Here is a 57,671-nt window from a genome sequence, read left to right as displayed (position 1 = left end):
CCATATCTCCATTTATCAGTTGTAGATTTCAATGAAATCCCTTCTAATTCTATTGTCTCATTTGATCATTTCTTAGAAAACAAAAAATTTTATAAAATCATGTTGAGTCCAACAACAAACTATAATTTTCATGAAAAATTGACAAAAAGATTAGAACAGTTATTCAGAGAAGAGTTTAAATTCTCGTATTCTGAGATAGATTCTAACATCGATATAAACCTTTTTAGCACGTATCGAATACATGGTATTATTGGATTGATCCTAGAATGGATTGACAATGATTTTATCCAATCATCTTCGTATATGGGAGATCAACTTATCCATATATTGAGATTTCATACACCGAAAATTTATATAAAAAGTTAAAGCTAAATAGGAGCAATCCCTTCTTTTTCTAACGAAGGTAAGTAAGTGAAACAACCATTATTCTCAAATTTGAAACTAAGTACAAAAAACACCGCAATTGTGGTAATCCCCAAAAGTTAAAGTTTTATTTTAAGCAGCTAATTGGCTGGTATGAATGCGGTATTGGACCGGACTCATGCCTGCTAATTTTTTCTTTATACGCTTGTCATTATAATAAATATGGGCTGATCTCCAACAAGACACTGCACCCATAGGAATTCTCTCAGGGATTGAGGAGTTGGATTGGATTCACATGACAAAAGCCTTTCAAACACTTTATGAATAGCAGGTGCATGAAAAAACTTCAGCGCCTCTCACAGATCCGTGAAATCAAACAAAATGCCTTCGTCCTACTGACAAACCTCGACCATTCTCCCTACTTTTCCCCTTCAATTAAACGATTAATTAAAAATGCTGCAGACATTAAAAAACAAGCATTCTCCCCTCTTCACACATGAAAAAGTTGTTGAAAAATGGCGTTAAAACGCTAGCTGAAACCCGTCCTATCCACACTCCCCACAAAATGACGTATTTTCGACTAAATTCCTTATAGGCTATACTATTCAAACGTTTAATTAAAGCAGCAAAAAGGATTGCCCTAGACCCATCCGCACTAACTAACAAAGTAAAAAATTGTCGTTAATAAATCAAACATTCAGACGATGATAACCAAGCTTTCTACTAAATTAGAAAAAAATCTCGTCAACTGGCACCATTCTATGAATCTCCCGCTTTTTCAACACTACACAAACGTTTGATTAGAACCACCCTTAACAGGCACCGCTCCTGAATTTATCCCTCAAAATCCATAAAAACAATGTCGAGAACTGTACCTACCGCTTTTTTTTTAAAAAAACCTTGGCTAGCTACTGAACAAAGCTAGTGCTAGGATCAAACATTAGGCATTGGACATGAAAAAACCGACAGATAACCGCCGGTTCATTCAAAAAATATTAAAATAAAGCCCCCGTTAGCATTCCTGTAGATCGTTACTTTTCGGCTTTGATAAAAATAGGGCTCCTCAGTAAGATTTGAGTATAGACACCACTCTAACTCACAACTTTAGGAGGAACCCTACTATGAAGTTAGCTTGCCTAACTCTTACAAGTTTAGTGAGACTAACAGCAAGCTATTTTACAATTTCTAATTGGTGTATAATATTGTGAAGAAATTGTATTTTAACGGGGTGGTAATGAAAATGAAGATTTTGTTTGATGAAACTTACACTTCAAATGACGGAAAGCGATCAAGCAGGAATATTTGGTATGGAGATGCTGATCTAACTGTTGATGGTGAATATGGAAAAAACATTAATCTTAATGAAGATTTTATGGATAATTTATGCGAAATAATAAAAAATGACTTATCTAAAAATGCAGCAAATAAGCCTACTGAAACTAACTGGTATATTTATGGAAGCGGTGTAACTCAGGACGCTATTGGAGACAATATCCGTCCGACAATTATGGTTCGTGAGAGGTCTGACGAGTTTATATCTAATTTTAATATCAGTGACCACGATTTTGCTGTAAATATTGATGCTATTCTGTTGTTTAAGGCGGATTTTGAAAAACGTTTAGCTAGTCATTGAGGAGTAATATCACTATAAGCATTTTCAAACTATTTGAGGGGATGATTTCATAATGAATTCATTCTCCTTTTTCATCTGGTGGGAGTCTTTTTGTGTGGAGGAAAAGGACATTTAATAATACAGATTGTGAATAATTACACTTAAATTAAACTGCCACTTTATCGAGGCGTGACAGGCACCGAATTTAGTAGAAAGTTGTTTACTTCCAATTAATGAAACTAATCAGTTATTAAGAACGTATCAATATTTGAAATGAAAGGAGGCAGAACATTTTGGTTAAAATTATCCGAGCAATTTTTGGAATTATAGTAATTTTTTTATCAGGTTATAGTCTAATAACAAAAGATTTTGATATGATGCCATATTTAATGTTGTTCTTAGGGGCATTTATGTTATTAGGTGGGGTTATAGAACTTCAAAAAGATAGAAAAGAATTTTGGGGTTATATGAGCATCATTGTTTCTTTATTTATCTTTTTTGTATCCATTAAGGGGTTTTTGTTGAAATAAAGAGTTTTATGAATGCGAGTAAATTTAAAATGGACTTGAAAATAAGTTAATGAAAAGGCTTTTAAATCTAAAAGCTTTTTTCATTAGCGGAAATCAACAATAAATATTAACATAGCCCAAAAAATAGAAACAAACTGAGCATTCCTCGACAATTATCGAGGCGTGACGGGCATCCGAATTTGAGGCCTCTTATACCTAGAAAACGCTTGATGAAATTGGAGAATATAAAAACGACATCCGAGTTAGATGTCGTTTTCATTCATAAACTTTTACAAAAATAGTCCCAAATAGTTTATCTCCAATATAGGCATCTAATTTCCACATTCCACTCTTAGGAAGTGACATAATTGAGGGTACGTGTTGGTCTGCTCCGTTGTTGGCACCACCTAAAGGCTGGCCTTCCAATACAGTAATTTTTTCTCCAGTTTTTTCATAAGTGGCAATAACTTTGAGTTCTCCATTAAATTCACTATCTTTTCCCCAAAAATGCCACATATACTTATTATCTTGGTTAGGATGAAATTTTGTTACTTCAGAATCATAAATAAATCCTAACCGCCCTTCTTCCCCAATCATCGTATAATTACCGACTTTAAAAGTTGGACTTTCCTTCCAACCTTTAATTTTATTATTTGTGGTATTAGTGCACGCAACCGTAATTAAAGAAATCATAACTGTCATAACCACAATAATAACCTTCCTATACATATATTTAAACACCCCCTTAATAATCAGACGAATAAATACAGCTTTTGTTTCTTAACAATTTAATTTGTCAATTTTAAACAATCCCTTTAAATCAAAATTATTCTTTAAATATATCCAAAGGTTTACTGCTAATTTATCTATATGTTTACTGAAGAACTTGCAACAGAACATTAAAAACCAATCTACTTTAACCATAAACCTAAATAGATTAGTTTATCTTGTTGTAAAGGCTAACATATCTGAATCATTTTAAAAAACTCTCTATTCAGTTAAAAACTTAATTTGGAAAATTGTATGATATTCTATTTAAGGGAATTTTTTCAAATTTTTGTGTTAAAAGCGGGGGAAGCTATGCTAGGTATCTTAGATAAATGGTTCAATAATTATATTTATTTTCGTTATGCTTTTTTTATTCTTTTAGCATTAAGTATATTAATCAGCCTATTCTTCCAAAATCATAATTTTTTTGCATTATATAATATATCTTTAATTGTTTTAGGTATTGGCTTTTATAATAAACCTGTTTTTTGTGTTTTATTGACTGTATTGGTGAGTGCCAGTAGATTTTATTTCGTTCCGCGTGGAGAAGAAAGTATATTTTTTATTTATTTAGTGAGCTATCTTTTTATAACGTTTATTTCAGCCTGTATGATGACATATGTTAAAAGAGTTAAAAAAAACAATTTAGATTTAATAACATCTCTCGTCAAAGCCTTGGATTCTAGAGATCCTTATACCTATGACCATTCTGAAAATGTGTCGAAATATGCAGTGCAAATAGCAGAAAGAATGAATTTGTCTAAGGATGTTTGCAATAACATTCGCACAGGAGGATTATTACACGATATTGGAAAGATTGGTATCCCTGAATACATCTTGACTAAGCCAGGGAAATTAACAGAAGATGAATTTAATATTATCAAGACGCACCCAACAATAGGTTATGAAATGCTTAAACATGTTGATAGATTTAAGAAAGATGGAGTATTAGATATTGTTTTATATCACCATGAAAGATATGATGGCAAAGGTTATCCAGCAAGATTAAAAGGCAGTGAAATTCCATTGCCTGCTCGAATAGTCGCTGTTGCTGATACTTTTGATGCAATGACTTCTAGGCGCATTTATAGAAATGAATTTGAAATAGAACATGCACTCGATGTAATCCGTCAAAATAAAGGGAAGCAATTTGATCCTGAAGTAGCGGATGCGTTTTTTAGCCTGTTCAACGAACAAGGAACTGATACGAAGAAAGAAAGTTCACCAATGATGAATCTAGTTGAATCATAATAGGGGTACCGTCTAGAAAATGTGAATTTACAACGCTAAGAAAATCACCCCATAAAAAAGTCGATTCCTCAATGTCTTATAGGAAATCGACTTTATTATTTTGTCTTGTTCAAGTAAAGCACCCTTACTTTAAGTACACTCCTTCACAAATTCACAAATCGTTAAATAATAAAATGGCATTACCCTGTTTGAAGAAACACTTAATTTTCTTACTTCTCAACCTAATGCTAAATCGCTGATCTTGATCCTCCAAATCATATGATCGAATCCTTTGTCCCAATAATCCTTTAACAAATAATTAGGGTCTCCAAATTTCTTTTTCCAGATTTTTTGTGCACTAATATATCCACTATCTAAACAAAATTCTTCTATGCCGTTACTCTGTAATGTAAAAACCATTGTATGCAATAGCAAATTCCCTACTCCCATTCTCTGGTAGTCCGGCAGAACAAATACTGTACCTACCTCATTTAGCTCTCTGAGAATGTTGTTTGTACAATTACAAATGAGATCACTTGCTGGGCCATATTCAATTGAACCAATAATTTTATGATCATCTAAAGCAATCAAAAAATATCGTTTCTTACCATTGCTTTCAAAATCACTTTTTAAGTATTTTTCCTTAACTTCGACTTCATCATTAATATCATTCAACTTCTCGCCTAAACCTTCTTTAATAAACGTATCGGTAATCACTATTCTAAAAAATGAATGTAACTCTTTTATGTCCTCAATTCTTGGCCTTCTTATCTCCACTTTAAGCACCCTAAAACTCCTCCTCCCCCCTGTTCACTTCAACACGTACTTCAAATATCCTGCAAGAAAAAGGCTTTACTCCTGTTTAAGTAAAGCCCCCGATAATTTAAGTGTAATACTTCACAATTGCCTCCAGAATAAATAAAAATGGCGATAAAATGTCACAGGAAGGTGTATGAGTCCTTAACGTCACCATTAAGTTAAATGGATAATTTCTCAATTAATAAAGGGTCGCCCTGCTACTTAATCAAGAACGTCTCTCCTTTTTCATCAAATGCATGCTTAAAATCAAAGGCAAAAGGAGTGGGACCATGCTGAATATAATAGTTGTACCTCTTGAATGCCTCCTCCCATGAGACATCCTTCACCTTTTCGGTCCACCAAACTACATAAAGAAGGTGTTTCTCTGGATATGGCTCGATCCATTTGCTTCTATCTTTTAAAGCTTGCATATGCTGTCCTGAATAGGTAAAGCGATATAAGGATTGAAGGCTTCTCCAGACCGTTAGTGTGAGAATAGGGGAACCCTTTCCCTTTACGGTTTCTTCGGGAAAAGGGACCCCTTCAGGTGAAAATATCTCTATAAGTCCTGATTTAGTTGCCTGACGATATACTTCATTTCCCACTTGAAAAAATTCACGAGAGGCAGGGTGATCATAGGGATGGTTTAGCCTGCCAACAGTATAGATTGAAACTAATGCCATAAACAGCCCTCCATCTATAGTCTTTTCCTAGATATACTTACTTGGTATCTGCAACACATTAACTATGCAAATCGCACACCCAGCATCCCTGTGACCAACCCAACAATCGTGCCAAGCATACACACCGCGAGCCAAATTTTCCTGCTCCCCGCTCCTTTTAAAAAACACCATCCTGCAATGAAAAGTAAAATGCCCTCAATCAAAAACCACGGTTCAAAGATGACCAAATCCCACACCACGTATTTATCATCATGGATATGAAATGCTCCATTCTCCAAGCCAATCACCCCTGCGATTTGCAAACCACGATAACTCATGCCAAAAATGCCATGAGAAGTGGCTATCGAACACCCTAAAATAGATATGGAAAGCAGCAAGGAGCGCAGAATTTTACTTTTGCCTAAATAAATGAAACCAAGACCTACGAGTCCCGCAACAATAAAAATTGGTAACGCAACCCAATTAATTAGTTCAAACTGGGAGGATGCAGCCACGCTGGGTTTTAGTAGGGACAGCCCGATTCTTCCGCCTAAAGCCCAATATAGGTGTGGCAGCATATAGGCAGTGGACCATACAAAAACAGCGATCCCAGCCCAAACGGTTGATTTTGATTGCGGTAGTTTCGACGACAGACTCGTATCCATTAACGATCACCTCGACAGTTTCCTAGGACACCTAACAACATTCCTCGAGATTGAGTTATAAACAGGACTGTTTCCAACTCCCATCTTTATCCTACCTGTATAGTGGTTTCATATAAGCCTATTTGGTTTTTCAGGATTTTATTCCATTATCCTGCCCCTTGACTTGAACAAGAAAAAAGCATTACCGTTAATCCAGTAATGCTGGCAATAGGTAAGCGTTTGATGCAATCTCCGGCTTTAGCTAAATAAAAATCAGGATACGTTCCTAGTTAACACTTTTCACAGGAAACATTGTGAAGTTATTGAATCTCCGTTATTGTCTACCGAAAACCATTTTATCTTGGCTTCGGTCGCTTATAAACCTTCTAAGCTACCGAACTCTTATTTTTTTCTTAGCTTCGGTCGCTTACATCCTCTCTAAAATGGATCAACTCTGCTTCATTGCTCACTTTTTCCTTGTAGGTCATAAAAAAAGATGTCGAGATTTAGCTTTTACCCCTGATGACAAAAAGTGTACCAATAAATGACAGACTGTTTACCACTTCATACCTTCTGGTGATCATAAATAAAAACCAGAGATTTTGGAATGAAAATTGTTATAGTTGTTATACAAATTTGATTGATTTTCAATAAGATTTCTATTACTGTGCTGCTGGTATGCTCATTTTACTGTTATAACATGTTCTTGTATTGCACAAAAAATGTGACCGGTTCGCTGGTTCTACCCAAATATGCAGTTAATAGACGTACATGTAAAGCAGCGGCAGCAAGTAAAAAAGTTTCCTCTGGGTGTGCGGAAATAAGAGGTAACTGGCAATTGGCCAAGCTCAAAATTATTTGGGTTTTAACTAGAAATTGCTTATGGGCAATATATGCTTAGTCTCTCATTTAAACCTCCTAAGACTTCTTCTGGCACTTCCCTGACTTTGATATCCCCACCTAGGAATAGCAGCCAATTTGTTATTTCGGTCACTTCCTCGGGCATACTAACATTGATAAACGTCTTTAGAATGGCAGTGGTTTGGTAAGGATTCGTATAGGAAATGGAAAGTTTTAAAGGATGGTATTTTTTGAACTGGGCAATCGCCTTTGGACCAAGTTCAAGAACAAGATTGATTTCTTCTTCCTGCTTACTTAGTTTTTCCAGAATCTTTTTCATACTTAATCTTTGTTTCGTAGAGTATGGGATGACATTGGTGAGATTGTCGACAGGAAAAATTAGTCTCCTCTCTTCCTTTAACTCAAAGCCTTCAATCAGCCAAATACTTTTTTCACGATAAAGGTGCAGGAGATAAATTGTGTAAGACTTTATTATTTTCTCTTCTTCGATTGTAATCAATAAATAGCGATCCAAAAGAAGGGTTTGTATAAGTTTTTCTAACATGGGATGGGGGAGGTCCGACAGATCAAGCAGGTCGGGATTATGGGGGTTGGTCCCTTCAAAAAGCAAGATTTGATTTAATAGAACAAGGTCATCTTGCTGGTTTTCTGAAATAAGGCCAAGTAATTTTTCAGCTAAAGACTGACGACTCTTTAAAAAGGGGAGTTGTTGATTTCTTGTGGCCATAAAGGCAATAAACAGAGCCTTGATTTCATTATCAGTAAATCGAACGGTGGGAAGGACAGAGTTGTTCATAACAAAATACCCCCCATCCCTTCCAACTTCAGCGACTAGCGGCATCCCCATGGCTTCAATTTCTCTGATGTCTCGAATAGCTGTCGAACGAGAGATGTTAAACTCTTGCATCACTTCAGAAATGGTAAAGTGGGCACGGTTGTTGATATACCGCATGATGGTATTAATCCGTTCAACTTTTTTCATCGGGACCTCCAAAACAGTATCACTTTTTGACATGATTTAAGGCTATTATAAACTCATCAAGTGAAAAAACAAATCATTTGATCAATTTTAAAAAGAGGAAGGTTTTGAAGATGACAAATTATACGCTAGAAGAAAAAGACAGTTTTACCGTTTTAGGTTTTGGCACGGAGCTTAAGAGCCATTACACAGACTTTGCTGGCATAACCAAGGAAAAGTCAGACTTTTGGCAGGCAATCAAACAAGATGGAAGGCTTGACACGTTAAAAGCCATAGCCACAAATGACTACATTTTTGCCGTGAATGAAGCGGTGAATAACAAGATGATGCATTATGCTGGCGTTATGACAGAGACATCGCTGCCAGAGGCAACCCGAATGATCCAATTTCCTAAGGGAGAATACCTGGTGGTTAAAGGGGAAGCGAAGACGGCCGATGAATTAAGTAACACACTTACTGGCATTGCCTTTGGTCAAGCCTTGGCAGAAGCAAAGGATGTTGCCTATGTGGGCGGACCAAATGCAGCAGTTGAGATGGGGCAGCACAACGGCTTAGTTTTTGGTGAAATGTGGATTCCGGTTGTTAGGAAATAAAGAGATATAAGGAGGGCTGAAAATGTCCTATATCGTTGATTTTAAAAATGTGTCTACGGTTGGTTTAGAATCTTCCCCTGTAGTAGAAGCGCTTGCTGGTTTACGTGCTAATGAAGCCCGTTACTTTATGAACAAATACAAACATGAATTTACGGTTGTTCCAGCAAGCGAAAGTCAGGAGACACTTGATTATGTTAACCGAATTTTGAAAGAAGAACGGGATATTGAGTTTGCGGCCAAACCTTTAGAAACGTCGCGTTTTCAAGTAGAAAATATCAAAATTGCCTACGTCTTTTATGAGGATGGTCTTTCGATCAACGTCATGTATACAGTTGATGACCCTAAGAAGCGGGCCGTTGGTCTTAAGCTTTCTGAGGGGATGGAAGTACCTATGGAGTTAGAAGGGAAGTTTAAGTTTGCTAGGCAAAAGTCTAAACTCGCTGGAACCATTCGGGGCTCGTATTTTGTCATTAAAGGAGAATATTAAAGTAGCAAAAGCGCAAGTTGAGGAATCCAGCCATTTTTTGTATTTAGTATTCCTTTAAAGGGCACGATTGTGACAGAGGAAATTTCTTCTTGATTTATCATACTAACTGGATTCTTAAGGTTCAGAATCCAGTTAGATTAATGGTACAAAAATCTATTATTGTCCTGGTTGGGGTATTAAACTGTTGATAGAACTTAATCCAACTCCAATTAAGAATACAATCACAACAAGAGTGGTTGCTTTGTTTCTGCTTATTCACATGAGAACCGTCCCATCCCCATTAATCAACGATCTCCCAAAATTGACTGGCTGCTTTTGAGATTGATTCTCCTTTTAATCGTACAATGACGGGCTCTACACTAAAATTAAATTGTTCCAATTCAAAAAGCGTTACATGTGCTAAAAAAGGCGATGAATAATCCATTCTAGGAATAATGGATATGCCTAATCCTCTACTAACTAGTGCTACAGCCATCGTTATGTCTTTACACTCGATAATGATATTTGGTTTCACATCGTGTTCATCAAATGCTTGGAGGATGTCTTCATAAAAAGAGTGTCCCTCCATTGCCCCTAACAAAATGAATGGGAATGGAGCAATTTGTCCAAACGTCACGAACGGTGATGAGAACGATACTGCCCAACTAGTCGGAATAATCACGACATAGGATTGTTTTTTTAACACTTTCATATGATATTGTTCATTATTATTGCTCGCCCGAAGAATTAGAGCAACATCAATTTCTCTTTGTTCAAGCCTTTTTAATAATTCCTCCGAGTTACCGTTGATAATACTGATTTTGACATTTGGAAATTTTGTTCTGTACATACTGACATAGTCAATTAGCATATTCGAACAAGTAGACGATACACCGATGCGCACCTTTCCAGCCGTCCCTTCTTCAATTTCTTGAATGCGATGCTTTACATCTTGCAATTGACTCAACATTTGCTCAGCGTATCGATACAACAATTCACCTGTCTCTGTAAGTTCCCATTTTTTACGATACCGTTGAATCAAAGTTGTACCCAGCTCCGTTTCAAGCTTTTTTAATAGCTGACTTAGCGGCGGCTGTGCGATATGGAGTACTTCTGCCGCTTTTGAAATGCTGCCCTGGTTTACAATTTCTTTGAAATAATGTAATTGTCGAATATCCATGTTGTATCCCCGTTATATGTTTTTTCATATGAATAGTTAATCATTTATATATTATTCATATCTTAAATTCAATGTTATCATTAAAAGTAAATTCATTTAAGAAAGGGAAGGATCGTATGAATCATATGAATGTCACAATGAAGCGGCTCGGTTTGTACGTGTTCGGCTTATTTTTTTTGTCGCTTGGCGTAAGTTTCTCTATCCAAGCAGGACTCGGCGTATCGCCCGTGTCTTCCCTAGCGTATGCCATTTCGCTAACGTCTGGCTTATCAGTCGGTGTTACAACCGTGCTTGCAAATATCTTGTTTATTATTCTCCAGGTCATTTTAAATAAACGGATCGACTTAAGAGAATTTGCGGTTCAATTAATTATTTCATTTTTATTCGGATTCTTTATGGATGCAACGCTATTCATTGTAAAACTTTTGCCAACACCTGAAACAATCCTTGTTCGCTGTTTATTTCTACTTATTAGTTTATTTGTTGTCTCGTTCGGTTTGCTCGGCTACTTTTCAGCGAAATTTCCATTAATGCCCTATGATGCGTTAACTTATGCAATTAGTGAACGATTTAAACTGAAATTTAGTAAAGCAAAAATTACAAGTGATTTATTGAATGTTTGTGTGGCTGGTGCAGTCTGTTTAATGGTTATTCATTCATTAGGCTCAATCGGAATCGGCACCGTGGTTGCTGCGTATTTCATTGGGAAAATTGTCGGTTGGATGATGATGCATTATCAACAATTCCTTCAAGACTGGGTAAATAAAACGAAACAGGTCCGCATAAAGTCCCCTAAAATTAAGGCAAACTTTGACCAGGAAAGCGAAATAGGGTAATTTCGATCATAATGGTTATTAAACGAAGGGTCTTATCTTAAATAAGGTTTAAGCAATGATTTTCTACAATCGGGCGCAATTAAATTAAAAGCCTAATTCCTCGCTAAAATACGGAGTGAACTGCCCCGTAAATGTTAGACACCATTCTAACATTTACGGGGCAGTTCACGGAGGGATTAGGCTTTTTTCTATCATCTTAAATTCCAATCAAACGTTTGGTGGGGAATGGATCATCTCTGCTTTAAGGCTCACTTTTTCCTTGTAAGTCTTTATCATTATCTAGGCTATCAGTTATTAAAGACAGTTTTGCCATCCACTCGTCAAGTTTTGTCCTCAAGAAGCCTTTTTGAAGACAATTTCATCATTTACTCGCCAAGTTTTGTCCTCAAGAAGCCTGATTGAAGACAATTTCACCATCCACTCGCCAAGTTTTGTCCTCAAGAAGCCTTTTTGAAGACAATTTCACCATCCACTCGTCAAGTTTTGTCCTCAAGAAGCCTTTTTGAAGACAATTTCATCATCCACTCGCCAAGTTTTGTCCTCAAGAAGCCTTTTTGAAGACAATTTCACCATCCACTCCCCAAGTTTTGTCCTCAAGATGCTTTATTGAAGACATTTCCATCATCTTCTCGCCAATTTTTGTCCTCAAGAAGCCTTATTAAAAAAACTTTATTTTTTATCACGTATTAATTTTAATGCATTTCGAAAGTCTTCATCATTCATCATTTCATATATTTTCTTCAGATAGTGGGAGTCCTCTTCTCTGCCTTCTGCCAACTTACCTAATGCTTGCCTGAAATAGTCATCATTTTCCGCAGTGTTCGTCGGGGGCTGTTTTACCTGATGTGAAGGATGAGGTTTCCCTTGTTCCGCAGGCTGCATATAATGAAGTTCATTTTCCACTTGTATGCCAACTTTCTCCGCTTTTTTAGCAGCGACATGTTGCTTCTCTCTTTTTTGCTCAATGCTTATGAAGGCAATAATAATAGCCAATGAGACAACAAAGTAAATAGATAAGGCCCATAATGCTTCCTTTAGCCCTGCTTCCATTCTTCCTTGATAATATAGCAGCGCTCTCATGCCATCTACCATATATCTAGTAGGTAAAAGGAAACTAAAAATACGATGAACCGGTGGCAAGGTCGAGAGTGGAAAGGCTCCACCGCTCGAAAAAATTCCCATAAAATTGATGGGGAACATCACCAAAATTCCCCAGCCGCCAAATAATAAAGCAAAAGCTTTAAATAAGAAGAGCATGGTTAAGCAACAGAAAAAGGAAAACAGGAAAATATACCAAATGCTTGAAGCATGTGCACTGCCAAAAAAGCCAAATACCGACAATTGCAAAATGACGGAGCCACAAAATGCTAATATGACCGCCAATAACAAGGCGGATTTAAGAATTTGCGACTCAGGTAAAGGGGAACCTTTCTTGCTAAGAATTCCATTGCTCTTCATAAGGTACCCACGAATCATATTGGCTCCCACCAACCCTGATATAGAAGCAATGATGCTCATCACGAACGGAGTCATCCCTTTATTTAAATTGATCGGCAGCCCCAGTACATTTTTCGTGGTAAATTGTACAGGTCGATCTAATAAAGAGGCATTCATAGGGGATAACGTAACCCCTTTTTGGTTTAACTCACTTTTAAAGTGACCGCTAATCCCATTCGAAGTGGCGGAAGCAACCGTTTGTAAGGTATTGCTTGCAATCATAGAAGCTGATTGGCCGACCCCTTCATTCAATAAAATGTCTAATGTTGTGGGTTTTCCAACTCCATTTCCGGATATCAGTAAATCGTGTATGTGGGAAAGCTGTTTTGAATAGTCAGCAGGAATCACTAAGGCACCATAGGCTTTATTATTTTTCAAATCACTCAATGCTTTTTCCTTCGTTTTCACTAAATCCCATTTAAAGGAATTCCCATTTTGCGTTTTAATCAGATTTAATAAAATAGCATCTCCCGCCTTGCCCTGATCTTCGTTCACAATAATCAACGGAACATCTGATAAATTCTGATTCGTACCGCCAAAGACAGGTATGTAAACACCAACCATAACCAACATGAGTAATAAAATACACCAAATCGGAAACCAAGTAGAACTCAACTTAAACAAACGTTTCACGGTGTTATTCCCCTTATTTTGAATTTACTTTATTACCATTAGTTATTTGCTATATTGAATGAGAATATTTAAAAGGAGAATGAATAATATTTGTGGTAGTAGCGAATGATGAAATCCATAAAATTCTCTGTATAGGTTGAGAGAGATTTGACTTTTAACCCTCTTACACACTAAAATAACGTGAAAATCCAACCATAAAATATCCCCTAAAGTTGGATTTTTATGTCCAACTTTAGGGGTTCACATCACATTTACTAGATGTAAATCAATGTACAAAAGAGTCGGTTTCCCCTCTTCTTGTTCCACGATATGATCGTTCCAAATTTTTTCAAATATCGTTGTTGGCTTCATGTTTCCCGCCCCTTTTAAAATGAGTCATAAATACTATAAAATACGAATAATGTTTTGCTGCTTGAATGTGTTCACATAAACCACTTTATTTTCATATAAAAAAACACCCTCCAAAACCACTGGAGGGAAAAAAACTAATTGTTTATCAATATTCAACCATTAACCCTTTTACTAATTAAATAAAAGTACCTACTCACTCACTAATAACTTGAATAATATCTTCTTTATGGTTTCTCGTGGCTTGCAGCCTGTAATAGGAAAGTCTATCCGGAACCATCACTAAGGCAAAAGCAGCAATTAAACCAGGAATGGCAAATGCGATAAAAATCATTTGATGGGGGAGAGACAAAGACAATAGGAATCCCCCTAATAACGGCCCTAACATTCCTCCAATTCTACCTACACTAGAAGCTGAACCTAAGGCAGTTGACCTTACATACGGAGGGTAATATTGGGACACATAAGCTTGAACTAAATTTTGTGCTCCAATAGTAGAAGCACCTGCAATGGCTACCAAAATGTAAGTTAAAAATTGATTATCACTAATTCCCATAAGAGCTAAAACAATTGCTGCCGAAGTATACATAGGAATGAGCACTATTTTCGAACCATATTTATCTGCTAATCTCCCCATCAATAGAGTGCCGATTGTAGCCCCTACCTGTAAAACGATCAAAAAGCCTAAGCTTGAATTTAAACCATACCCGGAATCCATCATCAACTTAGGAAGCCAGTTTATTAATCCATATGACATCAGTAAGCAGGAGAAAAATGCTAACCAAAACATAACCGTACTTAATCCTTTATTTTCTTTAAATAAATCTGCTAAAGGCAGCTTTGCCAGTGACCGAGGTTCCTCAATGATTTCACTATTCTTATCAATTTTAATGTTAGGACTAATTTTTTTGATAAGACCAAATAGTTCTTCCTTTTTACCTTTTTTAATTAAAATGAACGTCGACTCCGGTAATGACTTATACAATAGGGGTAAAAGCAATAACGGGATCCCTGCAATCCATAAAACAGATTCCCAACCAAGGAATGGAATAATATAAATTCCCATTAATGGGGCAATCATCCCCCCAACAGAATAACCACACAATAAAATCGCTACCACCGTACTTCTCACTTTTTTAGGAGAGTAATCTGTTAATAAAGCAATAACATTTGGCATAATTCCGCCAAGCCCTAAGCCGGCTATAAAACGGCAAACGGAGAAGAATGTGGGATTATCTGCAAACCCGCATAGTGTTGTAAATAAACTAAATAATATTACTGTTATCAAAATAACTTGTTTCCTACCTATTCGATCTGCTATTGTCCCAAAAAAAATCGCTCCGAACATCATACCGAATAAACCGTAACTTCCTATTGCACCTGCCTCAACTGGGGTTAGATTCCATTCTCCAATTAATAAAGGCACTATCGTACCATATACTGCTATATCATACCCATCAAATAGAATAAGAAAGAATCCTAATATAAGTAAATTCAAATGAAAGCGATTGAATTTACTCTCAGTAATAATTTCCGTAGAGTTAATCGTCATAAATTTACTCCTCCTTCGAATTTTTGTTTTTTTCTAACATTCTCGAATTTCTACTTAACATTACAAAGGTAGGGTTCCCCCTCCCAAAACTTCGGCTAAGGCATTAATGGCTGAAATATATCATTTATTTCTTGATGCCCCATGTTTAGTTGATATTCTTCAACTCTTTCAAAATCAAATGCTTCCATAATAGGTAAATCATTAGTTGAAAACAAATAAGCGTCCTCATTATCTGACGTATTTACGTGTTCGTGCCATACCCATGAAGGGATGACAAAAAAGTCACCTTCGGACCAATCAAATCTAACCCCATTCATAACCGTATACCCTTGTCCCTTATGAACATGGAAAACGTTACTGTGGACATGGCGGTGAGCCTTCCCTTGAAATTCAGGGGGTAATTGTTGCATCCTAGCTCCAATCCGTCCATTTGCATCTTTTCCTGTAGACGGATTAATATATTCAATAGCAAAACCTTCGATAGGATCTGGTTCAAATTCAGCCAAACCATCTAAAGCGCGTTTAGTAAGATCCCACTTATACCTGCCTAAAGCAGCAGGATTTGGAGTTCTATCAGAAATGGGACGTACCATTCCTCCCTGATAACGTCGTGAGCTATAATCATCTGGGACTAACAAAGGTTGCTGACTTTCTGGATGAAACTCTGTAAAGGAAACGTTCAGCGCCATGGTAAACGGAGTATCTAAACAATCCATCCATATGACGGGTTCATCTCCTTCATTTGTATGATCATGCCACGACCAATCCGGAGTAATGAGATAATCTCCAGGTTCAAAGGTGATTTTTTCACCATTTACACGTCCAAACCCACCTTTTCCCTTCATCACAAATCTTAAAGCAGAGGTTGTATGCCGATGAGGCGGGGCAATTTCCCCAGGGTTGACTGCCTGAACAGCTGCATATAAGGTTTGGGTTGCACCGCCCCATGCAACAGGCTGCAAATCCTTCATTCCTGGATTGACCAAGTATACAGCTCGTCGTTCAGCCGAACCAGTACCTACTTTTAATAAGGTTTCAGCACGGGTTAGATAATGGCTAATTAATTCCTTTTTCCAAAGATACGGAATCGGTTTTGCTATTGGTTCTATTGAGTTCATATGCTGAATTGATGCCCACAACGGTCCTAAATTGACTTGATCCAGTTCTTCATGAAATGCCTTTAATTCATTCGACCATTCGACCATAATCTCCACCCCTGTTTAGATTGATTATTTACATTACGCCTTCATTTCTGACATATTGTTGCTCATAAAGCCAATCAAGATAACTATAATCATCGGATTTTCGCTGGTTCATTACTATATTTCTCAAGGTCTTCGTTATTGGATCTTCGGTGTGAATCACTTTGCTCCATGTTCGGGCTGTAAGTTGTACTTTTTCCGTCCGTGGAATGCGATCCTGTTGGTAGGATAAGAAAGCGTTCTCAATATTTGGCTCTTCTAATAATATTTCTGTCAGGCAAGCTGCGTCTTCAAGTGCTTGGCACCCTCCTTGAGCCAAATATTGAAGCATGGGGTGTGCTGCATCTCCAAGTAATGTAATATTCCCTAATGTCCAATTATGAATAGGATCCCGATCATACATTGGCCAGCGGCGTTGGCGTTGAATAAAGGTTGATGCATTACGCACCTGCGGGCAACAAATACTAAAGCGTTCATCCATCTCTTCCGGCGTTCCCCAATCATCAGACCCTTCTTTATACTGATTACTCTTAAAGACGACCACCTGGTTATAGAGCTCACCCCGACGAACAGGATATTGTACCAAGTGAAGATTCGGACCGATCCACATAAGGACATCATCCGAGTTCACACCGATGACAGAATGGGATTCAGACATCGGGATGGTACCACGATACGCAACAAACTCCGAGCAGACTGGTTTATCATCACTAAATAGTTGACGCATCTTTGACCATAAACCGTCAGCACCAACTAAAGCTTCAGCGATGTAAGTCGTTCCATCTTGACAGGTTACCATAGCTTTCTTATCGGATTGAGATTGAACAGACATAACCTGTTGATTAGTGTGTAGAGTGATGTTTTTCTTTTTAAGACAGGCATTAATCAGTACTTTGTGCAGATCAGAACGGTGTAAAACAATATACGGGTACCCATAACGATCTTGGAAGGACTTTCCGAAATCGATCGGAGTGAGGACTTCTCCAGAAACAGCATCCATATATACAAATCGTTGAGGAAAGACGGAATATTCGTGTACGTCTTTTAGTACGCCCAATCGATCTAAAACAGCGGAAGCATTTGGCCCTAATTGAATCCCTGCTCCAATCTCGCCAAACTCTGGTGCTTGTTCCAATACATGTACGGGTCGGCCTGTTTCAGCAATACCGAGAGCTGTCGCAAGGCCGCCAATACCTCCACCAACGATGAGAAATGGAACTTCTTTCACTTTTGTCATCATAATCACCCCTAAATTTTATTTTAGTCAACTTGAAACCATTGAAAAAAACATCGGCAGTAACATTTATCTGTTCATAACTTTAGATAAGGAAGAAATTTTTTTATAATCAACATTTACGGAGAAATCTCCTATTCTCTCAATATTGATCTTTACTTGATCTCCTTTAGTAATAGAATTCACCCCTTCAGGTGTTCCTGTTGTAATGATATCCCCTGGCTTTAAGGTCATGGCACTCGATGCAACCTCAAAGAATTTATAACAATCATAGATCAGATCCTTGGTATTGGCTGATTGACGTAATTCATCATTCACCCATAGCTTGAACCCCAACTGATTTGGGTCCCCAATTTCATCTTGGGTTACGATCCAAGGGCCGATCGGTGTAAATGTATCAAAAGATTTACGCCAAGGACGATCTTCTTTTCCGCGTACAGTAATATCCATTAAAGCAAAGTAGCCGAAAATATACTCACTAGCCTTCGCTGCAGGTACGTCTTTTGCTTCTTTACCCACTATAAATGCCAGTTCAGCTTCATGATCTGTTCTTCTATCTTTAAATGGAAGTAGGACTGTATCATTCGGTCCAATGATGGATGATGGTGCTTTTAAGAAGAATCCTAACTTTTCAATCGTATACTCTGCATTATTAAATTGTTCATTCATTTCATCTTGATGCATGTAATAGTTCACTGGGGCGGCGACAATTTTACTTGGATTAGGAACAGGTGCTTTTAACGAAATTTCTGATAAAGAATAACTTGGCGCACCAGCGAGATCGTGAAGTTGGGCTTTTACTTTTTCAAAATCCTTCATCAATCTAACCAAAGATTCCTGAGGTGATGTAGTGTCCCATGGTACCACCGAACTGACATCCGTGATTCGATCCCCATTAACAATACCTAACTGATTTTCATTGAATAAAGCAATTTTCATTTTTGTTATTCCTCCTTAATTTTCATACGCAAAAATAAATAAAGGGTTGTCCCCATAATTTAATATCACTTTATAACTACAGGGAATTCTTTCACTATACCGATAATTAAAACTATCAACATAGTGAAATCGTTTTCTATATTGATAATAGTAGTTTTAATTTTTTTAATTGTCAATAAATTTTATAGTAAAATTTTCAAAAAATATTGTTATAGTGATACCATTCCCTATTTAAATAATTAAAGTAAGAAAATTGACAAAATAGAAGTTAAAACTTAGAATCTTTTATAGTTTTAATATTCTCTAATAACTAAGGAAAAGAAGGTCAAGATAAGTTATTAAGGTGGGGAATCAGAAAATGCAGATCGAAAATGAATCAAATGAGTTAAAGAAAGAGTCATCCAACCAATCTTTACAAATTGGTTTCACAATTATTGATTTAGTAGCCAAATATGGACAACCCGTGACATTGACGGAGATTTATGAAAAAACAGGGATATCAAAAAGCAATTTGTATAAGTATTTAAATACCTTAACGTTTCTAAATGTCCTCTACAAGGATAATGCCGGTAAGTATACACTGGGCAGCAGGATTATAGATTATGTAATAACTGCAGTAGATCAGGAAAATATCATCGAGCGATTAATCCCTTCTATGCAAGAAATTAACCGAGACTGCGGAGAATCAGTATCACTACAAGTTTGGACGCATAATGGACCCATGGTTGTTCACATTGTAAACAGCAATCGAATGACGAATCTTAGTGCGCAAATAGGCTCTTATATGCCCATTCATTCTGCAACAGGAAAACTATTTGCATCATTTGTTCATGATGTACAAGTGGAGGAATGGAAGGCAAAGGAGTTTCAACGGTTCTCTCCAATGCAGGTTGAGGAATTAGAGCAAGAATTTTTACTGATTGGTAAAAATTATATAGCTTTTGCTAAGGAACCGGTTTCTCGTTATGTTTCTTCTATATCTATCCCTGTGTTAAATTATCGTCATCAGTTGGTAGCATCGGTTACAATTGTCGGTTTCAAAGAAAATATCCCTCAGGATTTGGAACATCCGTTATCGCAATCCCTTTTAAAAAAAGGAAAAGAAATTTCATCTATGTTTGGGGGTCGGATAATGAGATAAGAGGACGGACTATAAGTTTAACTAATTAACATCTTTCTTATATAAATAAGCCCTTAAGAGTCCCTCTCTATTTATTTAACAGAGAGGGACTCTTAAGGGCTTAAAAATATTCTGAGATAATACAATATAATATTGAAATAGTGATGAATTCCCTTCTATAAAGTCAGCCGATCACTATCAATGGAAGGAATTGAGTTTTTTTAATAATCTAAACGGTCATGTTGGCACGACCAAGCTTATATTTAAACAAGAATCAGGTGTCTTTTTTAAAGAAGCGGAGATGATCTAAATAGTAGAATCTCAGCAATAATAAACATTTCCATCCCATCACTAAGAAAGATTAATAACCTCAAAAATAGAAATAATCATGAGTGGTTTTATATTTGAAGAGGGGCGCATGAAAAAATTTTAGCGCCTCTCATAGATCAGTGAAATCAAATAAAATCGCGTCGTTTTACTGACAAACCGCGACCATTCTCCCCCATTATCCCTATTAATCAAACGTTTAATTAAAAATGTTGCAGGTCTTGAGGCTAATAAAATTGAACAAAAGTAATGAAAGTAATGCTTTCTTAGGCAGTGTCAGCAAGGTAGCGGAAAAGATTAAAAGGGAAATGGGGAGTAAATACCAACCATCTGAAATTTTAATAAATTATTAATAACAAGCCCATGGATGACATACATAAATTCTTTGGGAAGATATTTAAAACAAATAAAAAGAATGCAAATGGATAGTGCTTATCAGGTGGTGTTTGCCATGTAAACTCATTGCCATAACAACAACAACAATATAAAAAGTTAGCAGGGCGTAACAGACACCAGAATAAATCTCCGTTTTGTCGCGAAATGTCGCTAAGGCGCCGAAATTCCAAAAAAGGAACAAAAGTGATTATCACTTGTTCCTTTCTATAAAAAACAAATTATATTATCAAATATTGGGGTAGGAATTCACGACACTCCAAATACCAAATTCGCAAGTCCTGCTTTCAACTTTTCCCGAGATTCCTCTGGAATGTCTAGTGTGATAGTGTAGCCATCATTGTAGGTGAAGGTAACGGTTTTGATGTAGTTCGTCTCTTCTTTTCGACGGACTTCCTCATCTATCGCACCTACTTCTTCTAATCCTTCGTCTAGCTTGCTCACTGTTTCAGGTTCAAGTTCCTGATCCATTTCATTTGTCTCCTGTTTGGCTTCCGTATTTCCGAATTCCTCATCTACATTGAAACCCGCGGTTTCTTCCCTTTCACTAATCATAATTGTTTCCTTTTTCACTGAACCTCCATTGGAAAACCGTTGATAATATTCCTGATAAACATTGAGATAATCATTTAAATACTTGCGGTAGGTGCTTATGATTTCATCGACCTTAGAGTATTGCTGCCCTTCTTCTCTTTTCCTAAAATCATCAATCGTATCTTCACTTCGGATTCTTTGATAAAGGGTCTGAATTGAGCTGGTATCTCCACTATTATATAGCTCGTAGTTCTCATGATCAATTTTACGTACAATTTCCTGTAACTTCGTATCTTGAAATGGGAAATCAATCTCACTATTGAAAACTTTAAAAACCTTTGCTTTATATTGTCTAAATTCAGATGCATCTACTGGGCCGAGTAAACTACTAAATGTCCGTTGATATGCTTTTAATTCATTTTCTAGTTTGTTAGAAACCGACACTAATTTACTTTTAATCGTATTAAACTTATTCTGTTTGTCTATTTCACCAACCCGGGGCCTAAGCAATTGTTGCTCAATTTCCACTATCAAATTCTCATCCATAGGAAACAATCCCTTAATCTCGCTTCGAAAGATATCGATATAACTATCGATTTTCTTCAGGACATAGTCGATGCTGTGAGGGTTATCATGCATTCTTTGTTTATTTTCTTCTAGAAAATTAGCGGCATCTCTTCTTAACTGTTGAAAATTCACTTTATCACCTACATTATCCAAACAATGATGTTTTGCTTATTTGATTTTGCTCTTTCTAAAAAGACCTTTACATTCTTCACTGACTCGGTTGCAGGTAGATTCATTAAGGTGATTAAGACTTCCTCAATTTTCTCCATCGGAATAAAATTAGAATGAAGATAGGCTTTAATTTCTTCGTCCTTCATTTCTTGAATGGCATCCGAAAACTCATCTATCTTTTCCTTCGCTAAGAATCCAAGGATTGTCCCATTCTCGAGCAGGTGATCTTGAATCTCATCTTTTAAAGTCTCTTTTTGCTTCTGGATCGCTGCTTTTTCCTCAGCAGCAATTGACTTATTAAACATTTCTCTTGTCAGCTGGCTGTATTTCTTGATGTCATTTTCTAACCCATTATATTGTTTCTGATCGACACCATAGTAGGTTTGTCTCATTATCGTTCCCTCTCCTTACAGATGAAGACTGTTGAATAGTCCGGCACTTACTTCAGAGGCCGTCACGTCGGCAATATAAATATGGGAGCCTTTTTCGGCCAGTTTCTTTTCAAAATCCGTGCGTACCTCTGGACTAAGCTCTAAATAGTCCTTCGTTACAACGACCAAAGAATTACCCTCATGTCCTTCCACTTGCTTTAACATATGGCCCATTTCATTGCGAATATATTCCGGCGAACCGCATTTTGCTTCAATATAAAGATCCTCGCCCTTTTGAATCTCCAAACTGCCAATCTTCATATCCTCTTGCGCCTCGCGAAGGATCACATCCGGCTTCGTTTCGCCCCATTCCGTTGTAACAAGTTGCTGCTTGTCCTCGGCTTTTTCAAACTTTTCCTTAAGACTATCCTTTAATTCATGCTCAAAAATTGTCCCTTTATAACGCTCAAGATTTTCAGATACCCGCTGGTAGTTTAGATCAGAGGGATCATTTTGTAATGATGCTTCTGATTTTAATAATACCTGATTGATTTTCTCATTCCCATTACGGATTTCACCGATATAATCAGAATCACCGAATTCAGCGGTTTTCCCTTTCAAGCCGATATCATCGAACATATATTGATCGACTTCATTGAACTCTTGAAGTTCCTTTTCAGACTTCACATCAGTCAAGCTGTCACCATCCAGAAGGCCTTCATCAAAGGGGACTTCCTGAACCAGCTCGAGCTTGCCCACTTCTGTTACACCACCTGTTTCGATTGTACCTTTCAGAGCCTCAATTACCGTCGCTATTTCAAACAGTGTAGTCACCCCCTAACTTTTGTCGGTTCATGGTAATCAATACGTATTCCTTTTTATGGACCTGATAATCCTTTGAGAGAAGGTCAAGACAAGCCTCGATATATCTTTCTATAAAGATCAGCTTGTTCACTTGTTTCTTAATCTTTTCATTCGTTTTCACTAACCGCTTCAAAGCCTCTTTAATAAATGAAAATACAAACTCCTCGACATCGATATTCATATCAAATCCTGCTTGAATCGATAAACGCATAATTTTTTCCTTCGTCGCTTGATATTGCTCCTGCAACCCGCTTAGGTCTTCCTTCAGTAAGAAATGGTAAAATCCTTTAACTTCTTCCTCCAACTCAGGATAACCCCGCAGGTTTTGCATAATAATCTCAGTTAACGGATGCATTTTCTTCGAATACTCTAACTGCAAATTGAAGGCCTGACTAAAGCGATGAACGTCAACATCGCTAAAGAAAGGAATATGTTCCTTCCCATGAAGAATTTGCAAATGCGCCGGGGCATTCATGCCGTCAGTAAAAAGAAGGGCAGCCCCATTTGTTAATGTACTGATAAAATTCACCTTCTCATCGGTCAAGCCCAGTGAATTCGATACATATTCACAATCATCCCTTGAAACGATACGGTGAATAATTTTCGTATTGGTATTTTTCAAAACATCCGGAGCAAGCTTCGTTGGCACCTGGTCCACAATAATCATCCCTTCGCCATAGGCGCGGATTTCTGACAGAATATGACTTAAGCTTTCTACGGCTTTTCCTTTGATATTTACATCTTCCTGCCCGCCCTGCTGATTAACATTGGCGAAAATTCGGTGGGCCTCTTCAAAAACAAGCAAATGCTTTAATTCTCCTGAAAAATCACTCTCCCTCGCCTTCAAGTATTCGTAGATAAACATCGAAATCAGACCAATAATCAGTGCTTTCTCATCATCATCAGCGATCGCTTCCAGCTCCAAGACGGTTGGAAATTGAAGAAGCTCGCCAATATCAATCGTCTCCACAGTGTTAAGCATGAAGCCTTTTCCACCGGTCATTAAGCTTTTAATTCGTGTTAATAGGGCCGCACGAATGTTTTGCATCTGTTCCTGAGCATAGCCCAGTTCCTTCGTATAACTGTCAATCTCATAGTAAAGGTCTTCAATCGTCGGGAAGTATTTATCAGAAGAAAGGCCGTTTCCCTGATAAATATTCCTTGAAGTGGACAGGCTCCAGCCTTTTTTCATATATACATTTGTTAAACATTGCTCCAAGATATTCGGCATTGACGCATACATCGTAAATGAAGCATTAAAAATCACCTTCAAATTATCGATATGCTGCTGAATGTTGACGTTGGGCGGAAAATAGAAAGGATTGATTCGAAACGGCGAAACCTCTTCCTTTCCGAGGGTATAAACCCGTAAGTTGGGAATAATTTTCCTCAACCCGCGATACTCCTTCTTTGCCGGTTCAATGATTAAAAATGGCACATGATTATTTTTTAACAAATTAAAGATTGTATTGGTTTTACCGCTGCCAGTAATCCCAGCTACCAACAGGTGCTTCACAAGCTGGTTCGGATGTAAATGATACAGCCACGGTGTCTTCTTGTCGCCATCATAAATATTCCCAAGTGGAATCCCTGTGGAATTTGGTGGATTTTGGCTAAACCTTGGCGTTAACGAAAACTCATAACCCTTATACTCCTCTTTCGGGACATCAAATACATAGGAGAGCTCCTCCCCTGTCAAAAAGCTAAAGCCGCGTGATTCTTCATCAAAAAGATCGAGAGAGTGACCCACGGCATCCCTTTCGAGCCAAGCTGACGGCTCATAAACATCCCTCAATTGAAACACTTGATAAGGCTCGACCGCTTCAGAACTATAACTGGATTTATATACTTCACAAACCTCAGAAAGGTTGCTCCGGTCCTTTGTAAAAATAGAAATCGACGTTTTCCATAAACCAGAGGACAATGCCTGCTCCAACCGTTCCGTATACGTTTCTAATAATTGATCGAGCTCTAATGCCTGATGGTCCGTTTTTTCAATACTTTTCGTCACCGTCTCAGTCCGGCCCTTAGAATCAGTATAGGTACTTGTTGAACCTTCACTTCGCGAGCTGCCGATATTGAATAAAAGCAAACCGCCGCCATTGTTGTTGCCATCCGTGAGTGTCTGGCCGGAATTGGTGGACGACGTATCCGAGTCAGCGACGCTTTCCTGATGAGTATTTTTCAAATGGGCAGAATTAATGGACCTGTGTTCCATGATTTTATCTAATTGTTGAACGATGGATGCTTTCTTGATTGGCTTTACGACAACCTCAAGCATTACATCTTTTCCGCGGATATAGCGTATAAATGGCTCCATATATGTAAAGATTTTCGTTTCATTTTTGATCGGAATTCCTGTAATTAGCGCCTGAGTTTGGTAAAGGTTCTGATCCTCCTGGCCAGAAACCTCATGAAAATGAACAGACTGAAAATAGGAAGCAAATCTCTCAGCAAGTGACTGGCCAAACTTCCGCTTTGTTCCGATATACAGAGAAACAGATTGATCTGCGCTGCTGCTTTTTATCCGAAAAATAATTGGAGAAAGACTATTCGTTAACGAAGAAAGAAAGCGGCAAATGCTGTTATTCACAAACGTTTGAATTTCTTCTTTTTCAATCTCATCGGAAATCGAGATTTTATTGATGCGAAAAAACTGATAGTCAGCTGTGTTAACAAGATTGCTGCTAAAGCGGTCTTCGTTGATACTGATAGTTATCCTTTTTATTTGAACAATGTCTTCAATCATGATAGCTGAATTCCACTTCCTATTTTAGACTTGTCTGACAGGCTGCTTCTAATTGCTTACAGTATTGGCTGAAAAGACTCTTGATTGCTGTCTTCCTTGCTTGAATAACTGTTTCGAGCTTCACTGGGCTCACTTTTTCGAGTATCTGACGCGGCTCTGCAGTAACAGGAGTTCCCTGCTGGCTTGATTTACGATTGGATCCCATCCCTTTACCCAGGTATGAACCCATCACAGCGCCACCAATTCCGCCAATGAGAATAACAGGAAGACTTTTTTGAATAAGAATGCCAATCCCTATCCCAACTACTGTTCCAAATACTGTCCCGATGTTGACAACGCCCTGAGATTGTTTTTGAAGAGCAGGAGCCTTTGTGATTTCGGTTGATACCGTCACGATTTCCAAGCAATCCTCTTTTGTAACAGTAAACTCAGGGATTCGTAATTCTTGATGAACCCGGTCTAACCTAGACAAGATTTGCTGTTTAGATCCATCATCTAAACTCTTAAAATCGGGCGTTTGACCAAGCTCACCCTCGATTTCTTCTTTAATCGCAAATTTATAGTTAGATAGTTTAGTAGCTTCAAGATTGAATTGTTTTAACAATGTCTGATAATCTCTAACCATACTTCCATCTTTAAGTAGTTTTTTATAATAGTTATCTAAATAATTATTGATAGACTGGGCTTTGCTCGTGAAGTTCACTCTCAAACGCCTCCTTTGAAAATTGTAAGGCTTTCTCTTCAAAGCGCTGGCTGATGACTTTTACATTAGAAATTTTTTGCTTCTTCTGGCCGATAGACGTTAGCTTTTCATCCTCATTCTTATACATTTCCTTCTTCAAATCCTTAAGGACATTTTCTTTAACCTTTATGACATTGATGATGATTTTGGACGATTCCGTTTTTATATCCTCAACAATCTTTTGTGACATATCAAAAATAGGCTTCGCAATTTCAACCTGGCTCTCTAGCACCTTATCTTGCATCACTGCCGTTAAATCATCGATTAAAAGATCAAGCTCACGTTTAAAGCGATATAGATCAAATTTTTCCTCATACTCTTCATTACCAAACCAACCTTTAAACCAGTTCCAAAGCCCTGCCTTTTTCACTTCGTAAATGGAAGAATTATAGGCTCCTTGAACCTTTTCCTGACAGTCCTTAGCAATACCGACAATAATGTCAGAGAATTCGCGTTCAATTTTATTCATTGTCGAACCAACTAAGTTATCAACATTCATATTACTGATCGTATCCATTTTGATACCAAGGTTCTTCAATTCTGCTTCCTCTAACTTCTCTGTAACGATATCCAACTGCTCCTGAATATCACTGATTAATGAGGAGATTTCTTTTTTTACAAAAATAAAGGATGTACGGACTAATTCCTTAATTTTTAACACTAGAAATTCCTCAGCATCGAGAATCACTGATTTAACAACATCTTCTCCGTTTTCACGAGTAATTCCTTGTTTAGCTTTTGACCATTTTTTAAAGATTTCCCTATCGATATCCTTACCTACATCGACTAGGTGCCCGCTTACTTCATCATAAATCTCATCGTCTAAGCCACGTCCGGAAGTGCCGCCAAGAATTTTTTTATTGATAATTGTTCTAACATTAAATAACGTTTCATCCTTCAACGATTCAATTTCTTCTTGAAGTGCCTCAATCTTCTGGATATAAACGGTTTTATCCTCAGTGATTGTTTTTTCTACTTCTCTGATTTCAAACTTCATCTTGTTGATGGTGCCGGAAAGTACATTTCTGATGCTCGACATAACATCGGTAATTAAATATTGGTTTTTACTTTGGAGGTACTCGCCAAGTGACTTCTCCAATTCTTTAATTTTACTGAAATCGATAATATCGATGGCATTTTCTTCCGTTATTTGGCGGCCTGCTATGGTATATTCCGGATCAAGCGGATCAGGGATTTTAATTTTCCGATCCTTCTGCACTTCAGTAATATCAATGTCCTTCGTCAGCAATTGCTTTCCTTTCATTCCAAAATAAGCAGAAACCTCATGGATATTCGGCTTCATAATAATACCGGAAAGTACCTGCTCCAATTCAAGGCGTGCCTTCGCTATATCTTCTGGATCAAAGACATCAATTTTATTGATAACAAAGAAAATATGGCGTCCATCCTCCTCTAAGCTGGAAGTCTTAGCTGAGTTCACGTAATTCCTTATTTTTTCGGTAAAATGCTCCTCGCCGACACTATCAGGGTCGATCATAAAAATAACGGCATTCACCTGAGGAATAATGTTATTAGTAATTGCTTCGTGCTTCTCATGTCTCGAAAATAGACCCGGGGTGTCAATAATTTCAACATTGTCTCGGCAGATATCTAATGGACAATAAACAATAACTTCCTTAATTCTTTCTTCGTTTGTTTCATCACGGACCGTTGTAATCTTCTTGAGAATTTCTTTACAAGTCGTATAAGTAAGCTGATTTCCGAAATCATCTGTATCAAACATCTCGACTTTATTGTTCTCAAAATATGTAACTTGGATTTTAATTAGCTCCGAGTAACTAATTTTTGTAATAACTGAAGTTTCAGCACGAATATCCATACTTAACAGGTCTTTACCAATGATAGAATTAATAAAAGTCGATTTTCCAGCGCTGAAAGGAGCCACAAGTGCAATCTTAAAATTACCTTTTTCAAGGCGGTCAATTTCTTGGTGTATGGAAGAGTTTTCTAGGATATCGCGGTCGATATTCTTCGACCTTTCCAACTCGCTTGTATAGTTTAAAAGGAATTTTTTTGTTTCTTTAAATCTCTCTAACATTCATTTCACTCCCAATGGTGTAGTAAACGGTCGAACCCTGATTGTTTTAGTAAAAGCTCTGGCAGGATGGTTTTGCTTTTTTGCTTGGATATTGGAAAATTAAACGAATCAACTAATACAATCGCAGGATTGTCTATGATCTCAGAGATTTGCATGTTCTCTTCTTTTAGTTGAAGGTATTGCTTGTAATAATAAGCAGAAATAAAAAAGACTGGTTCGCTTGTTAAGCTCTTAATCTTCTTTTTGATATCCATTTGCAGCTCCTGCTGGCTCATTTGATAAAACATGAAATCATCCAATTTATTTACAACAATTATTTTTTCAATATCGACATACGTTGAACAAATTTTTTCTAGATAATGAAGATGGTCTTGAATATCTAAATCTACAATAACGATCATTCCATCATAGTATTTATCCAATTCGGTTACTTCAGGGGGCTTATCGATAAAATGAAAAGACTCCCCCAAAGAATGTTGCAACAGCTCACCGACAATACTCTTACCCGTTTTTTCCTGACCGAGGACGAGCCAGTTTTTCTTGCTGACATCAATCCCTGTCACTTGGATACCTGTTGATAATTCAGCGACCAGCTGATAAAGCCTGTCCATCTTGCTCAATGGCTCCAGTTGGTCGAGGTTTTCCTCCATGATTTGCCGGCCGGTTAGAAACTCACCATCAGCAGCCGGAATCATAACATCCCGGTTTTGTCGAATGTCCTCAAGGGTAATCTCCCCGCGCTCATACTGGCTATGGAGTGCCGCATAATAGGTGGAAACCGTGAATATAACTGGGTTCAGTATCAACTCTTTAATTGAATCCTTTAGTTCGAGAATCACTTTATAGGACTCCTGCTCGTCCAGGCTGTATAGATCATCAATTGCTAAAAAAATCGTTTTACTACTTCTGCGTACTCTAAGTACTTCGCCCATCGCTTGGATAAAGAACTTGTTGCCAATCTGTCTTGGAGTAAGCAGGAAAAGTACCATATCATAGTTTGGCAGCGACTGAATATCGCAATCTTCTTCCAAAACTGCCTTTTTATATTGAAGTCTTGGTCTCAGTTGCTGAAGGGACTCTAGCTGCCGCCGGTTTTCTACGATCCAGATTGAGTTTGTTTGGTGCACGATGTTCACCTCTTTCACGTATGAATTGTTCAAGCTTTTCAATTTGACTAAAAGTCACTAGTGAAGCTGCATGGTGCTTTTCAATCCTGCGCCCCATAATGATTTCTTCATCCTCAATGATAAAAATCCCGCGATTCTTGCGGATATCATGAAGATCGGCCTTGTCATTGGCGAGCAGCTTTCCATAAAGGGCAAAATAGCCGGATATGAATAATAAATCCTCCCCGTCATAAATGGGAGCCAAATCCTTTAAGACGATTTTCATCTCCTGCATAATTACCTCATAATCATCACTGTATAGATCAAGTTTTGAAAGAACAAAGCCGTACTTTTTATCAGTTTCTTTCATCTGTTCAAGAAACTCTTTCACTTGGCTTGAAAAATTAGCCTCTCCAATATGGGCAGGATTAATTAAGAAAAGGATGAGGTCGCTCATTTGGAACGCATCCGATGCAACTAGGTTATGATCCGAATGCCGTGAGTTTAACCCGGGAGCATCAATAATCGTGATTCCTGGCAGATGCGGCAGGTGATAATGGATTTGCACCTCGGAAGGCGTTTCCTTACTTCTTACACCAGTAAGATCCTGCAACTTCCTTCTTAATTCGACCACGTCGTCATACGGTTCCATAACGACTTGGTTGTTATCGTATTTCACGAACAGTCGGTTAGTTTGGGCACTAACGACCTTCGTAATAATCGCCGTCTCTGCGCGGATATCCATATTTAGCATTTCTTCACCGAGCAGTCCGTTAATCAACGTCGATTTCCCAAAGGAAAAGGGACTGATAAAGGTAACCTTGAAATTACCTTCGTAGAGCTGATAATGGGCCCTAACGACTTGGTCATAGTTCGTATAGGCGTGCTGATAAATCTCAATCAATCGTTGAAGCGCAGGACGGTGACTATGAAGCTCTTCCCTTACAACGAATACATTGGCAGGATGATCGATTACCTTCAAATCAATCGTAGTTTTCCCTTGCTGCAAAAGTTCTTTAAAGTATAAAGGCAGCCTTATACGAATGATTTGATTTAATTTGTGATACAACCGTCCTGGAATATGGCAAGTGTTGATGACTTCACTAGTTAATGTGCTTGCAAACACATTCGCAAATTGATATTCCAGTTCAATCGGCAGTTTTCTGTATATTTCCGTTTTTTGGCCGGCCATGCTCACGGAAGCTGTTGGGTAGACGTCTTTCAACACCTTTTCAAATCTCCGGAATAGGGGATGTAAGTGGATTGTACTCACATCCTCGGTTAGTGAGTATTTTAGTTCAACAAAGAAAGCCTCGATCTTTTCCTGATCTTTCTCTGTAAAAAGATTAAAGATATATTCTGGGAACAAATTGATCGCTTTTTCGACCTTATCTCCAATTATCGTTTTGTGGTTATGGTAATAAAAGTAAGGAGAAATAGATTCAATCAATTCCTGACCTGCTAATGTGATTTGATGTTCAGAAATAGTTATTTTCATTTGTGTGCAGCTCCCTACAAGAAATATCCTATTAAAATAGCAATAAACGTTGTTATATACCATTTCTTTTGGAATTTCTTAAGGCTTTGGTTCTGCTCATTCAGATTCTTCACTTGAGCCTCATTTAGATTATTAAGAGTTTTCGCTAACTCGCTTAGCTTCCTTGACAGCTTTTCTTGGTTGGAAAAACTGGTGTCTATACTAGCAAATAGATTTTTCTGAACTTCTAAGACTAGTTCTCTTTGATCACGAGCCTGTTGTGCTACGCCATTTTGCAGAGCTTGAAATTGCTGATCTTGACGCTGTTGGAATTTTTGCAGTTTCATTTGCATTTCATTAATAGAGAGCTTCACAGCGTCCTTCAACTCTACATTATCTTTAGAGATTTTCTGTAACGATTTATTAGTTAGTTCATTGATTTCTTTATTGATGTCTTTCTCCAGCTTTTGTAATTGTTTCGTTAGTTCTGTCTTTGCATTGTTGATGTTTTCCTCTGTCTCTTTATCCAACGAGCCAAGGCCGACAAGAACCTCCTGTGAAACCGTCTTGGCTTTCTCTGCAGCGTCATAAGCATCAAGCATATTGGAATTGAGGAGAATATTCGTTTCATGAATCCTGCTTAAGACATCCTCTGTCACTGTTGCCATCATCCAAACCCCTTCTATATAAAACTCTAGGTAAAAAATAATAGAACATCAATTCTACATCCTACTAATTTACTACTAATTTACTACAATTTTCTTCTTGTAGGTGTCGAAAATAGTCGGATTTTCTTCGGGATGCTAAATTTTTTATATCAGAGTAAATTCCGAAATGATGGCTGCAGAAGATGCGGAATGAGGGGAATGTCTAAATGGGACATCTTTGTAAAAATACTAATCTCTTCGTAGATAGCCTTCACCTTCTCCGTCTCGAATGTAGCCAGATACATGTGTACCATCACCACGTTCATAACCACTCACTTCGTGTGGATCGACCCACGTTTGATTTGAAGTTGAGTCACTGCTATCAAAATCATCATCAAATGCTGAGTCAAAACCATCAGAAACATTAAAAATTACAAGTCCCAAAGTTGCAACGGATACAACAAAAATAAACGGAGTAACAAACGCTCGAGACCGTCTACATAAAAATAACCAGATAAAGAAGCATAGTGCTCCAGCAGAAATAATTGCTATAAATTCCACCTGTTCTAAATTTAAAGGATCTATATAGGTGTTGATATAATACTTCAGCGTGTCTTTAATAGTAGAAAAGTATGTATAAACCCCATAAAAGAAAACGGCATTCATTACCAACCCAATCCAGAACCTAAACGAAAAAAATATCCTGATAATTTTTTTGATGCGGAAATAAAGAATAATTGCTATTAAAATCCCAATTAGTATTGCCATATTAACCCCCTGACTCAAAAAGATGTACAGTTTTAAAAAAATAGCACATTTTTCTCATATATCTATATTCTCCAATAAAGTATTTCAATTAAATATATCGGCATTTGTAACTACTTTGTTCAGTTTGAATAGGCAAAAAAAGCCATATTTTTCCCTTAACTAGAGCGTGCTTGAGTTGAATATAGGCAGCCTCTTCGCCAGCTTTTTTCTTATTTCACTAACTGTCAGTTTAGTTCAAAAAGGAAACGCTTCCACTAAAGGGTGGCAGCCCAAAATTTTTTTTATAAAATAACCTGTGAGGGACCTGAACCCATGACCCCGCCCTGTCAAGGAGATAAACGTGTAATGCCACTCTAAAATAGATTTTGCTAATAGACTAGAAGCAGGGAATTTTATACGTAGAATGACAAACCTCGACCATTCTTCCCACCTTTCCCTTTCAATCAAACGATTAGTTAAACATGCTGCATACCTTGATAAACAAGCATTCTCATCACTCCACACATGAAAAAGGTGTTGGAAAATGGCGTTGGAGTGATTGCTGAAACCCGTCCTATCCACATTCTCCACAAAACGACTTCTTTTCGACCAAATTCATTATAGGCTATACTATTCAAACGTTTGATTAAAAATGCTGAATATACTGCCCTAGTGCCATCCGCCCCCACTTGCAAGGAAAATAATTGTCGTTATCCAAACAAGAATCCCATTGATGATAACCAAACTTTCTACCCAATTAGATAGAATACTCGTCAAGTGACAACATTCTAGGAATCTCTCCCCTTTTCAACACTACACAAACGTTTGATTAGGAGATCGATTAACATAGATCAAACCTGAACTTTCCCCTCAAAATCGATAAAAAGAATGTCGAGAACTGTTCCTATCACACTTCCTTTTTAAAAAGGAACCTTGGATCGCCTTGGAATGAGAGCAGTGCTAAAATCGCATCCCAAGCATTGAAGATCAGCCCCGATACTCATCTTCACTTTACTCCTAATGATTGTAGGGGTATGACCCAGAAATTAGAAAGCTAAGGATTGCTAACAAAATGGTCTTTCTCTATTTGTTTTACAAACAGAACGTTCGTTCGTATATAATGATAGCGAGGTGATTATTATGGCGATACGTAACCGAGGTATAGTTAAATGGCAAGCTGCTTTTCAATTACCTGAATTAGTAAAGGGGCAACGCGATTTATGGCGTGATACGGAACGCACAGCAAGGCCAGTCTTAGACGAATATCAATTGGAGGAGTTCGATCGGCGGATAGCTTATGCGATGGAATCGAACTTTTCCGCAAAGGTAACGTTATGGTTTGATGGTTCCTTCACTGACATTACTGGTCGCATTCATTATGTCGACCCGATTACTAAGCAGATGCGTATTGAAGTTAGGTCTGGTCAGTTTAAGAGGATTGCATTTGAGGATGTTGTGGGAGTGGCTGTAGTTGATTAACCCGGAGAGCATGTATATTTAGGCTTATGAAAAATGATCGCACCCATTCATTAAAGTGAGCTTACTTCACAAGTGAACAGTCATGTATATGTCGACCGAATTTTGAGAGTTCCTTTATGAGACTTTCTAAGCAATTTCTTAACACGGAACCCCAAAGGTTAGAGATAAAAACTAACGTTTGGGGTATTTTTTTAGTATTCTATTTTACCAACATTTCTGATTTCTCGACGATAACCTGTCTATTCTTCCAGTTTCTTAACCATACAATAAGTTTATCTTTTAATTCCGAATCAATTGGTTGTTTAAGTGATTTTTTATTATGATTCATGATTTTGCTCATGCTGTATTCAACATCTGTTTTACGAAGCATATGAGTCATATCTTGAATAATATGTGTTTCACATTCACCTTGAACAAGGGATTTAATTTTTTCTAAATCGCTAACCTTTACGTTTACATCCTTTGTTCCAGTAATAGCTAGTACAGGACACGTGATCTTTTGTAACGGTTTTGAAACGTCAAATAGTGTTGTCTCCCGATTCCATTTAGCGTTAATTTTTTTCCCTTTATACTTAATAACCGGCTCATCCGATGCTTGCAGCGCCTTTACTAAGTCATCATTCATTTTTGTGATTTTTTCATCTACTTTTAATAATCGAAGTAACCATCCTTGAAATCCTTTGACAGATCGTAAATCCTTCATTATTTCCTGACGCTGCCAAGCCATTGTTTCTGCTAAAGGTTCAGCTATTCCGGCAAGCAGAATGATCCCATCTACCGAAACTTTCTCATTTACGAATGGTACTATAATACATCCTTCACTGTGTCCTAGTAAAATCACATTTTCAGAGTCTATGTTAGGATCCTTTTTAGCAAATTCTAATACAGCCTGAGCGTCGTCAATTAAATCGTACACGCCCATTTCATAATAGTCCCCTTTACTCGCTCCTACTCCCCTTTTATCATAACGAATACTCGCAAAACCTTCTGCGGCCAATACATCACTTAATTCCTTAAATATATTCATAGGCATTCCTTTAGCATTCGAATCTCGATCTATTGGTCCACTTCCATGTACCATTACAACTAAAGGGAATTTTTCACTGCTTCCTTCTGGGATCGTTACGGTTGCTGCTAATGGAAATTGTCCTTGTATCACCACTTCAATCTCTTTACTCATCATTTTCAACTTCCTTATTTATTTATTTATTTGTTTTTCTTTAATTGATAAAATTCAACTACAGATAGTACGTGTCAGTTAGCAAAATCGTTCATTTTTTTGTTCTGCTTCTTTTACCAATTTATTCAGAGAAAGCAGCCGTTATGATGGGCATTTCTATTAAGATAACTAAATGAACCACCTGTCATTTATAATAAAAGACAAGTGGTTCATTACACAACATATTTTTCCATTATTTCTGTAAATTTACAAAAAATATGAGCATTATCTGGTTCTCTAACTGGTTTATTTGCTGATCCGTATTAATTTGCTGTGCTCCAAACGCCAAACGATGCATCATAATTTCTTCTATTCCAGATATCAAATACTTTACAATTAGGTCCACTGGCTGGTTTGGCTGGAATTCCCATTCTTTCACACCATTAAGAATCATTGATAGATCTCCCGAACTATCAACCATTTCCCACCAATTTGTTTGTCATTAAATATTCTCATTTATATGAAAAGCATCCTGTCTGTTTTCTTTATAAAACTATATATCATATATGAAAGAATTTATTAGAAGAAAGGCAGTGGTGGAATATGGCTAAATATCGAATGGTGCAAACTGATTTTTGGAGGAATCCGATTGTTTTGGAAGAGATGACCCCAGAGGATAAATTTTTTTACTTATATCTGCTTACGAATCCAAATACAACTCAAATTGGAATCTATAAAATTACGAAAAAACAAATGGCTTTGATTTGGGCTATTCGATCGAGAGTGTTCTTTCGTTAATGGAGCGGTTTATCGAGCACCACAAGTTGATTCGGTACAATCCAGAAACAAGAGAACTTGCGATTAAAAACTGGGGGAAAGAGAACCTGCTTAAAGGCGGGAAACCGGTCATGGATTGTATTTATTCCGAATTAAAGGATGTCGAGGATACCTCACTTATTCAATATGTTGCGGAATCCATTCTTAAAGAAGAAATTCGCAGCTTGTATCAATCCTTTTATAAAAGCAAAGCAATTGTTTTCGGCAAGGAAGGCGGAGTTCAAGAAGAAAGTGATGCATACATAACGGAATATGAAGAAAATGACGATACGTTACGGTCTCGTGATACGATACGTGGGCAAAAAGAAAAAGAAAATAAAAATGAAAAACAACAACAAAAAGCTTTTAATCCCAATATAGAGAATCATCTAGTAGAAAATCCCTTGCAGGAAAATTCAAAGACCGAAGATGTACAAGAAATTATGGAGTTTTGGGACTCGAATGGCTTTGGTTTTTCGAACACGAATGCCAAACAGCAGTTGTTGTCGTGGCTGGATGATTCTCGTTTTTTACAACCGAAAGATGTAATTTTAAAAGCCATGACTATTGCGTGTGCCAATAATAAGCGAAAGCTGAATTATATTGTTGGCATTCTGAAGAACTGGGAAAATGAATCGTTATTGACCGCTGAAGAAATTGATTTGTATCAAAAGAACCAAAAGCCTGAAAGGCCACCAACAAAATCGTTTACAACGGGACGAGCTATTCCTAATGGATTTGAACTCGACCTTACGGCAGGTGAAGAATGACAGGCACCAAAACTTCAAAATTCATCAAATATTTACTAATATAGTAAAAATAGTACGATAAAAAGGATGAGAAAAATAATATAATGATGAAAGGATACCCAATCATAAAAGAGGATTTATCCGGATATAACAGGGAAATTTTACTTGCTCCACTTGGAGTATTTTATAATCTTTGAAGGGTATCTGGATATCTTAAATTTGTAAGCGTTTTAGGTTTAAACGGAAAAAGCAGTAGAATACGATCATTTTTATAAAAAATATGGTGTGAGGAGCTTTCTACATGAATAATCAACTTAAAACAGAGACAGAAAAGAATAGTCAGTTTCCATGGATGGACAAGTCATTGTCGCCACGTGAGCGTGCTGAGAAGCTCGTAGCCGCGATGACCTTGGAGCAGAAAATCGCTCAGCTTCACGGCGCGATGGAGACGATCAATATCTACGAATTGGCGTCAGCGGATAAAATGAGTACTATGAACGCGGAGGAGCAAGAGCAACTCATGGCCCAAATCCGGATAGAGCGCCATGTAACGGGTATCGATGAACTGGGGATCCCGCGCTTTCGGATTACCAACGGCCCAGTAGGTGTGGGTATGGGCGATGGATATCCGAGTCCAGCCGCTACAGCATTACCAATGTCCATCGGTCTTGCTGCTGGCTTTGATCCTGAGCTTGCACGTGAGTACGGCGACATTATTGGTTCTGAGTCTGCAACACTTGGCCAGCATGTACTAGAAGGACCGGGCGTTTGTTTACATCGAACTCCGATTGCTGGCCGTAACTTTGAATATTTTTCAGAAGATCCGTACCTTTCCGGGGTGATGGGCGTCGAGGTGACCAAGGCCATCCAGGAACACGGCATTATTGCCATGGGTAAGCATTATGTGGTTAACGATCAGGAGTACGAGCGCTTCCGCACGAGTGTCGAGGTGGATGAGCACGTATTGCGCGAGCTGTACCTGCTTCCATTCGAAATGTTGGTCAAGGACGGTGACATTGCCGCGATCATGAGCGCCTACAACCGTGTTCGTGGCACTTACGCAACGGAAAACCGCTATATCCTTAACGATATTCTTCGTGACGAGTGGGGTTTCCAGGGTTACGTGCAATCTGATTTCTGGTCATGCCGTTCTGCTGCAGGATCATTGAACGCTGGTATGGACCATGAAATGCCGGATGCCAAGTGGTTAAACGAGACGAATGTCAAGAATGCCCTTGATGACTCAAGCCTTGAGATCCAAACCGTCGACCGTGCCCTGATCCGCCGCTACACGCAGATGTTCCGTTTCGGACAGTTTGAGCGTCCTTACAATCCAGGTGAGATCGATGCAAAAGGTCATGGTGCCATCTCTCGAAAAATTGGCTCCCAGACCGCTATTCTTCTGAAGAATGAAGGCGAGACACTGCCGCTCGACCCGAAAGCCTATAATTCCATCGTGATCATCGGTCAGTCTGAGTTCGTTGATGACGCCTGCAATGGCGGTGGCGGCTCATCCAAGGTCACTCCGCTCTACACGGTACCACCGGTAGAAGGCATGCAGAATGTCCTGCAAGGTCTTGGTTCTAATGCGTTGGTCAGCAAGGTCACTGTCGCTAAAGATTTGTCGAACCTTGAAGAAGCGAAAGCGGCTGCCACTAAAGCTGGCGTGGTGATTCTAATGGCCGGCTTAGTTGCCACTGAGGGTGCCGATTTACCTAGTCCAAACATGCTGAACGACCAAAATCGCATGGTCGATGAACTACTGGAAATCAATCCGCAAACGGTTGTCGTGATGAAAGACAGCAGCCCTGTGATGATGCCATGGATCTCCAAGGCGAAAGCAGTTCTGGAAGTATGGAATCAAGGCACGGAAGATGGTCACGTCGTTGCCGACTTACTCTTCGGCATTGTCAATCCATCCGGCAAGGTGCCTACCACATACGCAGCTTCCGAGGGCGATCTTTTGTACGCAGACAACGCTGAGCGCTATCCTGGTACAGATGAAGGCAATGGCTTCCCGGTTATCCGTTATTCTGAGGGCCTCAACATGGGCTACCGCTGGTTCCAGTCTCAAGAAATTAAGCCATTATTCCCGTTTGGGTACGGCCTATCCTACACGTCCTTTGAGCTTTCTGGATTCTCTGTAACACCATCACAAACTGATGGCAAGTCCCCTATCACGGTTAATGTGACTGTAACCAATACAGGAAAAGTTGCTGGAGCTGAGGTTGTTCAGGTATATCTAGGCATTCCTGTCAACGGACAGCCACCTAAGCGTCTTGTTGGGTTCCAGAAGGTTTACCTTGAGCCTAATGAGTCACGCGAAGTGACCATCACGATCGATCCGAGCGCTACGAACCATCCGATGAGTGTATGGGACTACTACGACCATGACTTCGTGGTGAGGCCTGGCGAGTACACCGTATATCTTGGCACATCTAGCGAAGATACGCCTTACAAAGGCTCGGTGGTCGTTGAATAACTGAATATTAATCGTTAGAAGGATTGAATTCTCAGTAGGATTCAATCCTTTTTTCTTGTTTACTTCCCCGATATAGACAGCCACCAAAAAAGTGCCAGCCAACCAGAAATTGTACTGCACCCCACTTGTTAGACACACAGCTAACAAGTGGAGGTGCAGTTTTTATATGTCTAAATTTAACTACGGCGCTAGTATTAAAAATTCAGTCTTTAAGTTTTTATAAAATATAGTAATATTTAACTATAACATTTCATGTTTATTCCAGCCTTTTTTCTAAATCATACATATAGTTGCATAGATTGTTGGGAGGTAAGAACTTGAGTAGTTGGTTAATTATTATAGCATTGCTAATAATAGCTTTCATGTTAATCAAAAGTAGATTTTCGTTAAAGAGGAAGATTAGAAGAATTATCAAAAAACACCCTAACACTATAAGGTATCTTAAAAACAAAACTTTCAAAGAACATGAACTAATTAAGAGTTTAAAGGGAAAAGTTTATGATGAGCTAAGCGATAAAAAGCTAAATGTACCCGTCAAGAAGCTAGATACTATTATAGAAAAAGAAATTGTGAAGGTCGTTAAAGGTTGGAAAAGGAAAGTACTTGTATTTTTTGGTGTATTAGCAGGAGCAACGGGTTTCTGTTTTGCTGCTTTATTAGTCATAGGAATAACAACCTCCGAATCGGAAGAACCAGAGAAAGCTGCCGCGATTGCGAAATCGCCGAAGAACTCAAGTCAAATCGATTCACTTATGATGAGTGCAGAAACTCATATTGGTAAATCAGAATATACATTGGCAAAAAAAGATTTAGATCAAGTTCTAAAAATTGACCCATCTTCTCAAGATGCCTCTAAGTTATTGAACCAAGTTAAAGAGAAATTAAAAGTACAACAAAAAAAAGAAAAAGAAGAAAGTAAAAAGAAGCAGGTGGAAGCACAAGTTAATAAAGATGAAGAACGTTTTAATAACGGGATTGCTTTCATGCATGATGGACAGGAACAAAAAGCGCTAAAAGAGCTAGAAATGGTAAATAAAAAATCGAAAAGATATGAAGAAGCACAAAAGTATATCAGGAACATCAAGCTTAATCAGTTTGCTGAACAATGCAAGGATATAGACTATAAAGAGTTAAAAAAGGCCCCAGAGGCATACAAAGGGGAGAAAATCCACTTCGCCGGAAAGATTTACAACATCCAAGAAGTCAGTGGGAAAACAATTCTTTCACTAGCTACATCATATGCGGACGGTGATTATTACGGTGATGATGTTTTCGTCCTTTTTCCAACCGGAACCTCCTTAGTGGAAGGAGATTTCATTGATATCTATGGTGAAATGGTCAGCAATTATTCAAAAAGCCAATCCTATATCAGCGATTTCCTAAACGGGAGCCAGTACAGCATTTATTACGATGGAGGAACTTTTTATGAACAAGCGCCCGTTATTAAAGCAAGACTAGTGGAAGATTCCAAAAAAAGAATATATGGGAAATAGTTGTTGGGAAAAATCCTATGGTTCGTTCAATATCTATAAATTATGAAAAGACATCACTTTGATGTCTTTTTTAATCGTGTGGTGCCAGGCACCGAAATTAGGATTGATTATTCGGTTTATGCTACTGAATAACAAATAGAGGATTTCTCCTATAGGACCGCTTTATTATTTTATTAAATCTATTTATTTGATAATGATATAAATATTAATAGTAATAAAGTTTTTATTTTAGTAGAATTATGCTAAAGAAGAAAAAAATTTTCATTAAAAACAGGAAGGTAGGCTTACAACATTGCTTAGAGACTGTCCTGCAATAGTTTTTTCAGAAAATAAGTATGATCAACTTTGCAATTTTAAAATTTATGATGGATGTTATTTTATTCCCTCTACTAAAGCTTTCGATACTAAAAATGAAATAATAATAGATATAAGTGGCTCAGGTGTTTATAAAAATAAATTTATAACAAAAAGCAGTGATGCATATGACATTATATATGATCTATCTAGTGACTCAATTGGTAAAAATATAAGAGGTTCATTAAGCTTTTATGTAATTAATAAGGTTGAAAATAAAGCGACTATCATAACCGACCCTCTATCAGGAGGAATAGTTTTTTACTTTCGATCTGAAGCAGTGACTGTATTTTCTAATAGTATTAATAGTATTAAAAGTATACTTAATGCACTGGGTATTCATTTAAAAAAGTCTATGGATTATCTAAATGAATTAGTGGGTACAGGAAACGGCGGTTTTTTTGATTCAAGCTATGAAGAAATCAAAGCTTTGAAGCCATTCCAATACGTTGAAGCACAGAATCATTCATTTACTATTAAGGATTACTTATGGAAACAGCAATTTTTTACTCCGGTCACAAATTATAATGAAGAAATTGAAAGGGCAGTAGCGGAAATAAAGAATAATATAACCGCTGTATCTAATTATGATGATGGTGCCCATAAGATAGCGCATTTAACTGGTGGTTTTGATTCGAGACTAGTTTTATCTAGTATTCTAAATATAAATTCATCTGATGATTATCACTTCTTTTGTTCAGATCAATTTGAATTGGCCGATCGATTAATTGCAGAAAAGTTATCAACAGAATTTAATCTTACAATGACTGAATACCCAGGCTACAATACGTTGAAAACTCCTTCTACATTAGAGGAAGAATATCTCTTACCCATGCAATTTTCTGGGGGTATCCTATCTGCTGGAATTCATGGGAATTATCAAAAAACAACTAATATAATACTTAGTGGCGGTTATGGAGAATGTTTCAGGTCATTCTTTGGTTCGCGAACTACTGAAAATACCACAAATATCTTATCCTTATTACCAAAATTATGGGGGAATGTATTTTTTAACGAAAATGATGATGATTCTTTATTTTCAGCCACCTTTAAGAACAAGTTGGCTAAAAAAATTACATATATTTGTGACGAGGCTAAAGATAATGGGCTAAGACAAGATGCATATCTGGATTACCTGTACACCAGAATCAGAAATCGATATTATATAGGATTCCAATCCCATAGTTGGTCGGAGTTTGCTTCTAGATTTGATCCGCTATATTCATTATCAGCCATAAGGTGTGCATTATCATTACCACAGGAGCTACGCTCAGCAAATATTGTGGGTATTGATATCATGAGTCATTTGTATAAGGATTTAATTAAATTGCCTTTTGATAGAGAAATTTTTAATGAAAATTTTATAAAATATAGAGAAAAACCGAATGTAAGAGAGTATAGTAGCATTGCTAAACCTAAATTTGGTTTAAGCGAGCTAATATATGGTAAAGAACTAAATAGGTACCTAGAAGCAACACCCGAACAAAAGGACAAAGCAAAGAGATTGAAAGCTCATCTTTGGCAGGTTGTTGAAATAAAAAGGGTGCAACAAAAGACAATGGAATTAATTTCTTCAATGCCATCTAGTCAAGTAGCATCACTTTTTAACAGAAAGATTCTAAACAGATTACTAAAAAACGACTTAAATAATCGAGTACACATAAGAACTGTATTTTCTATTTATTCCATCCTTCTTTGGTATTTTAGTAAGGAAGAGGTAAATGATAATTATCTTAAAGGTAAAAATATATGGACTGAATGAAATATATAGTGGTGAATGCAAAGCCTTTCTCATTAGTTGAGTTGGGCTTATTTTTTTCCTTATGTAACCGTCAAGTAGAAATCATAATGGCTTAGGTAAGAAATTTCAGTTATCTGATATATCAAGAATAATTGACAGCAAACCCATGGATGAATTACATAAATACGTTCGGAGGATTTTTCGGATTAATAAAAAAGAATGTAAATGGATTGTCCTAGATACGTGGGGTTTGGCATGTAAACTCAATAATAGTCAAAATGTAACTGACAATAAGTAATTCCATCTCTGAAGAGCAGGCGCATGGAAAAAATTTTGAGCAACTCACAAATTCGTGAAATCAAACAAAATGCCGTCGTTCTACTGACAAACCTCGACCATTCTCCCCACTTTTCCCTTTCAATCAAACGATTAATTAAAATGGCTGCATGCCTTGAAAAACAAACATTCTCTCCTCTCCACACATGAAAATGTTGTTGAAAAATGGCTTTAAAATGATCGATGAAACCCATCCAACCCACATTATCCACAAAACGACTTCGTTTCGACCACATTCCTTATAGGCTATACTATTCAAACGTTTGATTAAAACAGCTGAAAGTACTGTTCTATACGAATTCTCTCCTACTTGGAAGAAAGAAGATTGTCGTGGACTACATAAGCTAGCAGCAGATCATCACCTAATTTTCCACAAAAATAGATTGATTTCTCCCGAACTAACACGAATTTATGAATTTCTCCCCTTCTCAACATTACTTAAACGTTTAATTGAAAAAAATAGCCCCCTCTAATCCTCGATTTATCCCTTAACATCCATAAAAAGAATGTCGACAACTGTCTTACCACTTCTTTTAAAAAGGAACCCTGGCTTGCTGCTGAATAAGGCTAGTGCTTAAATTTAACACCAGCCATTGAACACAAATCCATTGCTTTGGTACTTTTTTATCGATCCTTTTCCCTTTGCGCGTTCCCCAACAAAGAACGGCAGCACTAGAAACTGGGGAAAAAATTTATTTGTTTCCCAAGGGAAACATTTGAGTAGTTAACTGGATAGATACTTCTCCCTCCTCATTATCTAATGAGGAAAAAGGAGAATTCCATGAATAATGAAAGAATAGATTTAGGGAAATTATTCGAGAGGTATAGACGTGCTAGCCGACTCAACCAAGAGGAACTAGCTTTTCGGTGCCATATTAATAGGAAATCCATGAGCAATATCGAAACAGGGAAGCACTTGCCGAGCCTAGAAACCTTCTGTTATCTTGCTATAAACTTTGACATGACTCCATCTGAGCTTTTTAAAGAAATAGAGAAAAATGGTTTACTATTTGGAATTATCGAAAGAGATGATAACCCAGATTAGTTCATTCTTTTCTTACCTTGAAAATCTACTTGCAGGCTATACTAATTTAACTTTAGCCGAGTGGGATCTTTCCCAAGAAGGGAGTATCTATGAATGTTGAACATGCAGAACGCAAAATAATGAGATTACAAAACCAAATTGCAGATTTACAATCTTTTATCGACCTAGCAGAGAATTATGAGGCCAATAGCTTTGAACAAAAAGTAATTAAGGAATATGCCTTCTTAGGAAGTGTAAGCAAGGTAGCGGAAAAGATAAATAGGGAAACTCGAGATAATGGCTCAGGTAAGAACTATCAGTCATCTGATATATCAAGAATAATTGACAGCAAGCCCGTGGATGAATTGCATTACCATGTTCGAAGGATATTTAGAACCAATAAAAAGAATCATAATGGACGGGCAACTCTCCTTTAAAAATAGGAAATCGCGCCATTTAAGATGGTGCGGGAACCAGAACCAGAATTTCAGGCAAAAAGCATCCCTCAATCCCGATGCTTTTTGCACCTATATTTCTTGTGCCCCTTCATAATAATGTAAGAGGCTTTCAATATTCATAAATCTTGGTGGATTGGAATTTGGATCCTTAAATAAATAGTAGCTGCTCCAAGGATAATTTTCTGGCTGTTTCACCATATTTGCTTCGACAGGATTTAAATGAATATAGCGACTAACTTCTAACATCCCTTCTTTATCTTCAATGACTTTATCATAATAGCGTTTTTCAAACACATGGCCTGTTAACCGGTACTTAGTATTGTAATAGTTTGCGTACCGTTTGTTGATGAGCGCCATGAGTTTGGAGAATGGGATTTCGGGGGATCGAATCTGCAGGTGATAATGATTGGTCATTAAACCAATAGGAGGCTAGATCATGCATGAAGCTGATAGAGGATAAACAAAAAAGCTTGAAAATCAGTTGCATTCGAAAAAGAGATCTCGCCGATTGCCCCTGCAAACAATATGGTAAAATCGATGTGGAATCCAAATTCTCTTCTCTCGCGACATTATGTTTCCCTCGCAACTGTTTGTTTTTTATGGATGCCCCATCTTCTTAACGTCATCGCTTCCCAAAAAGCTGTATCGGTTATTTGCTCCTCCCCAGCTAAGTCTGATATGGTCCTTGCTAGTCGAATGATTTTGATTTGAACCCTGTTGCTCCAGTTTTGCTTTGCAGCCACATTCATGAGCATCTTTTGTTGGTCAGTCGTTAATGGACTGGTTTCCATGATCAAGTCCAACGGAACTTTGGCATTCGTGATTTCCGCTTGATAACGCTGATATTGTTGTTGGCGTGCCTTTTCAACCCGTTCCCGGATAACAGTCGAAGAATCATGAGTCTGTGATGATGGAACTAGATTAACCGACTTTAGTGATAGCAAGATATCAATCCGATCATAGACAGGGCCTGATAATCGACTTTGATAGTGTTGAATTTGTTTTTGCAAACACGTGCAATAATGATCATTTGACCCAAGATAACCACATGAGCATGGGTTCATCCATCGCTCCAATTAGAATAAAAGAGGACGGGTAGGTGACAGTTGAATGGGCTCTGCTTATCGTCACTTCCCCAGTCTCAAGAGGCTGCCTCAGCATATCAAGGGTCTTTTTCGTGAACTCGGCGATTTCATCAAGGAACAATACCCCATGATGGGCTAGTGAAATTTCGCCTGGCCTCGGAGAAGAACCTCCTCCAATGATCGCTACAGAAGATGCAGAATGATGGGGATGTCGAAATGGAGCATGTTGGTGAAAATGCCGTTTCTCTCCGGCAAGTTGATAAAGACTCATGACTTCTAGTTGGGCTTGATTAGTAAGAATCGGTAAGATAGAAGGAAAAGTTTTTGCCAGCAAACTTTTTCCACATCCAGGTGGACCACTCATAAGCACATTATGTTCACCTGCTGCTGCAATTTCAAGTGCTCGTTTAGCTTGTGTATGACCAATAACATGACGGAAATCTTTTTGTGTGGAGTTCGTAAAAGGAGACATTTTTTCATTTGAGGGTTGATTCGGGAGGAATGACAGCAGCTCTTTACCTTCTAAATGCTGAACTACTGCTTCGATATGCTGCACAACAATACAATCCAAATCTTTCAGCATGTGTATGGGTATTGTAGAATCAAAAGGGAGATAAACTTTCCTTAGACCCAATCCTTTAGCAGCAAGTAACGCAGGCAGCATCCCTTCCGCCTTTACCACCATCCCATCAAGAGATAATGCGCCAATAAACGCAGTATTCGCAGGAATTTCGCCCCTTATCATGTTCAGCTCCTTCAAAGCAGCAATCGCAATCGCCAAATCAAAAAGAGGCCCTTTTTTCTTTTGTTCTGATGGCGAGAGATTGACCACCACTTTCTGGTCCGTAACATCTACATCAAAGTGCCCCAGTGCTGCAACAACCCGTTCCCTTGACTCCTTTACCGAAGCATCCGGCAACCCGACAATCACCATCGACTCGGTACCAGTCTTAATCCTAACCTCCACTTGCACAAGGTAGCCTTCCATTCCTTTCAAACCAATACTCGAAACCTTAACCGTCACACTAAACCCTCCTAGACTCTATTAGGCTATCTTCAAAACAAACACAAAATGAATAAAGGAAAAGAAAATCAACAACCAGTCACCCTTACACCATTCAGTTGCAACTCCATTCTATCACTTCCTACCAACCTAAATGACTATCAATCTTCGACAAATATCGGGGCGTTATCGGGGCGTGACAGGCACCGGAATTAAGGATCGCAACGCACTGGCACTGAAATTTCTTTCCACTTTTAAATGGGAATGATTTTGTATATAATGGATATATAATAAAAAAAGAGAAGTGCTACCAACACTTCTCCCTGCAACTTCTACCGTCAGGGTGGTGGTTGTCTATGTGTTATTTTTATGAGAACCACCCTTTTGCTTGTGACGGCGTAAGGTGGTTTTCTTGTTTTCTAGAACGTTTTTCCGAAAGAAATATGCGCTCAATTCACGCACAACTCCCTTCAGAACTTCTCGTAGAATTTCAAGAAATGTTTCCATGATTATCACCTCCCTCCCAAAACGGAAAGAAGCGTAACAATCCACCACCCCAACAATATACAGTTGCAACTTAATTCTATCATTTTATTTCTATTTAAAAGCCTATCAATCTTCGACAAAATCCGGGGCGTGACAGGCACCAAAATTTAATGTCCAAATACTGTAAAAATTTACTGAACCTCGACAAATTTCGTGTCGTATCAGGCACCTTATATTATTAATTTCATTTGCAGCTTCATACTTTTTCGCCTTCTGTGCAACATACGACGTAAACTTTTTTAAATGAACGTTGTGTAAACAATAAATCCAGCATTTTTAGCCCTGATTTGCTGAATAAAGTTTACGTCGCTATTGTCTCCTTTTGTGAATTAAGAAGCTTTTTGATTATTAGTACTTTGTTTGTTGAAAAAGCCGATTTTCCCAATTTTCTTTGCTACTGATTTACCCCATTTATTTGAAGGAACTTCAATGTATTTATGTGTAAAATGAGCAACTGGTAAACTGATGAAAGGTACTAAAATGAACGCTAGTTCCAATGGAATCAATTTACCTAAGAATATCGTCACTAACATTAACACAGGTATATGAATCAAATATAGACTAAATGAAATTTGACCAAGCCAAATTAATGGCCTTATTGTAAGCAAACGATTTGCAACAATTGATGTTAGAATCAATGAAAATAGTAGCAGTATCCCAATAGCAGAGACAAGATCCTCTAATTTACTATTGATTACATCAAAAACAACATTCAGCCATCTACAATTTATTAAGAACAATGTTATAATCCATAATGATATTCTTGGTGCAGAACCTATGTTTTTTAGGATACCCAAATTCAAACGACTTTTTGATAGAATCGCTCCTAAAATGAAGAACGTGCAATAATAAATAGTTTCTTGAAATTGTAATAAAACCGATGCTACTGATCCCCCTATTATGGTAATTACAATTCTTAGTAAACTGTAGATAATAAGATTAATACCAAGTGACAAGATGGAGGCTTTAATAAACTTAAATTTATTAATTATTATCAAGAATAACGGTAAAATTATTGAAATTCTCATCTCATGATAGAGTGTCCACACCACTCCATTTACATTTGCAGTATCCACATTAATCATTAGGATATATGCAATTATCGCTGTTAAAGAAACAGGATGCTCCCACCTATTATTATAAATACTACTCATTCCATCAACGTCTTTATAGCCTGCAAATATAGTGACTAGTATAACAGATACTATCATCACTGTGATGTAAGGTAGATAAATACGAAAGAATCGTCTTACAACATATTCAGTATATGCAGGAGCTCTCCCACTCTGAAATGGGATAGACAAAACAAAGCCACTTAATATAAAAAAAAGTAAAACCGCCTCCTTGCCTGCCCACACTAATCGCAAAGGTGAAAGTGTGAATAATTCTACGAAACCATTAGCGAACACGTTAAAATAGTTTGCTTCGTAAAAAACAGCATAAGCTAACATGCAATGAAATATGACTACAATTAATGAGGCGATTCCTCTTAATGAGTCTAATGAGTCTATTCTGTTTTGATTTTTCAAATAGTTTAAGCTCCCTTTTTATGTTAACGTTACTATATCATGTGATATTTTTTTTAACAAAAAGCAATATTGGTTAGTCGGTATAGCCATTGGTAAATATATTTTTGCCGTACCAACCATATTTGACTGTTGCAAACGAAATGATACTCGAATTGCGTTAGGTGGCATGGTAATATTAAGTGTTGACCTTTGCTATTTTCCTTGAGTTTTGGCGGAATCTATAGTCACCATGTTTGTTTGTGAAATAACTCCTTCGGTGTCATGCAACCAAAATCAATAGTCAATGAACCAGAAGTGATATTTCGCAACCAATCACTTCTAAATTTATATGATTAATTAAGATTAACTGGAAAAGTTTGCACGGTATTAGCTGTTGGATTAGTAATAACTAGCACAGCATTTAAACTAATGTATATTTATGTCCTATCGTTAATGCTGGGTTATTATTATAGACTTCTTATAAATGTGAAGTACCGTCTCCAGTTAAACTTAGTTTATTAGAACTTGCTGTTTGTGATGATGAAAGTGCTACCCAGTCAGTAACACCTTTGCTAAAATTAGCATTTAAAACAATATTAGTGGCAGGAAAATCTGATGATGAGTGATATGTACCTCCTGCTGTCCACGCTGAACCATTCCAGTAATATCATTTTCCATCAATTGAAACGACAGAAATATTTAGTATTTCCTGCCGGAAATGCTGTTTGTAGTGATGAAACGGTAGCATAAACACCTTTCGGAGAACCGCTTGTTACTGCTGCAATCTGTCTATCAACTTCGGTTTGATTGGCTTTTTCCGCCTAATTCGTATTAAATGTTTAATCTTTTTTAATATCTCTTAAACACCATTCTATAAATTTTTCATAGCCTTCAAAAATCGGTTTGGAATTTAAGAACGTGTCTAAGTATTCTTTTTGATAGGCTATTTCCCATTTTCTATAAAATCCGTGTGACTCTAGAGTTTCAATATTTCTTTCTAAAAATAACATGAAAAATTCACGGAATAATGATACTGGTGGTATTTCTTTATATCTTTCAAAATATGATACTGCTAACTCTTTAGCCTCGTTAACAGTTTCTTTATTTCTCTTTTCATAATAATCTTCTAAAGACATAATGAATCTAGCTGGATTTCCAGCGTATACTGAATTGTCTGGTATATTTTTATTAACTAAAGAATTAGCACCTATTATTACATTATTTCCGATAGTTACACCTTTGAGTATTGTTGTATTAACACCTATAAACACATTATTCCCAATCGTAACTTTTCCAGCTGATCCAATAGTCTCGTTGTATACGTTTCTCAATACTGACCAATCATAGCCATGTGTTAAAACAGTAACACCTTTTGTAAATTTTACATCAGACCCAATATCAATCAAACTTGGGCGAGTTACATCTATTACTACAGTTGTAGAATCAAAAAAACGCGTTCTCTCTCCAACTTTACAGCCAAGATCTCTTAGATATTTAACGTATCTTTCAGAAGTTGCGTTGTATGGAATAGAATTTTTCCCTAAAATAATTCTCTTTATTAATTGTCTAAAATTTAAAACCACAAATATTTACCACCTTTCCAATGAATTACAATGAATTTTATTATCACAATTGAAGATTTACAATTTACGTCAAAATTAACACTAAACCTTATACCAATTATTTGAATAACAAACGAATTTTAATGTTGTTTGATGACTCAAAACCTTATTTGTTATATGATTTTTCCATGAAACCACCAATTCTAAGTTAGCTTTTTTATAGCTATCATTAAAAAAGCTTAATGTCCAATTTTTTGTGATATAGATTTGCTCCATTTTTTTGCAGGAGCCTCTAAATATTAGTGTGGATAATAAGCAATTGGCAAACAAATAATTTGAACTAAAACAAAGGTTTTTCTAATGAGATGAAAGCGTTCGAAATTAAGCGAGTGTGTTTAAATGTAATTGAGCATACAGTATTCCAATATTATGTATTCTAATATTCGTTCTGGTTTATAAGTAAATAATCTAACCAACGAAATCAAACCCTTTTTACTTTTACAAATAATGGAAAATTGGTATTTTGGCTATCTTCATGGATTTCCGCTCTCACTCAGCTGCAACAGAGATTAATTCCAGATATATGGAAGAACCAGATTATTCCGAAGGAAATTTACACTACATTCTTTATTCTTGTGATAATGTATTTTTATTTATTTCTAAATGTTCTAATCAACATGTTTTAATTTTTTTCTAACTCAGAGGAGTGGACTTGGAAAAATTCATTAATGAGCGTATGATAATGACAACTTACTTTCCTTATATATAAGAACTGTTTCCAGTCACCTTTTTATTTTTCCTTTTGCACATACTAAACAGAAGAAGTATCATTTTATTTTATTATCTATGATACGCCCTGGGACACCTACAACAATACAATTATTTGGAATATCCTTAGCAACAACTGCATTTGCACCAATTTTTACATTATCCCCAATGTGTACCCCACCAAGTATCTTCGAACCTGCCCCTAACACACAATTGTCTCCAATTACAACAGATTTCAAGTCTGTTCCTTGCATAATTGTTACCTGTTGCCAAATTGTACAATTTTTACCCACCTTTACATCGTGACCAATAATAATACCATTTAAACCGTGAGGTAGAAGTGGTGGGGAATCAAAAATAGCACCTTTTCCAAAATCGGTACCCATCGAGGAATTATTATTGGCATCCATTTTCTTAATACGAAATAAATAATACATTCTTATTATGAATGGGGTTTTTGAATTAGGGTTAATTACCTCCTTCCGCATTACCCAGTATTTTTCGTGATTATATTGCTGTAGCATATTTAACACCGTTCTAATAAAGAAATTTTTGGTATTAATATTCATTCTCTCACCCTAAGCTTAATATATTTAAATGAGTTCTAATCTTGTTATTTCATCCCATAAATTCACCTAAATTCAACGGTATAGCATTTTCGGGAATAGCGAGGAAGCCCTTGTAACCATCAAGTAGTTTTGAATACTTTCTTTACCGAAAATGGTAGCAGTATGCCAAAGTCTATAACCGTCACTTTCGTTGAGTAGACTTTTCCACTAAATGAAGTAAACAATCTAAATAGCTGTAGTAAAACATTTCTTACAAAAAATATTCGATGTCAATATTAAGTACAACGTTAGTTAGGTGTAGATACAATTTACTTCCTTTTGATCCAAAGCTATATACATTTATTCATCAAAAATAACCAATTAGAGTCTTTATTTTAATAATCACAACTTGAGACATTCAAATAATTCTTCTGTTTATAATGAGAGTTCAAGTTTACCTATAGCAGAAATGGAAACCTTATAACATTTATTAACAGTTTCTCATATCTAGCCCCATTCCAATATGGATTTTCAATTATAGTGATTTTTCTATATTGGTATGTAACACCTAACACAAGGATCGTGTTGGATTATAGGAAGGAAACCCTATATTATACTAAATTGAAACACAATCTTCACAACTCATTGTCAATTTATTGATAAGCAATATGGACCAAAGACTTAAAAAATTCATCAATGAAAAGAAAGGTTACTTACAAAGAAGTAGGGTCACTTTCGCTACTGTATCCCCATCCTGTTACAATTTGGCCTAAAATATGAAACGCCTGGAACTTTTGATTAGCAATATTATTTTCATACTTGGCATGTAAGCCCCTACCTGTATTAACTCTAACTAGTTTTGAATCTAAGCTCAAAATTAAATAAAGGGACATCAAATTAGAAACCCTTATCCATTTAAATATATTTATTTTCTTTACCAATTCGGTTTCACTTTCTTCTATCTCTATTGATCCATGCGCATTTTATTCAATTTTTTTGCCTTCAAATATGTATACAAAAAAATGTTTATATAATAATTACATTAAATATATTCACTTTTTTGTCCATAGATTATTTTAATACTATTTACCTTCGATTACTTATATGAATAAAAAATTGGGCTCTTTCATTTTTCGAAAGAACTAGAAATAGATTAAAAATAAGACCAATTACTGCACTCATTAGTACGACTAAAATAAATTCCAACCAAGATGTTATATTTATATTAAATTTTATTAAGAACATAATACCAATTAATATAATTAAGGAAAATAAATTACGCAAAGTTGGTTTAAACAAAACATACCACTTTTGATTAAGACACTTGGCCCCATAAGGTAAAATAAACACTAATACTTTTATTAATCCTAATACTGTACTAATACCAGCAACAGCATAAATACCTAAATTTGTCGTCTTCAATAAAATAATAACAATCAATGCATTAAGGATTCCAACACCTAGATTCACTAGTGAATTGGCCTTAATCTTATTGGTAACCGTAAAAATATTATATATTGATAATGTGGTACCACTTAATATCATTACACCTACAGTTAAGATGGATACTATATATAATTCTTTTGCATTTTGTGAAGGAACCCATAGGTGATAAAATATGTCCCCATATACAATAAAGCCAGCCAAGGGAATATTGATCAAAATCCCTATTAGTTTCATGCTTTGTTCTAATACACTCTTTATTTGCTGATTGTCTCCTACTGCATAATACTTGGCCATGTCGGGTGCAAATACCCCTGTTATTAAATAAAGAACACTGTACAAAATATTCGGAATAGTTTTCGCAATGGCTAGAACTCCCATTGGTACTGGTCCAAGAAAAACATTTGTTATCAGTAAATCAAGACCCGTAGTCAAAATTCCACTAAGTTGTGAAAGAATATTCCAGCTTCCTGATGATATTAACTCTTTTATTGCCTTAATCTTGATGTATTTTCTTTTTATTTGTAATTCAGGTGTAAACCTTTTTGTATAGTAAACATTCCAGAGAATGATGTAGATCTGAATTATTAGAGCAACAAAACTAATAAAAAAAATCTTTGGGGGAAATATTGAGAATAAAAATACTAAGAGGACTAATCTTATTATCGCCCCCTCAATACCTCGAATTGAGTTTAGATAGAGCTTATTTTTAATAAATAAGGATACACCGAACAATGAAGTTATTAATGATATTAGAAAACCAAGGAAAATGAATCCAAAAAGTATTCTAATGTCATTTAATAAGTGAATTGGAATATCGATAAATTTATCAATGAAAATAAGGAATACCGATAAAGGAATAATTAATACCAAAGCAATGACTATATTTGCAAAAATAACTGAGCTAAAAAATACATTTGCACCATCATGATCATTTTTATACACCCTAATTGATACGAATCTACCTGCCATAGAATTTAACGCAATTGTTATGATTGATATATATTCAACTAAATTATTCCCTAATGTTACAAATCCATAAGCCTCGGCTCCAATTGTTCTTACAACATAAGGTGTAAGAAAAAAGCTTATTCCTAGTGTAATAAAAAAAGAAATAAAATTTGCCAAAAGGTTTATAGCAATTATCTTTCTAGACATTTTTTCTCCAATCTGAAAATATATATTATTACTTCAGAACTTCAATACCCTTACTTTGAAAAGTAACACTGCAGTTATATCCAAAGATAAATTTCCTTTATTTTTACAACATAAACAAATCTATTCGTTTTTTGCATCTATTCCTAAATACATATCCAGCTTTTCAAATTGCTTTTCTGCATTTTCCCTTTGATGATCTATACAAAAAACCTCATTGTTATAAAAATAATTCATTAAAACATCTACACTTAACTTTTGAATATTTTCTATCCTTACGTATTCTCCATTAAAACCAATATCATCAATAATATTTTGCATTTTCTCACTATAGACAATTGGAAATACAGTTTTGTTCAAAACCCAACCAAGTATCATCGAGTGAAGTCTTGTAGCGATAATAAATTTTGATTGGTTAAATAATGAAATAACCTCATTTATGTTTCCTCTATAATAAACCTTATCAACGTTTTGTTTTACATCACTGTCTAATAAATTGTAAATAGCATCCACTACATCTTCATCATGTTCTAATCTACAAAATGAAACTAATTTAACTCGTATATTTTGGTTACTAAATTCCTTACATATGTCTGCTATTTTCTGCTTATAAACAGTATTATATTGTTCTAATTTCCTTCTAACAGAAAAATTTAGTACTGAAATAACGACTTGGTTTTCTTCTTTTGATTGATCTACATTTTTATAAGTAAACACAATATCTCCTGCTTGCCTTACGTTAGGTAAATCTCTAAATAATGCTAATGATTTTTTTTCTCTAAAACAAATATCTGTATAAGACGAAAACAACTCTTTATATTTTAAATAATAACTTTTATCTGTATAAGGTCCGAAATTTGCACCTAACAAATAAAATGGTTTCCCCTTAATATAACGGCGTGAAATATATTCAAAATCTTCTTTCCATAGATCAGTAGTTTGCATAAATAAGGAGCCACCAATATATATACCAAAATCACAACCTTTTGCAATTAAACGTTCAAAATGAATATTTAATTTTAATCGATTGCTAATCACACTAAAAGTACGAATTAAGGGGTGCGTATATGCATAAATTTTTAAATTTTTTTGACTCGAAAAAACACTTTTATATTCAGCAAATGTATAGAGTTTGAATTGTACATCCGGGTATCTTTCACAGAGTATCTTAATAAATAAATCGTCACCAAAATTGAATCGTGTATATGCGTAAATCATTGCTTGCTTCATTCTCAACTCTCCATATATAAAATAAGAAATAGCTTTTAGCTTAACTTCATGTTATTTCTAAATTTAATTTTCAACAATATAAATAGAAATAGAAACAATTTCATTTTCAATAATCCATAAATAGTTTTTAAAAATTTTCCTTTGGGATTCATTTTCTTATAAACACTATAAAAAACCTTATCGTTACCTAATAATTTTAATGCTTTATTTACTTCTGTGAATTTTTTTGTTGATACTAAATATTGTAATTCTAACTCATACATATGATACGAAAACTTTACAAATGAACTTCTATTGTAATCTGACACTTCTTTTAACTCATTTAAAAAGTTTTCAACTGCATAAGCAACAAACCTAGAATTGATAAATATATTACTAAAGTTACGTTTCAGTATGCTAGTTTGATTTTCAATTTGACGATAATGATAAAAACATTCTGTAACAGAATAAACTGAGGTTACATAACAACAATAGTCAAGATTGAATATAAGGTCTTCATATACTACACACGACTCATTAAATTTCAATTTATGCTGCTTTATTATGTCTGAACGGTATACTTTATTACACGGGGAAGCCATATTTGCACCGAAAAATAGATTTTGCCATTCATCGATAGTCGGTTTTTTATATGTTTTAAAATTAATTCTTTCCCTATTTTCCGTAACGGATATCCTAGTATCACTATAAATATCATCATAATAACCATAAATCATTAAGTCATAATCATAATCCTGAAGGCTTTTATCTATTGTTTCTATTAAATTACTTTCTATATAGTCATCTGAATCAATGAATAAAATATATTTACCCTTAGATCGATTTATGCCAAAATTTCTAGTATCTGATACACCACTGTTTTCTTTGTGAATTGCCACAACTCGTTTATCCAAGGCTTTATATTTATTGCATAATACAAAACTACTATCCTGCGAACCATCATCAATCAATAACAGTTCAAAATCATCATATGTCTGATTTAAAATACTATCAACACATTGTCTTAATTGCATTTCAGAATTATATACGGGAATAATAATACTATACTTAGGCACCATTCCACCTCATTATGTTTAAACAATTGTTCATATTTATGGAAATTTATTTTATTATATTTTGAACTACCTACGAACCAAACAATTGGATATATGTCCAATTTCTCTATTTTTTTAATTAACCTTTATTGCTGAAAAAAATTGTTCTAGCGCTAAAGAATTTTTGTATTCAAATTTCTTACAATTTCCTTTCAATATTTCAATGGATTTATTATCCTCTAGAACCTCTCGCATTCCGCAACATAAGCCCTCTACAGAATTTTCTACAATGATACCATTTATTCCATGCTGTATCATCTCTTCAGCAGCAGCAAACCTTGTTACAATTATCGGTGTTTGCAAAATTAATGACTCCATAACAACCATAGGATAACCTTCTGAATAAGATGTTAATACGGAAAAGTCAGCATTTTTTAGATATACATAGGGATTAGCTTTTTCCCCAACAAAAAAGAGTACTTTATCTAGACCTAAATGTTTACTTTTCTCTTTCAAATTATTTAAGTCTTTACCTCCACCAACAACGTACCATCTAAAAGGCTTTTTTGTCATATTTAATAACTTTTTGCATACTTCAGGAATTCTATCAGTCCCTTTTTCTTCATCAATTCTGGAAACAGTAATGAATGTAATACCATTAAACTTACTATATGGATTAATAATATTTGAACTTTTAACTAATCTATCATTATCAAACATATTGTAAACAGAATATGTTTGATTTTTTAATTCTGGGTATTTATAATCCATCTTATTTTTAATAGCTTTTGAAACACATGCAATAGAGGTGAACTCCCTAAAAAACTTATCCCATTTACTGATACTCCCCATATAATCAATATCTCCATGTAAAAAGGCAACTTTGGATTTTGCAATAGTTTTTCTTAGCACAAAATA

47 protein-coding genes and 3 pseudogenes (2 of these 50 only partly in view) are annotated in these 57,671 nt (G+C 36.4%); 16 read left to right on the top strand and 34 right to left on the bottom strand.

All coding sequences use genetic code 11. From position 1 onward, the window contains the following. On the top strand, positions 1–366 hold the 3' portion of the coding sequence (locus AC3ANL_RS02210; RefSeq protein ID WP_488327658.1) for a TetR/AcrR family transcriptional regulator. Its footprint begins 231 nt before the window's first position; only the last 366 of its 597 coding nucleotides appear in the window; its start codon lies off the left edge, out of view; the stop codon is at positions 364–366. A 129-nt stretch (positions 367–495) separates the two neighbouring features. Here AC3ANL_RS02210 and AC3ANL_RS02205 read toward each other — a convergent pair whose 3' ends face one another. Further along, positions 496–618 carry an IS3 family transposase gene (locus AC3ANL_RS02205; RefSeq protein ID WP_488327657.1) on the bottom strand — a complete coding sequence of 41 codons (123 nt, stop codon included), beginning with the start codon at positions 616–618 and terminating at the stop codon, positions 496–498. Positions 619–1,603: 985 nt separating this feature from the next. On the opposite strand from AC3ANL_RS02205, the gene AC3ANL_RS02200 reads away from it, so the two are divergent. Together AC3ANL_RS02200 and AC3ANL_RS02195 are read left to right on the top strand one after the other, a co-directional pair. Then, complete coding sequence (locus AC3ANL_RS02200; RefSeq protein WP_488327656.1) at positions 1,604–1,996, top strand: hypothetical protein; 393 nt, start codon at positions 1,604–1,606, stop codon at positions 1,994–1,996. A gap of 272 nt (positions 1,997–2,268) precedes the next feature. Beyond that, entirely contained in the window at positions 2,269–2,505 is a 237-nt protein-coding gene (locus tag AC3ANL_RS02195) for a DUF3953 domain-containing protein (RefSeq protein WP_488327655.1), read from the top strand. A 255-nt stretch (positions 2,506–2,760) separates the two neighbouring features. On the opposite strand, the gene AC3ANL_RS02190 is transcribed toward AC3ANL_RS02195, so the two are convergent. Beyond that, a complete protein-coding gene (locus AC3ANL_RS02190) occupies positions 2,761–3,213 on the bottom strand; it encodes a DUF4871 domain-containing protein (protein WP_488327654.1) in 453 nt (150 codons plus the stop codon). Positions 3,214–3,564: 351 nt separating this feature from the next. Here AC3ANL_RS02190 and AC3ANL_RS02185 point away from each other — a divergent pair, with 351 nt between their 5' ends. Continuing rightward, positions 3,565–4,503 (top strand): HD-GYP domain-containing protein, encoded by a 939-nt coding sequence (locus AC3ANL_RS02185; RefSeq protein ID WP_488327653.1) that lies wholly within the window; start codon positions 3,565–3,567, stop codon positions 4,501–4,503. 216 nt (positions 4,504–4,719) lie between these two features. On the opposite strand, the gene AC3ANL_RS02180 is transcribed toward AC3ANL_RS02185, so the two are convergent. The 4 genes from AC3ANL_RS02180 to AC3ANL_RS02165 all read right to left on the bottom strand — a co-directional run bounded on the left by AC3ANL_RS02180 (position 4,720) and on the right by AC3ANL_RS02165 (position 8,429). Then, positions 4,720–5,268 (bottom strand): GNAT family N-acetyltransferase, encoded by a 549-nt coding sequence (locus AC3ANL_RS02180; RefSeq protein ID WP_488327652.1) that lies wholly within the window; start codon positions 5,266–5,268, stop codon positions 4,720–4,722. 230 nt (positions 5,269–5,498) lie between these two features. Beyond that, entirely contained in the window at positions 5,499–5,963 is a 465-nt protein-coding gene (locus tag AC3ANL_RS02175; protein ID WP_488327651.1) for a DUF3291 domain-containing protein, read from the bottom strand. Between the two features lie 62 nt (positions 5,964–6,025). Then, positions 6,026–6,607, bottom strand: a complete 582-nt coding sequence (locus AC3ANL_RS02170; RefSeq protein ID WP_488327650.1) for a DUF3995 domain-containing protein — start codon at positions 6,605–6,607, stop codon at positions 6,026–6,028. An 859-nt stretch (positions 6,608–7,466) separates the two neighbouring features. After that, on the bottom strand, positions 7,467–8,429 hold the full coding sequence (locus AC3ANL_RS02165; protein WP_488327649.1) for a helix-turn-helix transcriptional regulator: 963 nt from the start codon (positions 8,427–8,429) through the stop codon (positions 7,467–7,469). A 110-nt stretch (positions 8,430–8,539) separates the two neighbouring features. Between AC3ANL_RS02165 and AC3ANL_RS02160 the strand changes: the two genes are divergently transcribed. Then, entirely contained in the window at positions 8,540–9,019 is a 480-nt protein-coding gene (locus tag AC3ANL_RS02160; RefSeq protein ID WP_488327648.1) for a GyrI-like domain-containing protein, read from the top strand. Positions 9,020–9,041: 22 nt separating this feature from the next. Continuing rightward, positions 9,042–9,506 (top strand): phage tail protein, encoded by a 465-nt coding sequence (locus AC3ANL_RS02155; protein ID WP_488327647.1) that lies wholly within the window; start codon positions 9,042–9,044, stop codon positions 9,504–9,506. 280 nt (positions 9,507–9,786) lie between these two features. Here the strand turns inward: AC3ANL_RS02155 and AC3ANL_RS02150 are convergent, their stop codons facing one another. Further along, positions 9,787–10,665 (bottom strand): LysR family transcriptional regulator, encoded by an 879-nt coding sequence (locus AC3ANL_RS02150; protein ID WP_488327646.1) that lies wholly within the window; start codon positions 10,663–10,665, stop codon positions 9,787–9,789. A gap of 116 nt (positions 10,666–10,781) precedes the next feature. Between AC3ANL_RS02150 and AC3ANL_RS02145 the strand changes: the two genes are divergently transcribed. Beyond that, a complete protein-coding gene (locus tag AC3ANL_RS02145) occupies positions 10,782–11,501 on the top strand; it encodes a YczE/YyaS/YitT family protein (RefSeq protein ID WP_488327645.1) in 720 nt (239 codons plus the stop codon). 669 nt (positions 11,502–12,170) lie between these two features. Here the strand turns inward: AC3ANL_RS02145 and AC3ANL_RS02140 are convergent. The 5 genes from AC3ANL_RS02140 to AC3ANL_RS02120 form a co-directional block, all read right to left on the bottom strand. Further along, entirely contained in the window at positions 12,171–13,631 is a 1,461-nt protein-coding gene (locus tag AC3ANL_RS02140) for a YhgE/Pip domain-containing protein (RefSeq protein ID WP_488327644.1), read from the bottom strand. Between the two features lie 544 nt (positions 13,632–14,175). Beyond that, positions 14,176–15,531, bottom strand: a complete 1,356-nt coding sequence (locus tag AC3ANL_RS02135) for an MFS transporter (protein WP_488327643.1) — start codon at positions 15,529–15,531, stop codon at positions 14,176–14,178. A gap of 95 nt (positions 15,532–15,626) precedes the next feature. Continuing rightward, the gene (locus tag AC3ANL_RS02130) at positions 15,627–16,736 is read right to left on the bottom strand and encodes a cupin domain-containing protein (RefSeq protein ID WP_488327642.1); all 1,110 of its coding nucleotides are present in this window, start codon (positions 16,734–16,736) and stop codon (positions 15,627–15,629) included. Positions 16,737–16,764: 28 nt separating this feature from the next. Then, positions 16,765–17,973, bottom strand: a complete 1,209-nt coding sequence (locus AC3ANL_RS02125) for an FAD-dependent monooxygenase (RefSeq protein WP_488327641.1) — start codon at positions 17,971–17,973, stop codon at positions 16,765–16,767. A gap of 63 nt (positions 17,974–18,036) precedes the next feature. After that, on the bottom strand, positions 18,037–18,906 hold the full coding sequence (locus AC3ANL_RS02120) for a fumarylacetoacetate hydrolase family protein (RefSeq protein WP_488327640.1): 870 nt from the start codon (positions 18,904–18,906) through the stop codon (positions 18,037–18,039). 358 nt (positions 18,907–19,264) lie between these two features. On the opposite strand from AC3ANL_RS02120, the gene AC3ANL_RS02115 reads away from it, so the two are divergent. Then, a complete protein-coding gene (locus tag AC3ANL_RS02115) occupies positions 19,265–20,047 on the top strand; it encodes an IclR family transcriptional regulator (protein WP_488327639.1) in 783 nt (260 codons plus the stop codon). Positions 20,048–20,995: 948 nt separating this feature from the next. Here AC3ANL_RS02115 and AC3ANL_RS02110 read toward each other — a convergent pair. From AC3ANL_RS02110 to AC3ANL_RS02065, 10 genes are all read right to left on the bottom strand, one after another. Then, positions 20,996–21,979 (bottom strand): hypothetical protein, encoded by a 984-nt coding sequence (locus AC3ANL_RS02110; protein WP_488327638.1) that lies wholly within the window; start codon positions 21,977–21,979, stop codon positions 20,996–20,998. An 8-nt stretch (positions 21,980–21,987) separates the two neighbouring features. Next, positions 21,988–22,410, bottom strand: coding sequence for a hypothetical protein (locus AC3ANL_RS02105; protein ID WP_488327637.1), 423 nt, complete (start codon positions 22,408–22,410; stop codon positions 21,988–21,990). A gap of 15 nt (positions 22,411–22,425) precedes the next feature. Continuing rightward, positions 22,426–23,223, bottom strand: a complete 798-nt coding sequence (locus AC3ANL_RS02100) for a hypothetical protein (RefSeq protein WP_488327636.1) — start codon at positions 23,221–23,223, stop codon at positions 22,426–22,428. Continuing rightward, complete coding sequence (locus tag AC3ANL_RS02095) at positions 23,207–26,002, bottom strand: ATP-binding protein (RefSeq protein ID WP_488327635.1); 2,796 nt, start codon at positions 26,000–26,002, stop codon at positions 23,207–23,209. Before AC3ANL_RS02095 ends, AC3ANL_RS02100 begins: the two co-directional genes overlap by 17 nt. 19 nt (positions 26,003–26,021) lie before the next feature. Beyond that, complete coding sequence (locus tag AC3ANL_RS02090) at positions 26,022–26,705, bottom strand: hypothetical protein (protein ID WP_488327634.1); 684 nt, start codon at positions 26,703–26,705, stop codon at positions 26,022–26,024. Next, positions 26,671–28,803, bottom strand: coding sequence for a dynamin family protein (locus AC3ANL_RS02085; protein WP_488327633.1), 2,133 nt, complete (start codon positions 28,801–28,803; stop codon positions 26,671–26,673). Before AC3ANL_RS02085 ends, AC3ANL_RS02090 begins: the two co-directional genes overlap by 35 nt. A gap of 5 nt (positions 28,804–28,808) precedes the next feature. Further along, the gene (locus tag AC3ANL_RS02080) at positions 28,809–29,834 is read right to left on the bottom strand and encodes a hypothetical protein (protein ID WP_488327632.1); all 1,026 of its coding nucleotides are present in this window, start codon (positions 29,832–29,834) and stop codon (positions 28,809–28,811) included. A 10-nt stretch (positions 29,835–29,844) separates the two neighbouring features. Next, positions 29,845–31,407, bottom strand: coding sequence for a dynamin family protein (locus AC3ANL_RS02075; protein WP_488327631.1), 1,563 nt, complete (start codon positions 31,405–31,407; stop codon positions 29,845–29,847). A gap of 14 nt (positions 31,408–31,421) precedes the next feature. After that, positions 31,422–32,057 (bottom strand): hypothetical protein, encoded by a 636-nt coding sequence (locus AC3ANL_RS02070; RefSeq protein WP_488327630.1) that lies wholly within the window; start codon positions 32,055–32,057, stop codon positions 31,422–31,424. A 225-nt stretch (positions 32,058–32,282) separates the two neighbouring features. Then, complete coding sequence (locus AC3ANL_RS02065) at positions 32,283–32,801, bottom strand: hypothetical protein (RefSeq protein ID WP_488327629.1); 519 nt, start codon at positions 32,799–32,801, stop codon at positions 32,283–32,285. 1,119 nt (positions 32,802–33,920) lie between these two features. Between AC3ANL_RS02065 and AC3ANL_RS02060 the strand changes: the two genes are divergently transcribed. Continuing rightward, entirely contained in the window at positions 33,921–34,259 is a 339-nt protein-coding gene (locus tag AC3ANL_RS02060; RefSeq protein WP_488327628.1) for a YolD-like family protein, read from the top strand. A 199-nt stretch (positions 34,260–34,458) separates the two neighbouring features. On the opposite strand, the gene AC3ANL_RS02055 is transcribed toward AC3ANL_RS02060, so the two are convergent. Continuing rightward, complete coding sequence (locus tag AC3ANL_RS02055) at positions 34,459–35,442, bottom strand: alpha/beta hydrolase family protein (protein ID WP_488327627.1); 984 nt, start codon at positions 35,440–35,442, stop codon at positions 34,459–34,461. Between the two features lie 229 nt (positions 35,443–35,671). Next, a complete protein-coding gene (locus AC3ANL_RS02050) occupies positions 35,672–35,872 on the bottom strand; it encodes a hypothetical protein (protein ID WP_488327626.1) in 201 nt (66 codons plus the stop codon). A 149-nt stretch (positions 35,873–36,021) separates the two neighbouring features. Here AC3ANL_RS02050 and AC3ANL_RS02045 point away from each other — a divergent pair. The 6 genes and pseudogenes from AC3ANL_RS02045 to AC3ANL_RS02020 all read left to right on the top strand — a co-directional run bounded on the left by AC3ANL_RS02045 (position 36,022) and on the right by AC3ANL_RS02020 (position 44,850). Next, positions 36,022–37,004: pseudogene (locus AC3ANL_RS02045) on the top strand (DnaD domain-containing protein). A 280-nt stretch (positions 37,005–37,284) separates the two neighbouring features. Then, entirely contained in the window at positions 37,285–39,465 is a 2,181-nt protein-coding gene (locus AC3ANL_RS02040; RefSeq protein ID WP_488327625.1) for a beta-glucosidase family protein, read from the top strand. Positions 39,466–39,782: 317 nt separating this feature from the next. Next, positions 39,783–40,958 (top strand): hypothetical protein, encoded by a 1,176-nt coding sequence (locus AC3ANL_RS02035; RefSeq protein WP_488327624.1) that lies wholly within the window; start codon positions 39,783–39,785, stop codon positions 40,956–40,958. 292 nt (positions 40,959–41,250) lie between these two features. After that, complete coding sequence (locus AC3ANL_RS02030; protein ID WP_488327623.1) at positions 41,251–43,074, top strand: hypothetical protein; 1,824 nt, start codon at positions 41,251–41,253, stop codon at positions 43,072–43,074. 1,096 nt (positions 43,075–44,170) lie between these two features. Next, positions 44,171–44,434: a helix-turn-helix domain-containing protein gene (locus AC3ANL_RS02025; protein ID WP_488327622.1), complete on the top strand. Its 264-nt coding sequence runs from the start codon at positions 44,171–44,173 to the stop codon at positions 44,432–44,434. A gap of 89 nt (positions 44,435–44,523) precedes the next feature. Then, positions 44,524–44,850 carry a hypothetical protein gene (locus tag AC3ANL_RS02020; RefSeq protein ID WP_488327621.1) on the top strand — a complete coding sequence of 109 codons (327 nt, stop codon included), beginning with the start codon at positions 44,524–44,526 and terminating at the stop codon, positions 44,848–44,850. Between the two features lie 90 nt (positions 44,851–44,940). Here the strand turns inward: AC3ANL_RS02020 and AC3ANL_RS02015 are convergent. The 4 genes and pseudogenes from AC3ANL_RS02015 to AC3ANL_RS02000 form a co-directional block, all read right to left on the bottom strand. After that, positions 44,941–45,441 (bottom strand): annotated as a pseudogene (locus tag AC3ANL_RS02015) (transposase). After that, positions 45,441–46,980 (bottom strand): annotated as a pseudogene (locus tag AC3ANL_RS02010) (YifB family Mg chelatase-like AAA ATPase). The pseudogenes AC3ANL_RS02015 and AC3ANL_RS02010 overlap by 1 nt, the downstream one beginning before the upstream one ends. A 333-nt stretch (positions 46,981–47,313) precedes the next feature. Next, positions 47,314–47,466 (bottom strand): hypothetical protein, encoded by a 153-nt coding sequence (locus AC3ANL_RS02005; RefSeq protein ID WP_488327620.1) that lies wholly within the window; start codon positions 47,464–47,466, stop codon positions 47,314–47,316. A gap of 368 nt (positions 47,467–47,834) precedes the next feature. Then, positions 47,835–49,034, bottom strand: a complete 1,200-nt coding sequence (locus tag AC3ANL_RS02000) for an acyltransferase family protein (RefSeq protein ID WP_488327619.1) — start codon at positions 49,032–49,034, stop codon at positions 47,835–47,837. A gap of 594 nt (positions 49,035–49,628) precedes the next feature. On the opposite strand from AC3ANL_RS02000, the gene AC3ANL_RS01995 reads away from it, so the two are divergent. Then, positions 49,629–49,763 carry a hypothetical protein gene (locus AC3ANL_RS01995; RefSeq protein WP_488327618.1) on the top strand — a complete coding sequence of 45 codons (135 nt, stop codon included), beginning with the start codon at positions 49,629–49,631 and terminating at the stop codon, positions 49,761–49,763. Positions 49,764–49,852: 89 nt separating this feature from the next. On the opposite strand, the gene AC3ANL_RS01990 is transcribed toward AC3ANL_RS01995, so the two are convergent. The 6 genes from AC3ANL_RS01990 to AC3ANL_RS01965 all read right to left on the bottom strand — a co-directional run. Continuing rightward, positions 49,853–50,596 carry an acyltransferase gene (locus AC3ANL_RS01990; protein ID WP_488327617.1) on the bottom strand — a complete coding sequence of 248 codons (744 nt, stop codon included), beginning with the start codon at positions 50,594–50,596 and terminating at the stop codon, positions 49,853–49,855. Between the two features lie 806 nt (positions 50,597–51,402). After that, on the bottom strand, positions 51,403–51,912 hold the full coding sequence (locus AC3ANL_RS01985; RefSeq protein WP_488327616.1) for a serine O-acetyltransferase: 510 nt from the start codon (positions 51,910–51,912) through the stop codon (positions 51,403–51,405). A 1,065-nt stretch (positions 51,913–52,977) separates the two neighbouring features. Then, the gene (locus AC3ANL_RS01980) at positions 52,978–54,492 is read right to left on the bottom strand and encodes an oligosaccharide flippase family protein (RefSeq protein WP_488327615.1); all 1,515 of its coding nucleotides are present in this window, start codon (positions 54,490–54,492) and stop codon (positions 52,978–52,980) included. 120 nt (positions 54,493–54,612) lie between these two features. Beyond that, a complete protein-coding gene (locus AC3ANL_RS01975) occupies positions 54,613–55,719 on the bottom strand; it encodes a polysaccharide pyruvyl transferase family protein (protein ID WP_488327614.1) in 1,107 nt (368 codons plus the stop codon). 35 nt (positions 55,720–55,754) lie between these two features. Next, on the bottom strand, positions 55,755–56,774 hold the full coding sequence (locus tag AC3ANL_RS01970) for a glycosyltransferase family 2 protein (protein ID WP_488327613.1): 1,020 nt from the start codon (positions 56,772–56,774) through the stop codon (positions 55,755–55,757). A gap of 114 nt (positions 56,775–56,888) precedes the next feature. After that, on the bottom strand, positions 56,889–57,671 hold the 3' portion of the coding sequence (locus AC3ANL_RS01965) for a glycosyltransferase (RefSeq protein WP_488327612.1). The gene runs 378 nt beyond the window's last position; only the last 783 of its 1,161 coding nucleotides appear in the window; the start codon falls outside the window, past its right edge; it ends in the stop codon at positions 56,889–56,891.

Source organism: Neobacillus sp. DHD-1R (assembly GCF_057747995.1).
Note: the sequence above shows the minus strand (reverse complement) of the source record. Positions and strands in the feature narration are given on the sequence as shown.

Excerpts from the sequence above, each read along its gene's own strand:
- AC3ANL_RS02190 (WP_488327654.1), bottom strand. The coding sequence starts at position 3,213 with ATGTATAGGAAGGTTATTATTGTGGTTATGACAGTTATGATTTCTTTA.
- AC3ANL_RS02085 (WP_488327633.1), bottom strand. The coding sequence starts at position 28,803 with ATGTTAGAGAGATTTAAAGAAACAAAAAAATTCCTTTTAAACTATACA.
- AC3ANL_RS02175 (WP_488327651.1), bottom strand. The coding sequence starts at position 5,963 with ATGGCATTAGTTTCAATCTATACTGTTGGCAGGCTAAACCATCCCTAT.
- AC3ANL_RS01975 (WP_488327614.1), bottom strand. The coding sequence starts at position 55,719 with ATGAAGCAAGCAATGATTTACGCATATACACGATTCAATTTTGGTGAC.
- AC3ANL_RS01980 (WP_488327615.1), bottom strand. The coding sequence starts at position 54,492 with ATGTCTAGAAAGATAATTGCTATAAACCTTTTGGCAAATTTTATTTCT.
- AC3ANL_RS02165 (WP_488327649.1), bottom strand. The coding sequence starts at position 8,429 with ATGAAAAAAGTTGAACGGATTAATACCATCATGCGGTATATCAACAAC.
- AC3ANL_RS01995 (WP_488327618.1), top strand. The coding sequence starts at position 49,629 with ATGATGAGTGATATGTACCTCCTGCTGTCCACGCTGAACCATTCCAGT.
- AC3ANL_RS02170 (WP_488327650.1), bottom strand. The coding sequence starts at position 6,607 with ATGGATACGAGTCTGTCGTCGAAACTACCGCAATCAAAATCAACCGTT.
- AC3ANL_RS02120 (WP_488327640.1), bottom strand. The coding sequence starts at position 18,906 with ATGAAAATTGCTTTATTCAATGAAAATCAGTTAGGTATTGTTAATGGG.
- AC3ANL_RS02185 (WP_488327653.1), top strand. The coding sequence starts at position 3,565 with ATGCTAGGTATCTTAGATAAATGGTTCAATAATTATATTTATTTTCGT.
- AC3ANL_RS02105 (WP_488327637.1), bottom strand. The coding sequence starts at position 22,410 with ATGAGACAAACCTACTATGGTGTCGATCAGAAACAATATAATGGGTTA.
- AC3ANL_RS02025 (WP_488327622.1), top strand. The coding sequence starts at position 44,171 with ATGAATAATGAAAGAATAGATTTAGGGAAATTATTCGAGAGGTATAGA.
- AC3ANL_RS02055 (WP_488327627.1), bottom strand. The coding sequence starts at position 35,442 with ATGATGAGTAAAGAGATTGAAGTGGTGATACAAGGACAATTTCCATTA.
- AC3ANL_RS01985 (WP_488327616.1), bottom strand. The coding sequence starts at position 51,912 with ATGAATATTAATACCAAAAATTTCTTTATTAGAACGGTGTTAAATATG.
- AC3ANL_RS02150 (WP_488327646.1), bottom strand. The coding sequence starts at position 10,665 with ATGGATATTCGACAATTACATTATTTCAAAGAAATTGTAAACCAGGGC.
- AC3ANL_RS02115 (WP_488327639.1), top strand. The coding sequence starts at position 19,265 with ATGCAGATCGAAAATGAATCAAATGAGTTAAAGAAAGAGTCATCCAAC.
- AC3ANL_RS02050 (WP_488327626.1), bottom strand. The coding sequence starts at position 35,872 with ATGATTCTTAATGGTGTGAAAGAATGGGAATTCCAGCCAAACCAGCCA.
- AC3ANL_RS02200 (WP_488327656.1), top strand. The coding sequence starts at position 1,604 with ATGAAGATTTTGTTTGATGAAACTTACACTTCAAATGACGGAAAGCGA.
- AC3ANL_RS02135 (WP_488327643.1), bottom strand. The coding sequence starts at position 15,531 with ATGACGATTAACTCTACGGAAATTATTACTGAGAGTAAATTCAATCGC.
- AC3ANL_RS02065 (WP_488327629.1), bottom strand. The coding sequence starts at position 32,801 with ATGGCAATACTAATTGGGATTTTAATAGCAATTATTCTTTATTTCCGC.
- AC3ANL_RS02205 (WP_488327657.1), bottom strand. The coding sequence starts at position 618 with ATGGGTGCAGTGTCTTGTTGGAGATCAGCCCATATTTATTATAATGAC.
- AC3ANL_RS02125 (WP_488327641.1), bottom strand. The coding sequence starts at position 17,973 with ATGATGACAAAAGTGAAAGAAGTTCCATTTCTCATCGTTGGTGGAGGT.
- AC3ANL_RS02060 (WP_488327628.1), top strand. The coding sequence starts at position 33,921 with ATGGCGATACGTAACCGAGGTATAGTTAAATGGCAAGCTGCTTTTCAA.
- AC3ANL_RS02155 (WP_488327647.1), top strand. The coding sequence starts at position 9,042 with ATGTCCTATATCGTTGATTTTAAAAATGTGTCTACGGTTGGTTTAGAA.
- AC3ANL_RS02160 (WP_488327648.1), top strand. The coding sequence starts at position 8,540 with ATGACAAATTATACGCTAGAAGAAAAAGACAGTTTTACCGTTTTAGGT.
- AC3ANL_RS02095 (WP_488327635.1), bottom strand. The coding sequence starts at position 26,002 with ATGATTGAAGACATTGTTCAAATAAAAAGGATAACTATCAGTATCAAC.
- AC3ANL_RS02145 (WP_488327645.1), top strand. The coding sequence starts at position 10,782 with ATGAATCATATGAATGTCACAATGAAGCGGCTCGGTTTGTACGTGTTC.
- AC3ANL_RS02070 (WP_488327630.1), bottom strand. The coding sequence starts at position 32,057 with ATGATGGCAACAGTGACAGAGGATGTCTTAAGCAGGATTCATGAAACG.
- AC3ANL_RS02040 (WP_488327625.1), top strand. The coding sequence starts at position 37,285 with ATGAATAATCAACTTAAAACAGAGACAGAAAAGAATAGTCAGTTTCCA.
- AC3ANL_RS02130 (WP_488327642.1), bottom strand. The coding sequence starts at position 16,736 with ATGGTCGAATGGTCGAATGAATTAAAGGCATTTCATGAAGAACTGGAT.
- AC3ANL_RS02075 (WP_488327631.1), bottom strand. The coding sequence starts at position 31,407 with ATGAAAATAACTATTTCTGAACATCAAATCACATTAGCAGGTCAGGAA.
- AC3ANL_RS02020 (WP_488327621.1), top strand. The coding sequence starts at position 44,524 with ATGAATGTTGAACATGCAGAACGCAAAATAATGAGATTACAAAACCAA.
- AC3ANL_RS02005 (WP_488327620.1), bottom strand. The coding sequence starts at position 47,466 with ATGGAAACATTTCTTGAAATTCTACGAGAAGTTCTGAAGGGAGTTGTG.